At 60.6% G+C, this 55,681-nt stretch carries 55 protein-coding genes (1 of these 55 cut by a window edge); 32 read left to right on the forward strand and 23 right to left on the reverse strand.

Annotation, left to right across the window (positions count from 1 at the left end; translation table 11 throughout):
• Positions 1 to 101: 101 nt before the first annotated feature.
• Positions 102 to 1,322 (reverse strand): CaiB/BaiF CoA-transferase family protein, encoded by a 1,221-nt coding sequence (locus tag HX811_RS26880; RefSeq protein WP_177048198.1) that lies wholly within the window; start codon positions 1,320 to 1,322, stop codon positions 102 to 104.
• A 13-nt stretch (positions 1,323 to 1,335) separates the two neighbouring features.
• Complete coding sequence (locus HX811_RS26885) at positions 1,336 to 2,517, reverse strand: acyl-CoA dehydrogenase (protein WP_003214743.1); 1,182 nt, start codon at positions 2,515 to 2,517, stop codon at positions 1,336 to 1,338.
• Positions 2,518 to 2,674: 157 nt separating this feature from the next.
• Between HX811_RS26885 and HX811_RS26890 the strand changes: the two genes are divergently transcribed.
• Positions 2,675 to 3,574 carry a LysR family transcriptional regulator gene (locus HX811_RS26890; RefSeq protein ID WP_177048200.1) on the forward strand — a complete coding sequence of 300 codons (900 nt, stop codon included), beginning with the start codon at positions 2,675 to 2,677 and terminating at the stop codon, positions 3,572 to 3,574.
• 248 nt (positions 3,575 to 3,822) lie between these two features.
• Here HX811_RS26890 and HX811_RS26895 read toward each other — a convergent pair whose 3' ends face one another.
• On the reverse strand, positions 3,823 to 4,029 hold the full coding sequence (locus HX811_RS26895) for a hypothetical protein (protein ID WP_177048202.1): 207 nt from the start codon (positions 4,027 to 4,029) through the stop codon (positions 3,823 to 3,825).
• On the opposite strand from HX811_RS26895, the gene HX811_RS26900 reads away from it, so the two are divergent.
• The 10 genes from HX811_RS26900 to HX811_RS26945 all read left to right on the forward strand — a co-directional run bounded on the left by HX811_RS26900 (position 4,022) and on the right by HX811_RS26945 (position 12,770).
• Positions 4,022 to 5,143, forward strand: a complete 1,122-nt coding sequence (locus HX811_RS26900) for a Re/Si-specific NAD(P)(+) transhydrogenase subunit alpha (RefSeq protein WP_003214747.1) — start codon at positions 4,022 to 4,024, stop codon at positions 5,141 to 5,143. The genes HX811_RS26895 and HX811_RS26900 overlap by 8 nt on opposite strands.
• 15 nt (positions 5,144 to 5,158) lie before the next feature.
• Positions 5,159 to 5,482, forward strand: coding sequence for an NAD(P) transhydrogenase subunit alpha (locus HX811_RS26905; RefSeq protein WP_008439664.1), 324 nt, complete (start codon positions 5,159 to 5,161; stop codon positions 5,480 to 5,482).
• Entirely contained in the window at positions 5,479 to 6,915 is a 1,437-nt protein-coding gene (locus HX811_RS26910) for an NAD(P)(+) transhydrogenase (Re/Si-specific) subunit beta (RefSeq protein ID WP_003214748.1), read from the forward strand. Before HX811_RS26905 ends, HX811_RS26910 begins: the two co-directional genes overlap by 4 nt.
• A 179-nt stretch (positions 6,916 to 7,094) precedes the next feature.
• Positions 7,095 to 8,588 (forward strand): acetyl-CoA hydrolase/transferase family protein, encoded by a 1,494-nt coding sequence (locus tag HX811_RS26915; protein ID WP_177048204.1) that lies wholly within the window; start codon positions 7,095 to 7,097, stop codon positions 8,586 to 8,588.
• 318 nt (positions 8,589 to 8,906) lie between these two features.
• Entirely contained in the window at positions 8,907 to 9,122 is a 216-nt protein-coding gene (locus HX811_RS26920) for a DUF1127 domain-containing protein (protein WP_003214752.1), read from the forward strand.
• 261 nt (positions 9,123 to 9,383) lie between these two features.
• On the forward strand, positions 9,384 to 9,578 hold the full coding sequence (locus HX811_RS26925) for a DUF1127 domain-containing protein (protein WP_003214754.1): 195 nt from the start codon (positions 9,384 to 9,386) through the stop codon (positions 9,576 to 9,578).
• A 151-nt stretch (positions 9,579 to 9,729) separates the two neighbouring features.
• Complete coding sequence (locus tag HX811_RS26930) at positions 9,730 to 10,050, forward strand: DUF2388 domain-containing protein (RefSeq protein WP_177022444.1); 321 nt, start codon at positions 9,730 to 9,732, stop codon at positions 10,048 to 10,050.
• 106 nt (positions 10,051 to 10,156) lie between these two features.
• The gene (locus tag HX811_RS26935; protein WP_003214758.1) at positions 10,157 to 10,465 is read left to right on the forward strand and encodes a DUF2388 domain-containing protein; all 309 of its coding nucleotides are present in this window, start codon (positions 10,157 to 10,159) and stop codon (positions 10,463 to 10,465) included.
• Positions 10,466 to 10,491: 26 nt separating this feature from the next.
• Complete coding sequence (locus HX811_RS26940; protein ID WP_003214760.1) at positions 10,492 to 10,812, forward strand: DUF2388 domain-containing protein; 321 nt, start codon at positions 10,492 to 10,494, stop codon at positions 10,810 to 10,812.
• Positions 10,809 to 12,770 carry a DUF4105 domain-containing protein gene (locus HX811_RS26945; RefSeq protein WP_177008997.1) on the forward strand — a complete coding sequence of 654 codons (1,962 nt, stop codon included), beginning with the start codon at positions 10,809 to 10,811 and terminating at the stop codon, positions 12,768 to 12,770. The genes HX811_RS26940 and HX811_RS26945 overlap by 4 nt, the downstream gene beginning before the upstream one ends.
• Here HX811_RS26945 and HX811_RS26950 read toward each other — a convergent pair.
• Positions 12,767 to 13,168, reverse strand: a complete 402-nt coding sequence (locus tag HX811_RS26950) for a GFA family protein (protein ID WP_008439652.1) — start codon at positions 13,166 to 13,168, stop codon at positions 12,767 to 12,769. The two genes, HX811_RS26945 and HX811_RS26950, sit on opposite strands and share 4 nt — an antisense overlap.
• Positions 13,169 to 13,440: 272 nt before the next feature.
• On the opposite strand from HX811_RS26950, the gene HX811_RS26955 reads away from it, so the two are divergent.
• From HX811_RS26955 to HX811_RS26995, 9 genes are all read left to right on the forward strand, one after another.
• On the forward strand, positions 13,441 to 14,748 hold the full coding sequence (locus tag HX811_RS26955; RefSeq protein ID WP_003214766.1) for a CitMHS family transporter: 1,308 nt from the start codon (positions 13,441 to 13,443) through the stop codon (positions 14,746 to 14,748).
• 65 nt (positions 14,749 to 14,813) lie between these two features.
• Positions 14,814 to 15,581, forward strand: a complete 768-nt coding sequence (locus HX811_RS26960) for a TerC family protein (protein ID WP_003214768.1) — start codon at positions 14,814 to 14,816, stop codon at positions 15,579 to 15,581.
• Positions 15,582 to 15,795: 214 nt separating this feature from the next.
• Positions 15,796 to 17,454: a Na/Pi cotransporter family protein gene (locus tag HX811_RS26965; RefSeq protein ID WP_003214770.1), complete on the forward strand. Its 1,659-nt coding sequence runs from the start codon at positions 15,796 to 15,798 to the stop codon at positions 17,452 to 17,454.
• 58 nt (positions 17,455 to 17,512) lie between these two features.
• Entirely contained in the window at positions 17,513 to 18,895 is a 1,383-nt protein-coding gene (locus tag HX811_RS26970; protein WP_003214772.1) for a pitrilysin family protein, read from the forward strand.
• A gap of 71 nt (positions 18,896 to 18,966) precedes the next feature.
• Positions 18,967 to 20,010 (forward strand): DUF5924 family protein, encoded by a 1,044-nt coding sequence (locus HX811_RS26975; protein ID WP_003214774.1) that lies wholly within the window; start codon positions 18,967 to 18,969, stop codon positions 20,008 to 20,010.
• A 55-nt stretch (positions 20,011 to 20,065) separates the two neighbouring features.
• The gene (locus tag HX811_RS26980) at positions 20,066 to 21,214 is read left to right on the forward strand and encodes an ABC transporter permease (protein WP_032899919.1); all 1,149 of its coding nucleotides are present in this window, start codon (positions 20,066 to 20,068) and stop codon (positions 21,212 to 21,214) included.
• Positions 21,211 to 22,014, forward strand: a complete 804-nt coding sequence (locus HX811_RS26985) for an ABC transporter ATP-binding protein (protein ID WP_003214778.1) — start codon at positions 21,211 to 21,213, stop codon at positions 22,012 to 22,014. Before HX811_RS26980 ends, HX811_RS26985 begins: the two co-directional genes overlap by 4 nt.
• Position 22,015: 1 nt before the next feature.
• Positions 22,016 to 22,954: an MlaD family protein gene (locus tag HX811_RS26990; RefSeq protein ID WP_008439646.1), complete on the forward strand. Its 939-nt coding sequence runs from the start codon at positions 22,016 to 22,018 to the stop codon at positions 22,952 to 22,954.
• Positions 22,951 to 23,610 carry an ABC-type transport auxiliary lipoprotein family protein gene (locus HX811_RS26995; RefSeq protein WP_087694543.1) on the forward strand — a complete coding sequence of 220 codons (660 nt, stop codon included), beginning with the start codon at positions 22,951 to 22,953 and terminating at the stop codon, positions 23,608 to 23,610. The genes HX811_RS26990 and HX811_RS26995 overlap by 4 nt, the downstream gene beginning before the upstream one ends.
• Positions 23,611 to 23,696: 86 nt before the next feature.
• Here the strand turns inward: HX811_RS26995 and HX811_RS27000 are convergent, their stop codons facing one another.
• The 5 genes from HX811_RS27000 to HX811_RS27020 all read right to left on the reverse strand — a co-directional run bounded on the left by HX811_RS27000 (position 23,697) and on the right by HX811_RS27020 (position 28,083).
• Positions 23,697 to 24,926 carry a nucleoside recognition domain-containing protein gene (locus HX811_RS27000; RefSeq protein WP_003214785.1) on the reverse strand — a complete coding sequence of 410 codons (1,230 nt, stop codon included), beginning with the start codon at positions 24,924 to 24,926 and terminating at the stop codon, positions 23,697 to 23,699.
• A gap of 99 nt (positions 24,927 to 25,025) precedes the next feature.
• The gene (gene gltP / locus HX811_RS27005; RefSeq protein ID WP_003214787.1) at positions 25,026 to 26,357 is read right to left on the reverse strand and encodes a glutamate/aspartate:proton symporter GltP; all 1,332 of its coding nucleotides are present in this window, start codon (positions 26,355 to 26,357) and stop codon (positions 25,026 to 25,028) included.
• Between the two features lie 729 nt (positions 26,358 to 27,086).
• Positions 27,087 to 27,554 carry an inhibitor of vertebrate lysozyme family protein gene (locus tag HX811_RS27010; protein WP_177048206.1) on the reverse strand — a complete coding sequence of 156 codons (468 nt, stop codon included), beginning with the start codon at positions 27,552 to 27,554 and terminating at the stop codon, positions 27,087 to 27,089.
• Between the two features lie 2 nt (positions 27,555 to 27,556).
• Positions 27,557 to 27,721, reverse strand: a complete 165-nt coding sequence (locus tag HX811_RS27015; protein WP_003170804.1) for a DUF1328 domain-containing protein — start codon at positions 27,719 to 27,721, stop codon at positions 27,557 to 27,559.
• Positions 27,722 to 27,798: 77 nt separating this feature from the next.
• Positions 27,799 to 28,083 carry a hypothetical protein gene (locus HX811_RS27020; protein ID WP_087694545.1) on the reverse strand — a complete coding sequence of 95 codons (285 nt, stop codon included), beginning with the start codon at positions 28,081 to 28,083 and terminating at the stop codon, positions 27,799 to 27,801.
• A 392-nt stretch (positions 28,084 to 28,475) separates the two neighbouring features.
• Here HX811_RS27020 and algB point away from each other — a divergent pair, with 392 nt between their 5' ends.
• Both algB and HX811_RS27030 read left to right on the forward strand, forming a co-directional pair.
• Positions 28,476 to 29,822: a sigma-54-dependent response regulator transcription factor AlgB gene (gene algB, locus HX811_RS27025; protein ID WP_003214793.1), complete on the forward strand. Its 1,347-nt coding sequence runs from the start codon at positions 28,476 to 28,478 to the stop codon at positions 29,820 to 29,822.
• A 10-nt stretch (positions 29,823 to 29,832) separates the two neighbouring features.
• Positions 29,833 to 31,620 (forward strand): KinB sensor domain-containing domain, encoded by a 1,788-nt coding sequence (locus tag HX811_RS27030; RefSeq protein WP_008439641.1) that lies wholly within the window; start codon positions 29,833 to 29,835, stop codon positions 31,618 to 31,620.
• A 17-nt stretch (positions 31,621 to 31,637) separates the two neighbouring features.
• On the opposite strand, the gene HX811_RS27035 is transcribed toward HX811_RS27030, so the two are convergent.
• The 6 genes from HX811_RS27035 to HX811_RS27060 form a co-directional block, all read right to left on the reverse strand.
• Complete coding sequence (locus tag HX811_RS27035) at positions 31,638 to 32,414, reverse strand: N-acetylmuramoyl-L-alanine amidase (protein WP_003214798.1); 777 nt, start codon at positions 32,412 to 32,414, stop codon at positions 31,638 to 31,640.
• Between the two features lie 102 nt (positions 32,415 to 32,516).
• Positions 32,517 to 34,622, reverse strand: a complete 2,106-nt coding sequence (locus tag HX811_RS27040; RefSeq protein WP_102367837.1) for a GGDEF domain-containing protein — start codon at positions 34,620 to 34,622, stop codon at positions 32,517 to 32,519.
• Positions 34,619 to 35,497, reverse strand: coding sequence for an endonuclease/exonuclease/phosphatase family protein (locus HX811_RS27045; protein ID WP_003214803.1), 879 nt, complete (start codon positions 35,495 to 35,497; stop codon positions 34,619 to 34,621). The genes HX811_RS27040 and HX811_RS27045 overlap by 4 nt, the downstream gene beginning before the upstream one ends.
• Positions 35,498 to 35,507: 10 nt before the next feature.
• On the reverse strand, positions 35,508 to 36,143 hold the full coding sequence (locus tag HX811_RS27050; RefSeq protein ID WP_177048208.1) for a thiol:disulfide interchange protein DsbA/DsbL: 636 nt from the start codon (positions 36,141 to 36,143) through the stop codon (positions 35,508 to 35,510).
• Positions 36,144 to 36,312: 169 nt separating this feature from the next.
• Entirely contained in the window at positions 36,313 to 36,918 is a 606-nt protein-coding gene (locus HX811_RS27055; protein ID WP_102604423.1) for a cytochrome c4, read from the reverse strand.
• Between the two features lie 33 nt (positions 36,919 to 36,951).
• The gene (locus HX811_RS27060; RefSeq protein ID WP_177048210.1) at positions 36,952 to 37,254 is read right to left on the reverse strand and encodes a cytochrome c5 family protein; all 303 of its coding nucleotides are present in this window, start codon (positions 37,252 to 37,254) and stop codon (positions 36,952 to 36,954) included.
• A 192-nt stretch (positions 37,255 to 37,446) separates the two neighbouring features.
• On the opposite strand from HX811_RS27060, the gene yihA reads away from it, so the two are divergent.
• On the forward strand, positions 37,447 to 38,088 hold the full coding sequence (gene yihA, locus HX811_RS27065; protein ID WP_003214811.1) for a ribosome biogenesis GTP-binding protein YihA/YsxC: 642 nt from the start codon (positions 37,447 to 37,449) through the stop codon (positions 38,086 to 38,088).
• A 266-nt stretch (positions 38,089 to 38,354) separates the two neighbouring features.
• On the opposite strand, the gene polA is transcribed toward yihA, so the two are convergent.
• Positions 38,355 to 41,147, reverse strand: coding sequence for a DNA polymerase I (gene polA, locus HX811_RS27070; RefSeq protein WP_177048212.1), 2,793 nt, complete (start codon positions 41,145 to 41,147; stop codon positions 38,355 to 38,357).
• A gap of 74 nt (positions 41,148 to 41,221) precedes the next feature.
• Between polA and HX811_RS27075 the strand changes: the two genes are divergently transcribed.
• The gene (locus HX811_RS27075) at positions 41,222 to 41,512 is read left to right on the forward strand and encodes a DUF2782 domain-containing protein (RefSeq protein WP_003214814.1); all 291 of its coding nucleotides are present in this window, start codon (positions 41,222 to 41,224) and stop codon (positions 41,510 to 41,512) included.
• A 56-nt stretch (positions 41,513 to 41,568) separates the two neighbouring features.
• Positions 41,569 to 42,522: a homoserine kinase gene (locus HX811_RS27080; RefSeq protein ID WP_102367835.1), complete on the forward strand. Its 954-nt coding sequence runs from the start codon at positions 41,569 to 41,571 to the stop codon at positions 42,520 to 42,522.
• 134 nt (positions 42,523 to 42,656) lie between these two features.
• On the opposite strand, the gene HX811_RS27085 is transcribed toward HX811_RS27080, so the two are convergent.
• Positions 42,657 to 43,586: a zinc ABC transporter substrate-binding protein gene (locus tag HX811_RS27085; RefSeq protein ID WP_008439631.1), complete on the reverse strand. Its 930-nt coding sequence runs from the start codon at positions 43,584 to 43,586 to the stop codon at positions 42,657 to 42,659.
• A gap of 58 nt (positions 43,587 to 43,644) precedes the next feature.
• Here HX811_RS27085 and HX811_RS27090 point away from each other — a divergent pair, with 58 nt between their 5' ends.
• The 4 genes from HX811_RS27090 to HX811_RS27105 are packed head-to-tail and all read left to right on the forward strand — an operon-like array spanning position 43,645 to position 46,450.
• Complete coding sequence (locus HX811_RS27090; RefSeq protein WP_003214819.1) at positions 43,645 to 44,127, forward strand: Fur family transcriptional regulator; 483 nt, start codon at positions 43,645 to 43,647, stop codon at positions 44,125 to 44,127.
• Positions 44,127 to 44,912, forward strand: coding sequence for a zinc ABC transporter ATP-binding protein ZnuC (znuC, locus tag HX811_RS27095; protein ID WP_003214821.1), 786 nt, complete (start codon positions 44,127 to 44,129; stop codon positions 44,910 to 44,912). The genes HX811_RS27090 and znuC overlap by 1 nt, the downstream gene beginning before the upstream one ends.
• The gene (gene znuB / locus HX811_RS27100) at positions 44,905 to 45,693 is read left to right on the forward strand and encodes a zinc ABC transporter permease subunit ZnuB (RefSeq protein WP_003214823.1); all 789 of its coding nucleotides are present in this window, start codon (positions 44,905 to 44,907) and stop codon (positions 45,691 to 45,693) included. Before znuC ends, znuB begins: the two co-directional genes overlap by 8 nt.
• 37 nt (positions 45,694 to 45,730) lie before the next feature.
• Positions 45,731 to 46,450: a PA5502 family lipoprotein gene (locus tag HX811_RS27105; protein ID WP_177048214.1), complete on the forward strand. Its 720-nt coding sequence runs from the start codon at positions 45,731 to 45,733 to the stop codon at positions 46,448 to 46,450.
• A 100-nt stretch (positions 46,451 to 46,550) separates the two neighbouring features.
• Here the strand turns inward: HX811_RS27105 and katE are convergent, their stop codons facing one another.
• Entirely contained in the window at positions 46,551 to 48,692 is a 2,142-nt protein-coding gene (gene katE, locus HX811_RS27110) for a catalase HPII (protein ID WP_177048216.1), read from the reverse strand.
• A 268-nt stretch (positions 48,693 to 48,960) separates the two neighbouring features.
• On the opposite strand from katE, the gene HX811_RS27115 reads away from it, so the two are divergent.
• Genes HX811_RS27115 through HX811_RS27125 form a run of 3 tightly spaced genes read left to right on the forward strand, consistent with a single transcriptional unit; the run spans position 48,961 to position 51,467 of the window.
• Positions 48,961 to 49,968, forward strand: coding sequence for a methionine ABC transporter ATP-binding protein (locus HX811_RS27115; RefSeq protein WP_003214829.1), 1,008 nt, complete (start codon positions 48,961 to 48,963; stop codon positions 49,966 to 49,968).
• Positions 49,968 to 50,642, forward strand: coding sequence for a methionine ABC transporter permease (locus tag HX811_RS27120; RefSeq protein ID WP_003214831.1), 675 nt, complete (start codon positions 49,968 to 49,970; stop codon positions 50,640 to 50,642). The genes HX811_RS27115 and HX811_RS27120 overlap by 1 nt, the downstream gene beginning before the upstream one ends.
• Positions 50,643 to 50,693: 51 nt before the next feature.
• Positions 50,694 to 51,467 (forward strand): MetQ/NlpA family ABC transporter substrate-binding protein, encoded by a 774-nt coding sequence (locus HX811_RS27125; RefSeq protein ID WP_177020357.1) that lies wholly within the window; start codon positions 50,694 to 50,696, stop codon positions 51,465 to 51,467.
• 138 nt (positions 51,468 to 51,605) lie between these two features.
• Here HX811_RS27125 and HX811_RS27130 read toward each other — a convergent pair whose 3' ends face one another.
• The 5 genes from HX811_RS27130 to HX811_RS27150 all read right to left on the reverse strand — a co-directional run.
• Positions 51,606 to 52,067, reverse strand: a complete 462-nt coding sequence (locus tag HX811_RS27130) for a Bro-N domain-containing protein (RefSeq protein WP_177020356.1) — start codon at positions 52,065 to 52,067, stop codon at positions 51,606 to 51,608.
• A gap of 461 nt (positions 52,068 to 52,528) precedes the next feature.
• Positions 52,529 to 53,164, reverse strand: a complete 636-nt coding sequence (locus HX811_RS27135; RefSeq protein WP_177048218.1) for an SCO family protein — start codon at positions 53,162 to 53,164, stop codon at positions 52,529 to 52,531.
• Positions 53,161 to 54,060 (reverse strand): heme o synthase, encoded by a 900-nt coding sequence (gene cyoE / locus HX811_RS27140; protein ID WP_003214839.1) that lies wholly within the window; start codon positions 54,058 to 54,060, stop codon positions 53,161 to 53,163. The genes HX811_RS27135 and cyoE overlap by 4 nt, the downstream gene beginning before the upstream one ends.
• Positions 54,048 to 55,127 carry a heme A synthase gene (locus HX811_RS27145; RefSeq protein ID WP_087694554.1) on the reverse strand — a complete coding sequence of 360 codons (1,080 nt, stop codon included), beginning with the start codon at positions 55,125 to 55,127 and terminating at the stop codon, positions 54,048 to 54,050. Before HX811_RS27145 ends, cyoE begins: the two co-directional genes overlap by 13 nt.
• A gap of 10 nt (positions 55,128 to 55,137) precedes the next feature.
• On the reverse strand, positions 55,138 to 55,681 hold the 3' portion of the coding sequence (locus HX811_RS27150) for a hypothetical protein (RefSeq protein WP_023659276.1). Its footprint extends 56 nt past the window's final position; the window shows 544 of its 600 coding nt (coding positions 57-600); its start codon lies off the right edge, out of view — the gene reads right to left on this strand; the stop codon is at positions 55,138 to 55,140.

Here is a 55,681-nt window from a genome sequence, read left to right on the forward strand (position 1 = left end):
CTTAATTCAGCTTTTCTATCAAATAGGCATTTCTGGCTAAAAACTGACCAACTTCCCTCTATATAGAGAGCCTCAACAACCCTCTATATAGAAGAGAAGCTTCAGATGATCCCGGCCTCCCTCAAAGCCGACACATTCGCTGGCGTCAAACCCAGCACTTGCTGCAGCACCTGATGGGTATGCTCACCCAACAGCGGAGGTGCGCTGCGGTATTCAACAGGCGTCTTGGACAGGCGCATAGGACTTGCCACCTGGGGCACAGTACCAGCCAACGCATGAGGCAACTGCATCGCCAACCCGCGCGCTTTTACCTGAGGATCGGCAAACACCTGCGCCAGGTCATTGATCGGGCCGCAAGGCACACCTACTCGCTCCAGCTGAGCTACCCATTCAGCCGTGCTCTTGAACACGGTAGCCTGACGGATCAACGGAATCAGCACCGCCCTGTTGGCCACTCGCAGCTTATTAGTTGCAAACCTAGGATCATCCGCCCACTGGGGCTGCCCAGCCACTTCGGCAAATTTGCGGAACTGCCCATCATTACCCACAGTAAGAATGAAATCGCCATCCGCCGTAGGAAAATCCTGATAGGGAACGATATTCGGATGAGCGTTACCCAGACGCCTTGGAGAGACGCCCGTCGTCAGGTAGTTCATCGCCTGATTAGCCAGACAAGCCACCTGCACATCCAGCAACGCCATATCGATATGCTGGCCGCCACCATCATGATCCCGGTGAGCCATGGCCGCCAGGATCGCAACTGTCGAGTAAAGCCCCGTAAGAATATCCGTCAGCGCCACGCCAACCTTAACCGGCCCGGCGCCGTCTTCACCCTCCGGGCGGCCAGTCAGGCTCATCAGCCCGCCAAGCCCCTGGATCATGAAGTCGTAGCCCGCCCGCGTCGCATAGGGCCCGGTTTGACCAAACCCGGTAATCGAGCAGTAGATCAACTCCGGATTGATCTCCTTGAGCGACTCATAGTCCAACCCATAGGCCGCCAAGCCGCCTACCTTGAAGTTCTCGATCAGGATGTCGGACTTCGCCGCCAGGTCACGCACCAGTTTCTGGCCCTCCGGCCGCGTGAAGTCGATCGTCACCGATTCCTTGTTGCGATTGGCAGACAGGTAATACGCCGCCTCAGTGGTGTTTTCCCCATACGCATCCTTGAGGAAGGGTGGCCCCCAGGCACGAGTGTCGTCGCCATTCCCGGGCCGCTCGACCTTGATCACTTCAGCGCCAAGGTCTGCAAGTATCTGCCCGGCCCAAGGGCCCGCCAGCACTCGCGACAAATCCAGTACCCGCAGGTGCGAAAGCGCGCCCATGGTCGTTCTCCTATTAATAGAACGCCTGAATACCGGTTTGCGCTCGCCCCAGGATCAATGCATGCACGTCGTGAGTACCCTCATAGGTATTCACCACTTCAAGGTTGACCAGGTGGCGGGCAATGCCGAACTCATCCGAGATGCCGTTACCACCGAGCATGTCACGCGCCATCCGGGCAATGTCGAGCGACTTGCCACACGAGTTACGCTTCATGATCGAGGTGATTTCCACAGCCGCAGTGCCCTCATCCTTCATACGACCCAACCGCAGGCATCCTTGCAGCGCCAGGGTGATTTCAGTCTGCATGTCTGCAAGCTTCTTCTGGATCAGTTGAGTGGCCGCCAAAGGCCGCCCGAACTGCTGGCGATCAAGGGTGTACTGACGCGCGGTATGCCAGCAGAACTCCGCGGCCCCCAAGGCACCCCACGAGATCCCGTAGCGTGCCGAGTTAAGGCAAGTGAACGGTCCTTTCAGGCCACGCACATCCGGGAAGATGTTCTCTTCAGGAACAAACACGTTATCCATGACGATTTCACCGGTGATCGAGGCGCGCAATCCGACCTTGCCGTGGATCGCCGGAGCACTCAGGCCTTTCCAACCCTTTTCCAGAACGAAGCCGCGAATGTCGCCCGCATCGTCCTTGCCCCACACCACGAACACATCCGCAATCGGGCTGTTGGTAATCCACATCTTGCTGCCAGTGAGGCTGTAGCCGCCATCCACTTTGCGCGCGCGGGTAATCATCGCGCCCGGGTCGGAACCATGGTTAGGCTCGGTCAGGCCAAAGCAGCCAATCCATTCACCAGAGGCCAGCTTCGGCAGGTATTTCTGCTTTTGCGCTTCGGTACCGAATTCATTGATAGGCACCATCACCAGTGAGGACTGCACACTCATCATCGAACGGTAGCCAGAGTCCACACGCTCTACTTCACGAGCGATCAGGCCATAGCTGACGTAGTTCAATCCACTGCCACCGTACTGCTCTGGAATCATCGCCCCCAGCAGGCCGGTCTCACCCATTTCGCGGAAGATCGCAGGGTCAGTCTTTTCATGGCGGAAGGCTTCGAGAACACGGGGCGCCAGCTTGTCCTGGGCGAACTGTTGGGCACTGTCGCGCACCATGCGTTCTTCTTCGGTGAGCTGTGAATCCAGCAGCAGTGGATCGATCCAGTTGAAGCTTGCCTTACCGCCCATGAGTGAGTCCTCGCGAAGTAAATCAAAAGTCGTGCATGGAGCCTAGGCCGGGCAGGCGAGGAGGGCAAACGAGGATTTTGCATAGCCTTGTGCTAATTTCTCACTCCGTAACATTCAAAAGCGGCATAGATGCTCTTTACTTGTGAGGTCACGGTACATGCGCAGAAAGATTCCCAGCACCACAGCGCTGGTCAGTTTCGAGGCTGCAGCCCGCCACGAGAGCTTTACCAAGGCGGCACAGGAGCTTTCGATCACCCAGGGCGCAATCTGCCGACAAATCGCCAGTCTTGAGGAGTTTTTAAGTGTCGAGCTGTTTCGACGCTCGCGCCGGGGCGTGAAACTGACAGAAGCAGGGCTTTCCTACAGTCGCCGGGTGGCTACGCAACTTGACGCCGTGGAACGCGACACCCTTTCGATCATGGGACAGCAGGGCACCAACGTTATTGAACTGGCGGTGGTCCCGACCTTCGGCACCCAATGGCTGATCCCGCGCCTCAAGGACTTTCAGCACCAGCATCCCGAAGTCACCGTCAACCTGACCAACCGCACACGGCCTTTCCTGTTCGCCGATACCGAATTCGACGCGGCAATCTACTTTGGCGATGCCGACTGGTCCGGTACCGAATCCCACAAACTGATGGGAGAAAACCCGCTCCCGGTATGCAGCCCGCGCTTGCTGGACGGTCGCACGCACTTCACTGCACACGAAATCGCCGAACTGCCCCTGCTGCAACAAACCACTCGACCCTATGCCTGGCGCCAGTGGTTCAACGCGCAACAGCTGGACATACCCCGCGACATGACAGGCCCGCGTTACGAGCTATTCTCCATGTTGTCCCAGGCAGCCATGCACGATATGGGCATTGCACTGATACCGCCGTTCCTTATTCAAAGGGAACTGAGCGATGGGCACTTGGTGATTGCCAGCCCTCAGGTACTGGCGAGCTCAAAGGCTTACTACCTGATGATTCCAGAGAGAAAGGTCGAATCAGCTTCTCTGCATGCGTTCAGGGACTGGCTGATTGATCAGTCGCATCGTTACAACCCCAACAGCTAAAGGGTCTTCGTCAATTTATTAACTTTGTAGTCAACAAAATAAAATACCTACATATGTATATATATGTCGCAATTTAGAAGACCGCATCTTTTGACCCTGAAATGGCCTTTAAGCCATGTAGGTATTGGCCTGTAGCCATAAAATTGCAGCGATGCCCAAGCATTCACGTCGGCGATGGAGAAGCGCTGATATTTCGGTAAAAACTCTTTAATCTCCTGTATTTAAACGACTTTAATCTATCCATTGCGTCAATCGGTCACGGGGTGACTTGTAGTTAATTTTTCGTCACCCGTCATAATCTCTTGAAGGCCGTAAAGTTCGCCTGCAAAATGCCGCGCCCCGCTGTATTTCAGCGGGATCGTGCTGATCGGCCGCCCAGATTCGCCTGTCGTGGCGCACTGGCCTTTTACAAAAATCAAAGCAAAAAGATCATGCAGGAGATTTGACGTGCACATTGGTGTTCCTCTCGAAACCCAGACCGGTGAAACGCGGGTGGCTGCCACCCCGGAAACCATCAAGAAGCTGATCGGCCAGGGCCACAAGGTCACTGTGCAAAGCGGGGCAGGCATCAATGCCAGTGTCGTCGACAGTGCCTATGAAGCGGCAGGCGCAACCATTGGCAACGCCAGTGATGCATTCGGCGCCGAGCTGATCCTCAAGGTAGTCGCCCCCAATGACAGCGAACTGACGCTGATCAAAAGCGGCGCAGTGCTGGTGGGCATGCTCAATCCGTTCAGCAACGAAACCATCACTCGACTGGCCGAGCATGGCATCACGGCCTTTGCCCTTGAGGCCGCGCCGCGCACCTCCCGCGCACAGAGCCTGGATGTGCTTTCTTCCCAGGCAAACATTGCCGGCTACAAGGCTGTACTGCTCGCCGCCCATCACTACCCACGCTTCATGCCAATGCTGATGACCGCCGCCGGTACGGTGAAAGCCGCTCGCGTGCTGATTCTTGGAGCTGGTGTAGCAGGGCTGCAGGCGATCGCTACCGCGAAACGCCTGGGTGCGGTCATCGAAGCGTCCGACGTGCGTCCGGCGGTAAAGGAACAGATCGAATCCCTGGGCGCCAAGTTCGTCGACGTGCCATACGAAACTGATGAAGAACGTGAATGCGCGGTTGGCGTGGGCGGTTACGCGCGCCCAATGCCAACAAGCTGGATGCAGCGCCAGGCCCTGGCCGTGCATGAACGTGCCAAGCAAGCCGACATCGTCATCACCACCGCATTGATTCCGGGTCGCAAGGCACCGACCCTGCTCAGCGCCGAGACCGTCGCTCAGATGAAGCCAGGCTCGGTGGTCATCGACCTCGCCGCAGCCCAGGGCGGCAACTGCCCGCTGACCGTGGCAGACCAGGTGGTCGTGGAAAACGGTGTGACCATCTGCGGCCCGACCAACCTGGCCGGCGCCGTCGCCGCCGATGCCTCGGCGCTGTACGCACGCAACCTGCTGGACTTCCTGAAGCTGGTCTTCACCAAGGAAGGGCAGTTTGAAATCAACCTCGAAGACGACATCGTCGCCGCGTGCCTGATGTGCCGCGACGGCCAAGTCATCCGCAAAAACGCCTAAGCAGGGATTCAGACGATGGAAGAGCTTATTTCCCCCGGTATCTACAACCTGATCATCTTCGTGCTGGCGATTTATGTCGGTTATCACGTGGTCTGGAACGTCACCCCGGCCCTGCACACCCCGCTGATGGCCGTGACCAACGCAATTTCGGCGATCGTGATCGTCGGCGCCATGCTGGCAGCCGCACTCACCGTGACACCGCTGGGCAAGACCATGGGCACCCTGGCCGTAGCCCTCGCGGCGGTCAACGTGTTCGGTGGCTTCCTGGTTACCCGCAGGATGCTTGAGATGTTCAAGAAGAAAGCCCCGAAAGCAAAAGAAGAGGCGCCATCGTCATGAGCATGAATCTGGTCACGACGCTCTACCTGATCGCGTCGATCTGCTTTATCCAGGCCCTTAAAGGCCTGTCACACCCGACGACGTCCCGGCGCGGCAACCTGTTCGGCATGCTCGGCATGGCGCTGGCAGTGCTCACCACCGTGGGCCTCATCTATAAGCTCGGCGCCGAGCTGGCCACTGCCGGAATTGGCTACGTCATCGTTGGCCTGCTGGTCGGCGGCACCGCCGGCTCGATCATGGCCAAGCGCGTGGAAATGACCAAGATGCCGGAGCTGGTGGCGTTCATGCACAGCATGATCGGCCTGGCTGCAGTGTTTATCGCCATCGCCGCAGTCGTGGAACCACAGTCGCTGGGTATCGTGAAACACCTGGGGGATTCGATCCCCGCCGGTAACCGCCTGGAGTTGTTCCTCGGTGCAGCCATCGGTGCAATTACGTTCTCCGGCTCGGTCATCGCCTTCGGCAAGCTGTCGGGTAAGTACAAGTTCCGCCTGTTTCAGGGCGCACCGGTACAGTTCGGCGGTCAGCACAAGCTGAACCTGGTGCTGGGGCTGTTGACGCTGGGCCTGGGCCTGGCCTTCATGTTCACCGGCAACCTCAGCGCCTTCGCATTGATGCTGGCCCTGGCGTTCGTGCTGGGCGTGCTGATCATTATCCCGATTGGCGGCGCGGACATGCCGGTGGTCGTCTCGATGCTCAACAGCTACTCCGGCTGGGCTGCGGCGGGGATCGGCTTCTCGCTGAACAACTCGATGCTGATCATCGCCGGTTCGCTGGTGGGTTCAAGCGGTGCGATCCTGTCGTACATCATGTGCAAGGCGATGAACCGCTCCTTCTTTAATGTATTGCTCGGCGGTTTCGGCAACACGGCAGACGCCGCCGGCCCGGCCGGCTCGAAAGAAGCGCGCCCGGTGAAATCCGGCTCGGCTGACGATGCAACCTTCCTGCTGACCAACGCCGACACCGTAATCATCGTACCGGGCTACGGCCTGGCGGTGGCACGGGCACAACATGCGCTGAAAGAGCTGACCGAGAAGCTGACCCACCGCGGCGTGACCGTGAAGTACGCGATCCACCCGGTTGCAGGCCGTATGCCTGGTCACATGAACGTATTGCTGGCCGAGGCAGAAGTGCCTTACGACCAGGTATTCGAGATGGAAGACATCAACTCCGAGTTCGGCCAGGCCGACGTGGTGCTGGTGCTAGGCGCCAACGACGTGGTCAACCCGGCCGCCAAGAACGATCCCAAGTCCCCCATCGCGGGCATGCCGATCCTCGAAGCGTTCAAGGCCAAGACCATCATCGTCAACAAGCGCTCGATGGCCAGCGGCTATGCCGGCCTGGACAACGAACTGTTCTACCTGGACAAGACCATGATGGTCTTCGGCGACGCCAAGAAGGTCATCGAAGACATGGTCAAGGCCGTCGAATAAACACTGCGCCAGCGCAATACCCAAAACCCTGGCCTTTAGTAGGCTGGGGTTTTTTATTGCCGGTAAAAACCGACAAAAGGCTCTAAATCGCTGCCTGGCATTCGACCATGGTAGCGGGACGAAATTTTTTGAAATCACTAGACTGCGCATCTTGCTTCCGTAGCCCGAGATAACAATCCATGTACCGTGATCGTATCCGCTTGCCTTCGTTGTTGAACAAGGTCATGAGCGCGGCTGACGCTGCCGCACTGATCCAGGACGGCATGACCGTCGGCATGAGCGGCTTCACCCGCGCCGGTGAGGCCAAGGCCGTGCCCCACGCCTTGGCCGAACGCGCCAAGACATCACCGCTGAAAATTACCCTGATGACCGGCGCCAGCCTGGGCAACGACCTGGACAAGCAACTGACCGAAGCCGGTGTACTGTCGCGACGCATGCCATTCCAGGTAGATAGCACCCTGCGCAAGGCGATCAACGCCGGCGAGGTGATGTTTATCGACCAGCATTTGTCGGAAACCGTCGAGCAGCTGCGCAACAATCAGCTCAAGCTACCGGACATCGCGGTGATCGAAGCCGTAGCGATCACCGAGCAAGGCCACATTGTGCCAACCACTTCCGTGGGCAACTCCGCCAGTTTCGCGATTTTCGCCAAGCAGGTGATCGTCGAGATCAACATGGCGCATAACCCGAACCTGGAAGGCCTGCACGACATCTATATCCCGAGCTATCGCCCGACCCGCACGCCAATTCCGCTGGTGGCCGTGGACGACCGTATCGGCAGCACCGCGATTCCGATTCCGCCGGAGAAGATCGTCGCGATCGTCATCACCAATCAGGCGGATTCGGCCTCCACCGTGACGCCGCCCGACAGCGACACCCAGTCGATCGCCAATCACCTGATCAACTTCCTTAGAGAAGAAGTCGACGCCGGACGCATGACCAACAAGCTCGGCCCACTGCAGGCAGGCATCGGCAACATTGCCAATGCGGTGATGTGCGGTTTGATCGAGTCGCCCTTCGAAGACCTGACGATGTATTCGGAAGTCCTCCAGGATTCCACATTCGACCTGATCGACGCAGGCAAGCTGAGCTTTGCCTCAGGCAGTTCGATCACATTGTCGGAACGGCGCAACGCCGACGTGTTCGGCAACCTGGAGCGCTACAAAGACAAATTGGTGCTGCGGCCCCAGGAAATCTCCAATCACCCGGAAGTGGTGCGGCGCCTGGGCATCATCGGCATTAACACCGCGCTGGAGTTCGACATCTATGGCAACGTCAACTCCACCCACGTCTGCGGCACCCGGATGATGAACGGAATTGGCGGCTCGGGCGACTTTGCGCGCAACGCGCACCTGGCGATCTTTGTCACCAAGTCGATTGCCAAGGCCGGCGCGATTTCCAGCGTGGTGCCAATGGTCAGCCATGTGGACCATACCGAGCATGACGTCGACATCCTCGTGACCGAGGTCGGCCTGGCGGACCTGCGGGGCCTGGCGCCGCGGGAGCGGGCTCGGGTCATCATCGACAACTGTGTGCACCCGGCGTACCGCGATGCCCTGAACACCTACTTCACCCAAGCCTGTGTGCTGGGCGGGCACACCCCGCATATCCTGCGAGAAGCACTGAGTTGGCACATCAACCTGGAAGAAACCGGGCATATGCTGAAGGCGTGATTGATACAGATTCGGGCTGATGCAAACACAGTTTCATCAGCCCGAGCTTCCGAGCCCAACTTTTATAAAAAACTGTACTGCTGTACCGGTCATTTCCTACCGAAATATCCTACCTCGAACTCCATAAACGCCTAAAACGCACCATAAAAGTGCCGACAGGTACAGTTGCCCCAATTTCGTACAGTACAGCCCCTATAAACAGTTAACTGGCCCCTCACAATACAGGTGAACTGTATCTAGAGAGTCTTGCGCGGGAGGAGGATCATTGGCACCAGTTAAACCACTACCTAATCCCGCCACAAGCGGAAGGATGTCATCATGGAACGTACACTCAGTTCCGATCTGTTCTTCGAAGAAAAAGCTGTAAACACCCAGGCTTCCCTGCCTCTGCGCGTTCTCGCCAACCTGATGTTGTGGCAGCGCCGCATCTCCAGCCGCCATCAACTGGCTCGTCTGGATTCGCGTCTGCTGGCTGACGCCGGTATCAGCGAAGCACAACGCTACGAAGAGCTGAGCAAGCCGTTCTGGCGCTAATTAGCGTCCGCTGGCCCTGACCCACCGGGTCCACCGCCAGCACTCCGAATTGTTAAAGCAGAACCCGCCCCGGGTAACCGGCGGCGGGTTCTGCTGTTTCTGGGGTTTGGATTTTCAATGGCGAAAACAGTCGGCTTTCTACAGACCGATACAGTTTAAAAAACATAACAATTAAGCAGTACAATTTAACCCGCGTGTATCTGTACCGGTAGCACCCTCCAGCCCAAGATGTGTTCCAGGACCTCATGAAAGGCGCGCGTCATGAATACCAAAAACCAGCAACACCCTCGGTTGATACAGCTACTCAAGCGCACCGCTGCAGCACTCGTCTGCTGGGGGCAACGGGCCCGCACACGCAGGCTGCTGGCTCAACTGGATCCGCGGGAATTGTCCGATGCGGGTATCAGTCACGGCGACCGGGCATCTGAGCTGGCCAAATCGTTCTGGCGCGAGTAATCACCGCAGGAAGCTATCCGAACAGATAAGCGGCGGCTAATATCCGGCTACCACGTGGCGAACCCTGTAGAACGGGCGTCTGATGCCCATGGTCTCGCTGCTCAAGCAGTAGCTTTGTGCCACCCTTTCGTTCATTTACAGGAGTCACCCCATGTCCCGTCTTCACCTGCTGAGCGCTGCAGCCCTGCTGGCCCTGGCTGCCAATGCCAACGCCTCCAGCCTGATCGTGACCACGGATTCGATCGTCGGCGCACTGAAAGCCACCTCAGACGCCACCTCCGATGCCACTTCCTCCCTGCGTGACAACAAGGTCGTACGTGCCGCCCGTGACGACGCCGCCAGCTTCGTTGCCAGCGAAGGCGCCATCCGTGGCGTAAAACTGGAAAGCGCCCTGGCCCAGATCCGCCAACAGGCTCCACAACTGAATACCGCGACTGACACGCAACTGGCCCAGGCGATCCTGGCCATCTGACCGCAGGTGGGATAAAGGGGGCGCCAGGCGCTCCCCGAACCCTCCGCACTGGCTCTCGCCCGGGCATTGCGCTAGCCTTGGCGCTCGTTTTCAGTTGTCGAGTCCCATGGCTTTTTCATACCGCCTGTTGATCGCTCCCGTAGTGTTTTGCACCTGCTGGTCCACGCAAGCTCCGGCCTTTGACCTGTCCACCCAGAGCCTCGTTGTCAGTGCGTATGCCACCAGCAAAGTGACCTCCGCACCGTTCGACCATAAACTGATACTGGCCGCCCAGGATGACGCTGCCGCTTTCATTGCCACTGACGGCCAATGGCGGGGAGCCCGACTGGAATCAGCGCTGGATTATCTGCGCCGTACCCAGCCAAAACTTAACGCCAGTGACCTTGAACTGGCGCAAGCAATTCTCGTCCAATAATCATCTTTGTATTTCGGAGTCATTCCATGCGTAGCCCGCTGATCGCCGCCGCTCTCGGCCTGCTGTTGTTGGCCGGTGTTGCCCAGGCACAAACCCTGAAGGCCACCAGTAACATCATCGTCCGAGCCTCGGCCCGTACCATCGATTTCACCTCGGACACCACCACGTCCATCCGCGACTCCAAAGTCGTACGCGAAGCCCACGACGATGCCGCCAGTTTCGTCGCCAGCAATGGCGAGATTCGTGGCGCTCAACTGGAAGCCGCCTTCGACACCCTGCGAACCCGCGTGCCGGAAGCCCGCGACGCCAGCGACCAGGTTCTCGCCGAAGCTATCCTCTCTCTGTGAGGCGCGTTGCCGCCTGGCTACTGGCCGGCACCTTGCTGCTGGGCGCCAGCGCGGCTCAGGCCGCCCTGCAACTGCGGCTCAAGACCGATGGCTTGAGCCCGGCCCAGCAGCAGGCGAGCCAGGCATTGCTGGATGAAGCGATGCAGGCGTTGCCGCCGCGCTTCATCGAGCAACTGGACCGGACCATCGACGTCGGCTGGACCGACAAGATGCCCGAGAACGCCTACGGCCAGGCTTCGCTGGTGTCCGAACTGGACCTCAACAGCAACTTGCTGGAAAGCCTTACCGACGGCAGTGCCGCGACGCAAAAAACCAATCGCCCCCACGGCACCGTGCGCCGGGAAATGCTCGCCACCGTGCTGCATGAACTGACCCACATCTATGACCGTGCCCGCCTGTGGTCCAGCGCCGACCGCAAGCTGATCCAGCGTTGCAGCCGCCAGAACAACATCACCGGCCTGATCGGCCTGCCCGATCAATGCCGGGGCCAGAACGACCGCCGCTTTACCCTCAGCGATGACCCACGCCTGCTGGACCTCGCCGGGTGGCCGCAATACGTCGGCCGTCGCGGCGAACGTGAACAGAACAACCATCAGGTCGCCCGCAGCCCGGACATCTACGAAACCACCAGCCCGCTGGAATTCGTCGCCGTCAACATGGAGTACTTCCTCCTCGACCCGAGCTATGCCTGCCGCCGGCCTTCGCTGTACCGCTATTACAAGGAACACTTTGGCTGGGCACCGCCCGCCAAGGACACCTGTGCCAAAACCTACGCCTTCCTCAACGCCGGCAACGACTTCGCCAAGACTCCACTGGGCCAGGTCGACCCCGAGCGGGTCTACGAAATCGACTACCTGCTGGCCGAAGCCAACCAGAACCTCGTGAGTCGCTGGGGCCACAGCATGCTGCGCCTGGTGATCTGCGCCCCCGGCCGGCCACGGGGCCCGGACTGCCGCCTGGACCTGGACCAGCACCTGGTGTTGTCCTACCGCGCGTTTGTCGGTGACGTACAACTGTCGAGCTGGGACGGCCTGATCGGCAAATACCCGTCGCGGCTGTTCGTGCTGCCGCTGTCTCAGGTCATCGACGAGTACACCAAGACCGAGCTGCGCGGCCTGGCGTCGGTGCCGTTGAAGCTCACGCGCCAGGAGATCAACGACACCGTCGAACACGCCGCCGAAATGCACTGGAGCTACGACGGCAACTACTTCTTCATCTCCAACAACTGCGCAGTCGAGAGCCTGAAACTGTTACGCAGCGGCAGCGCCAACCCGCAGCTGACCGGCCTGGACAACATCACGCCCAATGGCCTGCTGGAAGTCCTCAAGGGCCGAGGCCTGGCCGATACCAGTGTGCTGGACGACAAAAAGCGCGCGCTGCGCCTCGGCTATCACTTCGACTCCTTCCGCGAGCGCTACCAGGCGATGTTCGAGGTGTTGAAAAAGCGTCTGCCGATCAAACAGGCTGAAGTGGAGGATTGGTTGTCACTGAGTGCCGAAGAGCGCCGCCCATGGTTCGCCGAAGCCGACCTGCGCGCCAGCGCCGCCTTGTTGCTGCTGGAACAGGCGAGCTTCCGCAAGCAGCTCATGCTGGCCCAGGATGAAGTCAAGCAACGCTACCTTGGCGCCCGCGAGCTGAAGAACGGCGGCATGGAAAAGGCCAACGCGACGTTGCAGCAGATCCTCGCCAACAGTGGCTTCCTCAGTCGCCCGGCAGAGCTGCTGGGCACCAGCGGTTACGGCTTGCCACAACCAACAGAATCCAAACGCCTGGAATCAGAGAGCGCCGCGCGCCAGAAGCAGTTGCAGTCGCTGACCGGCGATCTGGACAAAGAGGTGAGGGCGCTGCTGGAACCGGCCCGCGCGGCGGAGATTGCCGCATGTGAAGCCAACCTCAAGCAGCTAGGCGAGCACTTGCGCGCACTGCACAAGGCCTCCGGCGGGTTCGAACTGCCCTAGAGCGCTTCTCCGGCTTCTTCCGGTAGTTGCTCATCCAAGTGTAACCACGGCAATCGGCTCTCTACCCAGATGTGCCGATCTGCCGGGGCCAGCTCCGGGTGATCCAGGGTTGCGATGGTCACATCGATACTCTCGGCACTCAGTTGCGTTACCAGCGCCAAATGCGCCCCACAGTTAGAACAGAAATACCGCACGCATGTCGGCGAAGATTCGTACTGCGCCGGCGTTCCCGCCACCCAGGCGAACGCGGAACGGGGCAGGGTGATCCAGGTCGTCACCAAGCCGCCGCTGACCCGCCGGCAAATCGAACAGTGGCAGTGGGCAATATCCACCAACGCCCCGCTGAACTGATAACGCACCCGCCCGCAATGGCAGCCGCCTTGGTGTTGCTCATGCATGCTCTGTCTCCCACATCCTTATTTCATACAGGACCAGTCGTCCATTCAACGTAGCCCGTTTCTCAAGCGAAAGCTGGCTGAAAGCTTCCGGGACTAGGATCGCCCACCACTACCGGCAACAGACCGGTTGTTAACAACAACAATGGTGATTCCCGATGTCCGCCCGTACCCGCCTGTTTGCCCCGACTCCACCCGTACGCCTCGTGCCTTTCGTTCTGCGCTGACCCAACCGGTTCGCCATTCCCTAGCCGCGCTACGCCTGGAGTATTCCTATGCTGACTTTCCTTGGCTTTGCCATGGTCATCACGTTCATGTTCCTGATCATGACCAAGCGCCTGTCTGCGCTGATCGCCCTGATCATCGTACCGATCCTGTTCGCGCTGTTCGGCGGCTTTGCCCCGCAGATCGGCCCGATGATGCTCGCGGGCATCACCAAGCTTGCGCCGACCGGCGTAATGCTGATGTTTGCCATCCTCTATTTCGCCTTGATGATCGACTCCGGCCTGTTCGACCCGGCCGTGCGCAAGATCCTCAAGCTGGTCAAGGGCGACCCGCTGAAGGTCTCGGTCGGCACCGCCGTGCTGGCCCTGGTGGTATCACTGGACGGAGACGGCGCCACCACCTACATGATCTGCGTGGCCGCCATGCTGCCGCTGTACCAGCGCATCGGCATGAGCCCGCGGATCATGGCCGGCCTGATCATCCTCGCCGGTGGGGTGATGAACATGACCCCATGGGGTGGCCCGACCGCCCGCGCCGCCAGTGCATTGCACGTGGACCCATCGGATATTTTCGTCCCGATGATTCCAGCCATGGCCGCCGGCGTCGTCGCCATCCTGGTGATTGCCTATATGTACGGCAAGCGCGAACGGGCACGCCTGGGCGAGTTGCACCTGCAAGGCGATGAAATCGACCACAGCGAAATCAGCGTCTCGCAATACCCGGACGCCCGCCGTCCGAAACTGATCTGGTTCAACGGCGCACTGACCTTCGCCCTGATGTGCACCTTGATCGCCGGCCTGTTGCCACTGCCAGTACTGTTCATGGTGGCCTTCAGTATCGCGATGATCGTCAACTACCCGTGCCTGCAGATGCAGAAAGACCGGATCGCCGCCCATGCCGGCAGCGTCCTGGCGGTCACCGGCCTGATCTTCGCCGCCGGTATCTTCACCGGCATCCTGTCCGGTACCGGCATGGTCGATGCCATGTCCAAGAGCCTGCTGGCCGTCATCCCTGACGCGCTGGGGCCTTATCTGGCCGTGATCACCGCGCTGGTGAGCATGCCGTTTACCTTCTTCATGTCCAACGATGCCTTCTACTACGGCGTTCTGCCGGTACTGGCCGAAGCCGCCAGCCACTACGGCATCACTGCCGTGGAAATGGCCCGCGCCTCGATCGTTGGCCAGCCTGTGCACTTGTTGAGCCCACTGGTTCCATCGACCTACTTGCTGGTAGCCCTGGCGGGTATCGAATTTGGCGATCACCAGCGCTTCACCCTCAAGTGGGCGGTGCTGGTGTGCCTGTGCATAATGGTCGCCGCTTTGCTGATGGGGATTTTTCCGCTGTTCAGCACTCTATAATCGTACAACTCACTGCGCCGGCTCTTAAGGCTGGCGCGGTCTAACACTCGCTCAAAGGAATACACATGGAATGGCTGACCAATCCGGAAATCTGGATTGCCTTCTTCACCCTGACGGCCCTCGAGATCGTCCTGGGCATCGATAACATCATCATGATTTCGATCCTGGTCAGCCGCATGCCCAAGCACATGCAGGCGCGTACCCGGATCTTCGGCCTGGCGCTGGCGATGGTCACGCGGATCCTGTTGCTGCTGTCGATCACTTGGGTCATGCGCCTCACCGACGATCTGTTCGTGGTGTTCGGCCAAGGCATTTCCGGCCGCGACCTGATCCTGTTCTTCGGTGGCCTGTTCCTGCTGTGGAAAAGCTCCCAGGAGATGTACCACGCCCTGGAAGGTGAAGACGAAACCCACGACGAGCCGAAGGGCGCCGGTGGCAAGTTCATCTACACCATCATCCAGATCGCGATCATCGACATCGTGTTCTCCCTGGACTCGGTGATTACCGCCGTTGGTATGGTTTCCCACGTACCGGTGATGGTGGCCGCGATCATCGTCGCCGTACTCGTGATGATGCTGGCCGCCGGCACCATCAGCGATTTCATCGACAAACACCCGTCGCTGAAGATGCTGGCGCTGTCGTTCCTGCTGGTGGTAGGTACCGTGCTGATCGCCGAAGCCTTCGACGTTCACGTGCCAAAAGGCTACGTTTACTTCGCCATGGCGTTCTCCCTGGCGGTTGAAGCGGTGAACATCAAGATGCGTACCGCCATCGCGAAAAAGAAGAAACAGCAGGACCCTGTGAAACTGCGCAAGGACATTCCGGGTCAATAACCTGGACCCGCTGCTGAAAAAGGGGCTTTAGAGCCCCTTTTTTTCATCTGCAAAAAGCTGATTTCATGACAGTTTTGTTTCAATCCCGACTTTAGCTATGCGATGCTGGCGCCGAGCCCATTCGCCAACTACAGCTTAAGTACAAGACGTAGAACGGCACGCGGCACTATTCACTTGCTCCGATTGGAGCACGACTCAACACAGGGGGCCCAGCATGCTGACCCTGCTCAATCTGCTTTCCGCGGTAACCCTGCTGATCTGGGGCACGCACATCGTCCGTACCGGCATCCTGCGGGTCTACGGCTCCAATTTGCGCCAGGTCATCGGGCAGAACATGTCCAAGCGCTGGCTGGCGTTTATCGCCGGCATCCTGGTGACGGCCATGGTGCAAAGCAGCAACGCCACGGCGATGCTGGTGACTTCGTTTGTCGGCCAGGGCCTGATGGGCCTGATGCCCGCCCTGGCGACCATGCTCGGTGCCGACGTCGGTACCGCGCTGATGGCCCGGGTGCTGACCTTTGACCTGTCGTGGCTGTCGCCGCTGTTGATTTTCCTCGGGGTGATTTTCTTCCTGTCGCGCAAACAGACACGCGCCGGGCAGATGGGCCGTGTCGGGATCGGCCTCGGGCTGATCATCCTTGCGCTGCAACTGATCGTCGAAGCCGCGGGCCCGATCACCCACGCGCAGGGCGTCAAGGTCCTGTTCGCCTCGCTGACCGGCGACATCTTGCTCGATGCCCTGGTCGGCGCACTGTTCGCGATGATTTCCTACTCCAGCCTGGCCGCCGTCCTGCTGACCGCGACCCTCGCCGGTGCCGGCGTGATCGGCCTGCACGTGGCCATCGGCCTGGTGATCGGCGCCAACATCGGCAGCGGCGTGCTGGCCTTCCTCAGCACCAGCATGCAGAACGCCGCCGGGCGCCAGGTGGCCCTGGGCAGCCTGCTGTACAAGCTGATCGGCTTGCTGCTGATCATCCCGGTACTCGACCCGCTGGTCGGCTGGATGGATAACCTGGACTACAGCGCCCAAGGCATGGTGATCACCTTCCACCTGCTCTATAACGTTATTCGCTGCCTGATCCTGCTGCCCACCATCGGCCCGATGTCCCGCTTGTGCGCCTGGTTGCTCCCGGAACGCGAAGAGGTCAACGGCCTGGCCAAGCCGCGCCACCTGGACCTGGCAGCACTCGCCACCCCAAGCCTGGCACTGGCCAACGCCGCCCGCGAAACCCTGCGCCTGGGCGACCTGATCGACAACATGCTGACCTCGATGCTGGAGGTGCTGCGCGGGAAGCAAACCGCCATCACCCAGGAAATGCGCAGCCTGAGCGACGATGTCGAGGCGCTCTACAGCGCGATCAAGCTCTACCTCGCGCAAATGCCCCGGGAAGACCTCAGCGAACAGGACAGCCGACGCTGGGCCGAGATCATCGAACTGTCGATCAACCTGAAACTGGCCGGCGACCTGATCGAACGCATGCTGCGCAAGGTCCAGCAGCAAAAGACCTCCCAGCGCCGCTCATTCTCCGAAGTCGGCCTGGAGGAACTCGCGGGCCTGCAAACCCAACTGATCGCCAACCTGCGCCTGGGGCTCTCGGTGTTCCTCAGTGCCGACCCGGAAAGCGCCCGGCAACTGCTGCGGGAAAAGCGCCGCTTCCGCGCCCAGGAGCGTCGCCTGGCCCACGCCCACGTCAGCCGCTTGCAACGTAAAATCGTACAGAGCCTGGAGACCAGTTCCCTGCACCTGGAGCTGATTGCCGACATGAAGCGTCTCAACTCGCTGTTCTGCAGCAGCGCTTATGTGGTGCTGGAAACCACCGACACCGGCGCCCTCTCGGCGGACGATATTGCCGACATCACCCATTCGCCCTGAACGTACGACGGCGAGTGAAGTCAGTTAACAACGGACCTCACTCGCCAGGAAGCCTGTTATGCGTCGCCTGCTATTCGCCTGCCTGCTCATGGGTTCGGCACACACCTTTGCCTTTGACCGCCTGCAAGTCGAGGGCTACACCCTGCCCAACGGCCTGCAATTGCTGCTCAAGCCGGGTACCGAACGCGGCCACGTGGCAATTCGCCTGGTGGTGGGTGTGGGCCTGGATGACTTCAGTTGCGAAGACAAGGAACTGCCGCACCTGCTGGAGCATTTACTGTTCAGCGGGATCGACGGTGGCGGCGAAGGTGAACTGGAAGAACGCATGCAAGCCCTCGGCGGCGACTGGAACGCCTACACCAGCAATGCCGACACCACTTTCGTCATCGAGGCTCCGGCGCAGAACCAGCGCAAGGTGCTCGACCTGCTGCTGGCCATCATCACCCGCACCCAACTGACCGACGCCAACATCAATGCCGCCAAACAGGTGGTGGAGCGCGAAGACGGCGGCCATTACTCACACCTGCAACGGCTGCTGGACCGCCAGGACCTCGGCCACAAGGCCAGCAGTCAGCTTGCCGTCGAACTGGGGCTCAAATGCGCCGAGCGGGCCGAAGTCGAGCACCTGACCCGCGACCAATTGGAAAAGCTGCGCAAGGCCTGGTACGCCCCCAACAACATGACCCTGATCATCGTCGGCGACCTCGACAAGCTGCTGCCGGCCTATCTCGAACGCACCTACGGCGCACTGGATCCGGTTGACCCCAGCGAACATCGCCCGTTGCCGGAGATTCAACACGCCGCCGCCGTCCGCCGCGACCTGATCCACGGCTGGGTCGGTGACAACGCCAAGCTGCACTGGTTATTCCCCGAGCCGGTGCTGGACGACCAGTACGATGAAACCTTCGACCTGCTCAAGGACTACCTGGATTGGGCGCTGTATCGTCAATTGCGCTTGCAGCACGGCTTGTCCTATGGCCCATGGAGCGAGCGCGAAGTGCTGGGCGGTGTCGGCTTCATGAGCCTCAACGCCGACCTTGAACGCGACAACCTGCCGGAAGCCGAGCACGTGCTGGAAACCCTCAGGGCCCAGTTGCTCAAGGACGGCCTCGACCCGGCCACCTTCGCCCGCCTGCAACAAGCCGCCATTGCCCGCCAGGCGTGGGCCGTTCAAGGCAACAGCGCGTTGGCCGACTATTACTGGAGTGCCTCGGGCGACTACGCCAAAGGGCATTTCAGCGACCCGGCCAAGCGCATCAAGGCTGTAAGCCTGGAGCAAGCCAACCAGGCCATGCGCGAGTTGTTCAAGCAGAACGGCTACTGGCGCATCGAGAAACCGTTGTTCAGCTACGATAGCCTCAACTGGATCGCCGCAGGCGCACTGGGGCTGATTGCGATTGTGTTACTAGGCGTGTGGCGTTATCGCAAAGGGATTGCGTAATCGGGCCCCGAGAAAACGGCTAAAACGTTATTCTGTCTGGGATTTTTCCTACAAAGACTGTGAACTGCCGAATGCCTATCCTGACTCACACCATCCAGCGCATCCTCGAGCTGATGAAGCGCTACCCAGGGGTGATTGCACTCGGCGGTTTCATCTCGGGTGTGGGCAGCTTCATCCTGGTGGATCGCCAGCAAGGCATGGCCAGCTGGATCGCGATCATCATGCTGGTGAGCTGGTTATGGCTGATGCTCGAAAACAGCCTCACCCAGCTGTTCAGCAAAGTCTTCAAACGGGAAATCCCCGAACCGCTGCTGCGCTACGCCACGCAGATGATCCATCAGGAAAGCCTGTTTTTTGTGCTGCCGTTCTTTTTTGTCACCACCACCTGGAACAGCGGCCAGTCGATCTTTACCGGCCTGCTGGGCGCGGCGGCGTTGGTCTCCATCACCGACCCGCTGTACTACAAGTGGCTGGCGCCCAAGCGCTCGCTGTTTCTCGCACTGCACACCCTGACGCTGTTTGCGGCCCTGCTGACCGCGCTGCCGATCATCCTGCACCTGACCACCGCCGAGAGTTACAAACTGGCCCTCGGCGTGGCGATGGCGCTCTCTATCCCGAGCCTGGCCGTGAGCCTGCCGCTGCGTAGCATCAAGGGCTGGGCGATGCTGTTGGGGGTTACCGCAGCGATTGGTTGCGCCGGCTGGTTCCTGCGCACTTGGGTGCCGCCCGCGACGCTGTGGATGACCGAAGTGGCCATCAGCACCCAATTGCAGGACCGCACGCCCGGCGATGACCTGAAAGAAGTCAGCGCCGCCCAACTGCGCAGCAGCGGGCTGTATGCCTACACCGCGATCAACGCGCCGCGCGGCCTGGATGAGCGGATCTACCATGTGTGGAAATTCAACGGCAAGGAAGTCGACCGCATCGCCCTGGACATCCATGGTGGGCGCAAGGAAGGCTATCGGGCCTGGACCCACAAGCAGAACTTCCCCCCCGACTCGGTAGGACGCTGGCAGGTACGGGTGCTGACCGAAGATGGCCAAGTGATCGGCGTATTGCGCTTCAAGGTGACTGACCCCGGTCAGGGCGCTACAACGCCAGACGCGCCAAAGTAGGCAGGATCGTGCTATTACGTAGGAATTCTGGAATAGCCAAACAAGCTCGGAGCTTATGACCAGTAGCACAACGGCCGGTGCAGCCCATCTGGACACGTCCACCCAGCCTCCATTGCTGAGGATTACAGGGGATTGGACGCTTGCCCACTATGCCAACCTGAAGAAGCTGTCGGAAAAGCTCGACGGCCAGTACGACGCTGGCGCACGCATCGACCTTAACGGCCTCGGCGCCCTGGACACGGCCGGCGCCTCGCTGCTGGTGGAATTGCTCGGCCCCGAGCGCATCGAACAGTCCGCCGAACAGACCGACTGCAGCCTCTCGACCGCCGACCGCGCGTTACTGAAAACCGTCTACCGCTCTCTGAACGACTTCTGTGTGCCGGTCAAGGAACCCGAAGAAGCCGCCGGCATCATGTTGCTGGCGCGCATCGGCGGCGCGGTCTACACCGTCTGGCAAGACGGCATGAAACTGCTGGGCTTTATCGGCCTGATCCTCGAGACCTTCGCCCGTGGCGTTTTCCGGCCCAAGCGCTGGCGCGTGACGCCCATGGTTGCGCATATCGAACAAACCGGCCTCGACGCGGCCCCCATCGTGGCCTTGCTGACCTTCCTGGTGGGCGCAGTGGTGGCTTTTCTCGGTGCCACGGTGCTGGCCAGTTTCGGCGCGAGCATCTTCACCGTGGACCTGGTGGCGTTCTCCTTCCTGCGGGAGTTCGGCGTGTTGCTCACCGCGATCCTGATGGCCGGCCGCACTGCCAGTGCCTTCACCGCACAGATCGGCTCGATGAAGGCCAACGAAGAGATCGATGCGATCCGCACCCTGGGCCTCGACCCGATGGAGTTGCTGGTGCTGCCCCGCGTACTGGCGTTGCTGGTGGCGCTGCCGATGCTGACGTTCCTGGCAATGCTCTCGGGCATTATCGGCGGCGGTGTGGTGTGTGCCGTGGCCCTGGATATTTCGCCGGCAATGTTCCTGTCGCTGCTGCAATCGGACATTGGCGTGCAGCACTTCCTAGTCGGCATGGTCAAGGCGCCGATCTTCGCGTTCCTTATCGCGGCCATCGGCTGCCTCGAAGGTTTCAAGGTCAGCGGCAGCGCCGAGTCCGTCGGCGCCCACACCACCTCCAGTGTGGTGCAATCGATTTTCGTGGTGATCGTGCTGGATGCGGTCGCCGCACTGTTCTTCATGGAGATGGGCTGGTGAGTCGTCTGCGCCGTGCGCCCACTGAGGCGGTGATCGAAGTCCGCGGGCTGTGCAACCGGTTTGGTTCGCAAAGCGTGCACGAGAACCTCGACCTGGACTTGTACAAGGGTGAAATCCTCGCCGTCGTCGGTGGCTCCGGCAGCGGCAAGTCGGTACTGCTGCGCAGCATCATTGGGTTGCGCCAGCCCAGCGAAGGCCAGGTGCGGGTGTTCGGGCAGAACTTGCCGAGCCTGTCGGAACACGAGCGGTCGCTGGTGGAGCGGCGCTTCGGCGTGCTGTTCCAGAAGGGCGCGCTGTTTTCCTCGCTGACGGTCACCGAGAACGTTGCGTTGCCACTGATAGAGCATGCCGGCCTCAGCCGTCCCGATGCCGAGCACCTGGCGGCAGTGAAACTGGCGTTAGCCGGGCTGCCGCTGTCGGCCGCCGACAAATACCCCTCGTCACTCTCCGGCGGCATGATCAAGCGCGCGGCCCTGGCCCGTGCCCTGGCGCTGGACCCGGACATCCTGTTTCTCGATGAACCCACCGCCGGCCTCGACCCGATCGGCGCCGCCGCCTTCGATCAACTGATCCTGACCCTGCGCGATGCGCTGGGCCTGAGCGTGTTCCTGGTCACCCACGACCTCGACACGCTGTACACCATCACCGACCGCGTAGCGGTGCTGGCGCAGAAAAAGGTACTGGTGGCGGATGCCATCGATGTCGTCTCGGAAACCGACGACGCCTGGATTCACGAATACTTCCATGGCCCACGGGGCCGCGCGGCATTGGATGCCGCTCAACTGCTCAACGAGGTATGACATGGAAACCCGAGCCCATCATGTGATGATCGGTCTGTTCAGCGTGATCGTCGTGGTCGGCGCCATGCTGTTTGGCCTGTGGCTGGCCAAGTCCAGCGTCGACAGCGCATTCCAGGATTACGAAGTGGTGTTCAACGAGGCGGTCAGTGGGCTGTCCCAAGGCAGTGCCGTGCAGTACAGCGGGATCAAGGTGGGCGACGTCACCAGCCTGCGCCTCGACCCGAAAGACCCGCGCCGGGTGCTGGCGCGCATCCGCCTGGCCGGGCAGACGCCGATCAAGGAAGACACCCAGGCCAAACTGGCCCTGACCGGCATCACCGGCACCTCGATCATCCAGCTCAGCGGCGGTACACCCCAAAGCCCTGAGCTCAAGGGCAAGGACGGCAACCTGCCGGAAATCATTGCGTCGCCATCACCGATCGCGCGACTGCTGAACAACAGCAACGACCTGATGACCAGCATCAACTTGCTGCTGCACAACGCCAATCACATGTTCTCCCGGGAGAACGTCGACCGCCTCAGCAATACCCTGGACAACCTGCAACAGACCACCGGCGCGATTGCCGATCAGCGCGGCGACATCAAGGTGGTGATGCAGCAATTGATGCAGGTGAGCAAACAGGCCAGCGCCACTCTGGAGCAAACCACCGCGTTGATGCGCAACGCCAACGGTTTGCTCAACGACCAGGGCAAGCAGGTTTTCGGCAGTGCTGAAAAAGCCATGCAGTCCCTTCAACAGAGCACGGCCACGATCGACACCTTGCTGACCAACAACAAGGATTCCCTGAACAGCGGCATGCAGGGTCTCAACGAACTGGCGCCAGCGGTGCGCGAGCTGCGGGAAACCCTGGGGTCGTTGCGCGCCATTTCCCGCCGCCTGGAAGCCAACCCCAGCGGTTACCTGCTGGGCAGCGACAAGAACAAGGAGTTCACGCCATGAAGCGTGCGTACCAAATGATCGCCCCCGTTGCGCTGGTATTGGTCAGTGCGTGTTCCATCCTGCCGAAGGCGGATCCCTCGGACGTGTACCGGTTGCCATCGGCGCAGGCCGCCACGCAGGCCAGCCCGGTGGCCTGGTCGCTGCGGGTGGCGAAGCCGCAGACCAGCGAATTCCTCGACAGCCCGCGGATTGCCGTGGTGCCTAACGGTGACTTGATCAGCAGCTATGCGAATTCCCGCTGGAGCGATCCAGCCCCCGTGCTGTTGCGTAACCGGTTGCTGGACGGGTTCCAGCGGGATGGGCGGGTGACGTTGCTCAGTACCGATGAGACCAATCTGCAGGCGGACTTTGAGTTGGGCGGGCAGTTGCAGGCGTTTCAGAGTGAGTATCGCGGCAGCGCAGTTGAAGTGGTGATACGGCTGGACGCACGGTTGGTGCGCGGCAGTGATCAACGGATTATTGCCAGCAAGCGGTTCGAGGTGAGGCAGCCGGTGGGGGATACCAAGGTGCCGGCGGTGGTGGCCGGGTTTGGTCAGGCTGGGGATGCGCTGAACAGGCAGGTGGTGGATTGGGCCGTCGGCCTGGGAAGCCGCGCTTTTGTGGCGAGGGAGCTTGCTCCCGTTGGGCTGCGCAGCAGCCCCAAAACCAGTCAATGAGCTTTGACTGACACACCTGCGATAACTGACTGGGGCCGCTTCGCGGCCCAACGGGAGCAAGCTCCCTCGCAACAGGAATTCAGGTCTTAGCCGAAGAACCAGTAGCACACCGCAATCGCCGCCACCACACCAGCAAACTCCGCCAACAACGCACACCCCACCGCATGCCGTGCCCGCTGGATTCCCACCGAGCCAAAGTACACCGCCAACACATAGAACGTGGTCTCGGTGCTGCCCTGAATCGTCGCCGCCACCAGCGCCGGGAAGCTGTCCACGCCCTGGGTCTGCATGGTCTCAATCAACATCGCCCGCGCCGCACTGCCGGAGAACGGCTTGACCATCGCGGTCGGCAGCGCATCGACAAAGCGCGTGTCCATGCCGGTCCAGGCCACCACGTGGCGAATGCCTTCCAGGCCGAAATCCAGCGCGCCGGACGCCCGCAACACGCCCACCGCACAGAGCATCGCCACCAGGTACGGCAGCAGGTTCTTGGCAACGTCGAAGCCCTCTTTGGCACCTTCGACAAACGCCTCGTAGACCTTCACCTTGCGCAGCGCGCCGATCACCAGGAACAACATGATCAGCCCGAACAGCGTGAGGTTGCCGAGGATCGACGACAGCCCCGCCAGCGCAGTGGCTGAGAGCGTCGCCAGCAAGGCCATGAAGCCACCCAGTACCAGCGCACCCGGAATCAGATACGCCAGCACCACCGGGTCCCACAGCCGCAGGCGTTGCATCACCGCCACCGACAACAGGCCCACCAGGGTCGAGGCGCTGGTGGCCAGCAGGATCGGCAGGAACACCAGCGTCGGGTCCGCCGCACCTTGCTGGGCGCGGTACATGAAGATGGTGACCGGCAGCAGGGTCAGGGAAGACGCGTTGAGTACCAGGAACAGGATCTGCGCGTTGCTGGCGGTATTGGGGATAGGGTTGAGCTCTTGCAGCGCCTTCATGGCCTTGAGGCCGATGGGCGTAGCGGCGTTATCGAGGCCCAGGCCGTTGGCGGCGAAGTTGAGCGTGATCAAGCCGATGGCCGGGTGACCGGCAGGCACTTCCGGCATCAGGCGCCGGAACAGCGGCCCCAGGGCCTTGGCCAGCCAGTCGACGATCCCGGCTTTCTCGGCGATACGCAGGAAGCCCAGCCACAAGGTCAGGGTGCCGAACAGCAACACCATCACCTCGACCGACAGCTTGGCCATGGCGAAAATGCTTTCCACCATGGCCGCAAAGATCCCGGCATTCCCGCCGATCAGCCATTGCGCCAGCGCAGACACCATCGCCACGATAAAGAAGCCAAGCCACAGGCCATTGAGCATCAGTTGAATCCCCCGAAAGATGGGGCGAATGATAGCGGGGCTGGCAGAAACGACAAACCCCGGATTTTCCGGGGTTTGTGTAGGAGCCAGTCCTGGCGGTCAGCCGCGAGTAGTCTCGCCGGCCGGCAGTGCTTGCTTGGTGCGCCAGTGCGGCAGGGAGTTCCAGTAGCGCTCGCCCTTGGCATCGTCGTACATGCCTTCCCAACGGGAGATGACCAGTACGGCCAGGGCGTTACCGATCACGTTCAGTGCGGTACGGGCCATGTCCATGATGCGGTCGACACCGGCGATGAACGCCAGGCCTTCCAGCGGAATGCCCACGCTGCCCAGGGTCGCCAGCAGCACCACGAAGGACACACCCGGCACGCCGGCGATGCCTTTGGAGGTGACCATCAGCGTCAGCACCAGCATCAGTTGCTGGCCAATCGACAGGTCGATGCCATACAGCTGGGCGATAAAGATCGCCGCGATGCTCTGGTACAGGGTCGAACCGTCGAGGTTGAACGAGTAGCCGGTCGGTACCACGAAGCTGCAGATCGCCTTCGGCGCGCCATAGGCTTCCATCTTCTCGATCACACGCGGCAGCACGGTTTCAGAGCTGGCAGTGGAGTAGGCCAGCACCAGCTCATCCTTGAAGATGCGCATCAGCTTGATCACCGAGAAACCGAACAGGCGGGCGATCAGGCCCAGCACCACAAAAGCAAAGAACAGGATGGCGACGTAAACCAGGATCACCAGCTTGGCCAGCGGCAGCAGCGAGGCGAACCCGAAGTTGGCGACGGTCACCGCGATCAGGGCAAATACACCGATCGGGGCGTATTTCATGATCATGTGGGTGACTTTGAACATGCTCTCGGACACGCCCTGGAACATGGTCACCAGGGGCTCGCGCAATTCAGGCTTGAGGCTCGACAAGCCGAGGCCGAACAACACCGAGAAGAAGATGATCGGCAGCATGTCGCCACGGGCCACGGCGGCGAAGATGTTCGACGGGATCAGGTTGAGGATCGTCTCGATGAACGCGTGCTCGTGCTGGACCTCGGCGGCGGTGGCCGTGTATTTGGAAATGTCGACGGTACCCAGGGTACTCATGTCGATGCCGGTACCCGGATGGAACAGGTTGGCCAGCAACAGGCCGACCACAATGGCAATGGTGGTGACCACTTCGAAGTAAAGGATGGTTTTAACGCCGATCCGGCCGAGCTTTTTCGCGTCGCCAACACCGGCGATTCCGACAATCAGCGATGAAATCACGATCGGGATAACGATCATCTTGATCAGGCGGATAAAGATATCGCCAGCGGGCTGCAACACGTTGCTGATCCACCAGGCCTTTTCAGCACTGAAATGGTTAAGCACCGCACCGATTGCAATCCCCAGCACCAGACCGATGAGGATCTGCCAGGCGAGGCTTAGCTTTGCCTTCTTCATGTCATTACCCTTACTTCAAGTGGACTCAGGCAGATGCGCCAGCAGCTGGAACGCTCGAGAGCGAAAAAGTGTGTGCATCTGCCCCCGTAGAAGGTCACCGCAGTTGGCCGATATGGCTCACTGGCAGGCGAAAAAAGGCGCAACTATTCCGATGCAAGGAGGCGACGTCTAATGCCGTAAACGCCTACCCTATGCCGAATCGGCATGAGTTTTTTTGAGTTTTTCTGTCTGAACGGTCAGTTCGAATACGACATTTCGGCAGGCATAAATGCCGCGAACCGGCCATTTCAGGCTCGCGCAGGGTTTTTTGAAAATCTACGGTCGCGGTTGAAAACCCCTGAAAATTCCTACGCATACCTTCGAAAAACTCGTCTGGCAGGAGACAAACTTTCTCGATAGATGGTCACGCGGAAACACCAAGAAATGGTTGGGTGGACGCAAAAAGGAGAATTGCCGCTATGGGCGGCATGACAGAAGCGGGCATAGGAGCCGCAAGCCCGTCGCAAGTTCCACAAACCATCGGCTTGGGAACTTGCGTCGCAGCTTTTCACCTGACCCGGCCCTTGCGCAGGCACTCCCTGTCCCCGTAGGTCACGCCGATCCAAACGATCAGAGCAACCCGGCCCCCTGGTCATGCACCACCCTTGTCGGGCGATGCAAACAGAAAGAAGCACGGCGCTTCTTTCTATGGACGTTAAGCCGGTAGACGACAGCGTCGTCAGACCGAACCTAGTACCAATTCGGATCTTTCTTGAGCTGTTCCATCAGCAGCTTTTGCATGCCTTCGTCCGGCTTGCCAAGAAAACGGTAGTCGGCGTGCCGCGTTGGCGATTTGTCCGCGGGCAAGCCCGCCGGGACTTCTACCAACATCGCGTAAGCATCTTCCTTGTCGAAGCTGAAAGCGACGATCAGGCGCTTGTTCAGGCATGTGTCTGCGGTTTCACAGAGCGGCCCGACCAAGTACTTGTCACCATCCTCTTCAACGGCATTCATCTGTTCAGCGCTACCCGAAAGGTTCATCACCCATTCAGGCAGGCGCTCTTCCTTCTTGACCACGCTCTGCCAGGTCGCGCGGTACTGCGGGTCCGCACTCAGCAGTTCGTTGGCTCGGGACTGGCCATCATTGGCAGCCAGCACCAAGCCGCTGCCGCCCAATAACAGGGCGGCAGCCAGGGCTTTAAGGGACGAGTTGAACATGCTTAGCCTCGACCACGACGGCCAAAGAAGAAGGAAGCGATGAACATCACCAGGAAGACCACAAACAGAATCTTGGCGATACCCGTAGCGGTGCCCGCGATACCACCGAAGCCCAGGACTGCAGCCACAATGGCGATGATCAGAAATGTGATTGCCCAACTCAACATGGTGATTCTCCTTACGCTTCTTTTAGGGGTAACAGCGGTAGTGCCTGCGGTCGCTCGATTCGAGGACCGTGTATTGCCTAGAACACCCAGCGTTCCTGCGATGGCAGGTCGCCGAGGGTGGAGTCCTGTTCAACCGCCGCCAATTGCGGGGTTGTCACATCGGCGGCAGTGCTGCCGACGGAGCGGAAATGGGTCTGGGTCATCATCGGACGTTCAAACTGCACGACTTGCTGCTGACTCTGCTGCCAATGCGCCAATTGCTGACCGCCAATCAAGGTCACCATCAGGGCCAGGCTGGCAAACAGCCCCTGTTGCAGGCGCAGTGGCGATACACGCAGTTGGGTCAGGCTTTGGCGAGTCATGCTGTATCTCTCCCGCATTCTGATTATTCGTAGATGAAACTCGTATGAGGTGTATTGCAGCCTGCGTGCCAGTTTTTTAACAAAATAAAACCCAATAAAATCAATAAGTTAAAAACAAAAGCGCTTTGACACCACGAGCATCCTGCACGATGCCCCTATCCTTGCCGTGCGAAATGCACGATGGTCACTGGTCGGATCAAGGGATAGGAAGGCAACGTTCGACTGCCGAAGTGGCAAGAGGGAGACAAAAACGCCTCTTGTGGGCGTCTTTGTAAGAAGAAGCGCAGATAGCTGCGCGGTGACGGCTTTAATCAATCAGAATAAACCATGCAACTTGCCCGATTATTCCGGGACTAAACAACATCATTCATTCTTAAGGGAGCGCGGGACAGATGGAATCAGCCAAGGAACTTCAAGGCCGCATTCTTTTAGTGGATGACGAATCCGCGATCCTTCGCACCTTCCGTTACTGCCTGGAAGATGAAGGCTACACCGTAGCCACCGCCAACAGTGCCGCCCAGGCCGATGCCTTGTTGCAACGCCAGGTGTTTGACCTGTGCTTCCTGGACCTGCGCCTCGGCGAAGACAACGGTCTGGATGTACTGGCGCAAATGCGTATCCAGGCGCCGTGGATGCGCGTGGTGATCGTCACGGCCCACTCGGCCGTCGACACCGCCGTGGATGCGATCCAGGCCGGCGCGGCCGACTACCTGGTAAAGCCTTGCAGCCCCGATCAATTGCGCCTGGCCACGGCCAAACAGCTGGAAGTGCGCCAGCTGTCGGCACGCCTGGAAGCCCTGGAAGGCGCAGTGCGCCAGCCCAAGGACGGCCTCGACTCCCATAGCCCGGCGATGATGGTGGTGCTGGAAACCGCACGCCAGGTGGCGGGCACTGATGCCAACATCCTGATTCTCGGCGAGTCCGGCACCGGTAAAGGTGAACTGGCCCGGGCGATCCACGGTTGGAGCAAACGCGCGAAAAAATCCTGCGTCACCATCAACTGCCCGTCCCTGACGGCGGAACTGATGGAAAGCGAGTTGTTCGGTCATAGCCGTGGTGCGTTTACCGGCGCCAGCGAAAGCACCCTCGGCCGCGTCAACCAGGCCGATGGCGGCACCTTGTTTCTCGACGAGATCGGCGACTTTCCGCTTACTTTACAACCCAAGTTGCTGCGCTTTATCCAGGACAAGGAATACGAGCGCGTCGGCGACCCGGTGACGCGCCGTGCCGATGTGCGAATCCTCGCCGCTACCAACCTGAACCTGGAAGACATGGTTCGCGACGGCCGTTTCCGCGAAGACCTGCTGTATCGCCTGAATGTCATCACCTTGCACCTGCCGCCCCTGCGCGAACGCAGCGAAGACATCCTGACCCTGGCCGACCGCTTCCTGGCGCGCTTCGTGAAGGAATATGCGCGGCCGGCGCGCGGCTTCAGCGATGAAGCCCGTGAGGCACTGCTCAACTACCGCTGGCCGGGGAACATCCGCGAGCTGCGCAACGTGGTTGAGCGGGCCAGCATCATCTGCCCGCAGGAAAAAGTTGAGATCAGCCACCTCGGCATGGCCGAGCAGCCGACCAACAATGCCCCGCGTATCGGTGCGGCGTTGAGCCTGGATGAACTGGAAAAGGCGCATATCGGTGCCGTGCTGGCCACCAGCGACACCCTGGACCAGGCGGCCCGAACCCTTGGCATTGATGCGTCGACGCTGTACCGCAAACGCAAACAATACAACCTGTGAGCTGTAACCTATGAAGCTTGCGATGACCCTGCGCACTCGGTTGTTCCTGAGTATTTCCGCGCTGATCACCGTCGCCCTGTTGGGTTTGCTGCTGGGGCTGGTGAGCGTCATGCAAATGGCCAAGACCCAGGAATCGTTGATTCGCAGCAACTTCATCACATTGGACCTGGGGCTCAAGCTTCGGCAGACCCTCGGCGACCAGCTGATGATCATGCTCAATGAACAGCCGAATACCGCTGCGCTGGAAGACTCCAAGCAACGCTATTTCGCCCTGTTGCAGCAAGGTATCGACCACGAACAAAAGGACGCGGTAACCAGCGGTTTTACCCAGGCCAAGACCAATTACCTGAGCTTTCTCGAGGCGTTCGATGAAAAGGAGAATGCTCCGCCGCAACTGCGCAACAACGACGAGCTGACCAAACGCTTCAACATCCTGCGCAACGGCCTGATCGCCGAGCACAAGAAAGCCCTGGATAACATCAACGATACCGAACACAAGTCCCGTGAACGTGCGCTGCTGATTGCCGGCCTGCTGGGCCTGGTCGGGCTGGCGGTGCTGATCATCGGTTTCGTTACCGCCCATGGTATCGCCCGACGCTTTGGCGGGCCGATCGAAGCGCTGGCCAAGGCCGCCGACAAGATCGGCCAGGGCAACTTCGAAGTCACGCTGCCCATTTCATCCGCAGCGGAAATGAACCTGCTGACCCGACGCTTCGGCATCATGGCCGAGGCGTTGCGCCAGCATCAGGCAACCAATGTCGATGAGCTGCTGGCCGGGCAGCAACGCCTGCAGGCGGTGCTCGACAGCATCGACGACGGCCTGCTGATGATCGACCGCCAGGGTCGCCTGGAACACCTTAACCCGGTGGCACAACGTCAACTCGGCTGGGACGAGAATCGCCTGGGCCAAGGCCTTGGCGACGCCCTGGGCCGCCCGGAACTGGATGAACAGCTGCAGCTGGTACTGCGCGGCGGCAACCTGGAGCGCGCACCTGAAGACCTGGAAGTAGAGGTTGAGGGTGAGCTGCGCCTGCTGACGTACAGCCTGACGCCGGTCAGCCATACCCAAGGGCACATTCTGGGCGCGGTGATGGTGCTGCATGACGTTACCGAACAGCGTGCCTTTGAACGAGTACGCAGTGAGTTTGTGTTGCGCGCGTCCCATGAATTACGCACGCCGGTGACGGGCATGCACATGGCCTTCGGCTTGTTCCGGGAACGGGCGAAGTTTCCTGCGGAGTCGCGCGAAGCGGACCTGCTGGATACGGTCAACGAGGAAATGCAGCGCCTGATGCAGTTGATCAACGACTTGCTCAACTTCTCGCGCTACCAGAATGGCTTGCAGAAACTCACCTTGGGCCCGTGTGACATCAGCGACCTGCTCGAACATGCCCGCGCCCGCTTCGCGGAGCAGGCGAATGCGCAGAACATCGAGCTGCTGGTTGAGGAACAATCCCCGCTACCGAGGTTGCATGCCGATCGAGCGCAGCTGGAAAGGGTGCTCGACAATTTGCTGGGCAATGCCCTGCGGCACACAGCCGACGGTGGGCAGATCCGCTTGCAGGCGCGTCGTCATGGCGAACGGGTGATTGTCAGCGTTGAAGACAACGGTGAAGGCATTGCCTACGGCCAGCAGGGACGAATCTTCGAACCGTTTGTGCAGGTAGGCCGCAAGAAAGGCGGCGCCGGGCTGGGCCTGGCGCTGTGCAAGGAGATCGTGCAATTGCACGGTGGCCGCATGGGGGTGTATTCGCGGCCGGGGCAGGGGACGCAGTTCTACATGGCGTTGCCCCTGTAGGACCAACGCGCCAACCGTTATTGGTGATTCAACGCCCGCAGGATCGCAGCACTTTCGGCATCCGGCGTCCCGTCAAACAGCGACGCCCGGAAATGCATCTGGAACGCGGCCACCACATGCCGCGTCGCTACATCCAGCTCGCCCGTCTGTGGCGTCGGATAGCCCAGCTTCGCCAACTCTTCCTGGAACCAGGTAATGCTCGGCAGATCGGCTGCGTACTGCACCTGGTAACGGGCCACCGCCTTGGCGTCCGGCCACATGCCCAGCCCTTCATCCGCCAGGCGCTTCCAGGGGAACAACGGCCCCGGGTCCAGCTTGCGCAGCGGGGCAATGTCGCTATGGCCGATGATGTTTCGCGGGTCGATGCCGTTGCGTTTGCTGATGTCCTTGAGCAGCACCACCAGTGACTGCACCTGCGCTTCGGAATAGGGATACCAGACGCGGCCCGTCGGCAAATCCCGATAACCCGGGTTCACGATCTCGATCCCGATGGAGCTGGAGTTGAGCCAGGTGCGGCCCATCCATTCACTTTCTCCGGCATGCCAGGCGCGCTGGCTTTCATCCACGAGCTTATAGATGGTGGCCGAGGCGTCATCACCGATCAGGTAATGACTGCTGACCTGGCCATGGGTCAACAGCGCCAGGGAGCGCTCAAGGGACGCCGAGGTGTAGTGCACGACGACAAACTGCACACGATTGTCGTGGTTCACCGACGGATGACTGGTGTCCAGGCGAGGGCCGCTCGCGCAACCGGCGAGCAGGAGAAACAGAAAGGCAGAACACAGAAGTTTCATGGCAGCAAATAGTACGCTTAAGACGATAATGCAACAGTGTAACGTACCGTTTGCTGCCAGGCGGCCAAATGCGATGTTTTAAACAAAATGGAACATTTCCGGTCAGGCCGCCTGCACCTGATTACGCCCCGCCGCCTTGGCACGATATAACGCCTCGTCAGCGCGCTTGAGCGCCAGGTCACTGCGTTCTCCCGGCTGAAACTGCGCCATGCCCATGGACACCGTAATCGTCACCGGCTCGCCCTTGAAGTGAAACGGGCAGGCTTGGATGGCTGCACGCAGGGTTTCACCCACCGCCAACGCATCGGACAGCGACGAGTTGGGCATCAGCAGTACAAACTCTTCACCGCCAAAACGCGCGATGAAGTCGTTCGGCCGCAGGCGTTTGCGAAGCACCGTGGCGATGATTTTCAGCACCTTGTCGCCCGCCAGATGACCATAGCCGTCGTTGATGCGTTTGAAGTGATCGAGGTCCAGCATCGCCAGTGACAGGTTATTTCCACGCTGGTGCCAGGCGTTGACCTCCTGCTCCAGGCGCTCGCTCCAGGCCGCGCGGTTGGGTAGTGCGGTGAGCGGATCGATCAGGGCTTTCTGGCGCTGAACCTCAAGGTGTTCACGGTAGCCCTGAGCCTCTTGCTCCATATTGGCGACCCGTTCGGCCAGGCCCTTGAGCCGTGCAGCCACTTCCTGTTCGCGCTGGTCACGCTGGTGGCGGTGTTCATCCATGGTGCCCAGCAGCCCTTCGAGATGGCTCTCCAGCACGTGCTTGAGGCTGTCGAGGTCTGCGGCGTCCTGCATGCTGGTTTGCAAACCATCCACTTGTTCGCGGATCTGGGTATCCAGTTCCCTGGCCGCCGAGCGGCTGTCGGCGTGGCCGTCACTGGCGACCTGCAGGTGCCCCTGGAACGCCTCGAGACGATCGTTGAGTTGCTTGAGGTAGGCTTCAAACTCGTGCTGGCCGCTGTCGGTGATCGCCAGCATCAACACCGCCAGGTCATCGAGGATCGGCAGCAATTCGTACCAGTTCAATCCGTGGGCCAGGCGTTCACGCATGGCTTCGGCCTGGGGCCGATGGCGCTCGGGCAGCGAGAGGTCTTCCAGTAAGCCGAGCAGGGTATCTTCGATGTGCTTGGCCACCGAACTGTAAGACGGCTCGGGGGTGTCGGGCAGGGCGTAGGCTTGATCCGCTTGCAGCTCGTCTGGATTCAGCTCTGCCTGCTCGGGCGATTCTTGCGGTTCATCGGCCAGGACCGGGGGCAGGGAAAGACTGCCGATCTCTGTCCGCTCCGGCTCACGGGCCTGCACCTCTGGCACCTCGACCATGGCGGCAAGAGCACTCTCGAGCTCAACCTCCGCTTCGATCGGTTGCTCGGGTTCTGGCGTTTCGATAATCGTAGCGGGTGCCTCGACGACAGGCGCTGTGACCGCGACGGCCGGAACAACAGGCACTGCTTCGCTGACAGCGTCGGTAGCCTCTACTGGCGATACCGGCTCAGGGGGCGACTCGATGGGGGCCGGGACCTTCGGCTGCGGTGCAAAAGCCCGCAGCGCCTGGGCCAGTTCTGCCGATTGCGCCGGCGCTTCAACTTCACCCACCGGGCTGGGCTTTGGCGCAGCAGGCGCCGGAGAAGCCGGGCGGGATGGCGTGGGCGCTTCAACCTCCGGCGTGTCGATTGCGTCCTTCGTGCCAAACAGACGCTGCAACAGCCCCGGGCTCGAACGGCTGGTTTCGCCCTCCGGCTCCAGGTTACTCAGCGCCTGCCCCTGCAGGCCGCTCAGCTCGCTCAGCAACAGCGGGATCTCCCGCGCCTGGCCAACCCGACCGTCCAGCTGCTTGGCGAAAGCCTTCAGCGGGCGACTCACGTCCCGTGGCAAGGGCAGTTTCTGCAACTGAGTGACCAGGGCCGTCAACGCGCTGCCGATCTGGTCAACCCGGGTTTCGCGGCGCTGCTCCGAATCCAGCACGGCCTTTTCCAGGCGCGGCAGCAATGCAGCGAGGGCGGCGTCCATGTCGTCGGTGCGCACCACATCGCGCATTTCCTTCATGCATTGGTCAACCGCCCGGTCGGTCCCTTCTGCCGCCAGGGTGCTGCGCACCAGCCCTCGGCGCAGCAGGTCGAGGCGGGCGGCCCAGCGACGCTCGAGCTTTTCTTGTTGCTCGACGCTTTTAAGGTATTTCTCTTTCCAACGCTGGGCGTCGTCGCTCATGCAAGGGGTCCGCGAGGGCCGGGGCTCAACGCGGGCAATGCATCAGCCGTGAGCGAACCCGGCAGACGAATCTCTACCGCGACGGGCAGGTGATCGGAGATGGGCTGCGCCAGTACCTGCACACTTTCGAGTGTCAGGGTCGGGCTGAGCAGGATGTGATCAAGACAACGTTGCGGTCGCCAGCTGGGAAAGGTGGCTTCGACTTGCGGCGCCAGCAACCCAAGGTCGCGCAACGGGGAATTCTGTAGCAGGTCGCTGGCGTGGGTGTTCATGTCCCCCATCAGCACCTGGTGTTTGTAGTTGCCAATCAACTCGCGGATGTAGGCCAACTGCAGGGTGCGGGTTCGTGCCCCCAACGCGAGGTGCATCATCACCACGACCAATGCTTCCGGCCCTTCGCCGAATCGTACGAGAATTGCACCGCGGCCTTTCGGGCCAGGCAACGGGTGGTCCTCGATCGCCCACGGTTTCAGACGGCTGAGCACACCATTGCTGTGCTGGCCGAGTTTGCCGAGGTTGCGATTGAGTTGTTGATACCAGTAGGGAAAGGCACCGAGTTGCGCAAGGTGTTCGACCTGGTTGATGTAGCCGGAACGCAGGCTGCCACCATCGGCCTCCTGCAGGGCTACCAGGTCGAAGTCACCCAGCAGGTCGCCGATCTTTTGCAGATTGCCGGCACGCCCGTTGTGGGGCAGCAGGTGCTGCCAGCCACGGGTCAGGTAATGCCGGTATTTCTCGGTACTGATACCCACCTGGATATTGAAACTGAGCAGGCGCAACCGACTGTCAGCCGGCAGGCCCGTGGATTCCAGGTGATGTTCGTTGACCTTCGGGTCATGCAGGCCAACGACACGTTCAGTACCCCAGCGACGCATGACGGGCCCCTTACTTGGCTGCGCGCTCTTTGGCGATCAACTGGTCGGCCACGTTCAGCGCTTGCTCTTCGCCGCCAGCACTGCCGATGTCAAAGCGGTATTTGCCGTTGACGATCAGGGTCGGTACGCCTTGCACGCCGTATTTCTGGGCAAGTGCCTTGTATTGGGCCATCTTGCCCTTCACAGCGAACGAGTTGAACGTCTCGGTGAACTTGGCTTTGTCGACACCTTGGGTGGCGACGAAATCGGCCATGTCTTCAGGCTTGACCAGGCGCTTGCCTTCTTTCTGGATGGCGTTGAACACGGCGGCGTGAACCTTGTGCTCTACACCCATGGTGTCCAGGGTGATGAAGAGTTGGCCGTGGGCATCCCATGGGCCACCGAACAGGGCCGGAATACGTACGAAATTTACATCCGCAGGCAGTTTTTCGATCCACGGATTAATGACCGGCTCAAAAGCGTAGCAATGCGGGCAACCGTACCAGAACAGCTCCACCACTTCGATCTTGCCTGGCACCGCAACCGGAACAGGCGTCTCCAGCTGCACATAGGTTTTACCGGCTTCAAGCGGCACGTCGGCTGCTTGTGCGGTCATGCCGAAAAGGCTGGCAGTGACGAGAGCGGCGCTGAGGATCAGATTACGCATGCTTTACTCCTGGACAAATAAAGTCGCCTCACGCGACCTTTGTTGTGACAGGTCTACGCGGGCATGAGTTCGTTAGTGTAACGGCACCGGCCACAAAAAAGGGCAGCCTGGGCCACCCTTTTTATGCTTGCATCGACGGATTAATCGAGCGTTAACGTAGCCGGGACACTTAGTGCAGGCCCTGGATGTATTGGGACACGGCTTCGATGTCCTTGTTGCTGAGTTTCGCGGCGATGCTCTGCATGATCTTGGTATCGCCGTCGTTGGTGCGATTGCCTTCGCGGAAGTCCGTCAGCTGTTTGCCGATGTACTGGGCATGCTGGCCGCTCAAGTGCGGGAAGCCCGCAGCAGCAAGGCCTGCGCCGTTAGGCGAGTGGCAACCGATGCAGGAAGGCATGCCTTTTTCCAGGTTGCCGCCGCGGAACAATTCTTCACCGCGAGTCACCAGTTTCGCATCAGCAGCTCCCACACTGCCTTTCTGGCTGGCAAAATACGCCGCGATATCCGCCAGGTCCTGATCGCTGAGGTTGGTCAACAAGCCGGTCATTTCCAGGACCGTACGCTTGCCATCCTTGATGTCGTGCATCTGCTTGGTCAGGTAACGCTCACCCTGGCCGGCCAGTTTTGGAAAGTTAGGCGCCGGGCTATTACCGTCCGGTCCATGGCAAGCACCACATACGGCGGCTTTCGCCTGGCCAGCAGTGGCGTCGCCTGCGGCATGGGCAACACCGGTGATGCCCAGGGTCAACAGCAGACTCACGATCAGTTTGTTCATCAGCTAATCCAACTACGGCTAAGGGTTAAAGAGTTATGGACCGGGTTCACTCACCATCAACTGAATGACGGCATGGTAATCCTCGGTACTGCAGTCCATGCACAAACCACGCGGCGGCATCGCCTTGAAACCCTGGGTCACGTGTTGCACCAGCGTGTCCATACCTTGAGCCAATCTTGGCTTCCAGGCTGCCTGGTCACCCCGTTTCGGGGCGTTGGGCAGCTGTCCGGCATGGCAGGCCCCGCAAAAGCGGTTGTACACAGCCTCCGGTTCCTGTGTAGCCTGCGCACTGTAAAGTGGCATCAAGAAACCGAAGGCCAGCAGCCACTTGGTCATACATCGACCTTTTCAGGGTTTGAGAGCGTTTTGCGTTCTAATGCGCAATAAAGGTCTATCGCTCCCGTGAACTTCATCCTTCGCTGGGACAAAGCACACACAAAATCTGCGGCATTATATACTGGCGCTACTGAAACGGAAACGACACCGCTTGCCGCACCTATTCCCGGCACCGCCCACATCGGAAAACTCATGCAACTCAAGAATCCCATCCTCGGCCTGTGCCAACAGTCCACCTTCATGCTCAGCGCCGCCAAAGTCGACCAATGCCCCGATGATGAAGGCTTCGAAGTCGCATTCGCCGGCCGCTCCAACGCCGGCAAGTCCAGCGCGCTGAACACCCTGACCCACGCCAGCCTGGCCCGCACCTCGAAAACCCCGGGGCGCACACAGCTCCTCAACTTCTTCAAGCTAGACGATGATCGGCGTCTGGTCGACCTGCCGGGCTACGGTTATGCAAAAGTACCTATCCCGCTGAAGCTGCACTGGCAGCGTCACCTCGAAGCGTATCTGGGTGGCCGGGAGAGTTTGAAGGGTTTGATTCTGATGATGGACATCCGTCATCCAATGACCGACTTCGACCTGTTGATGCTCGATTGGGCCGTCGCCAGCGGCATGCCGATGCACGTCTTGCTGACCAAGGCCGACAAATTGACCTATGGCGCAGCGAAAAACACCCTGCTCAAAGTGCAGGCAGAAATCCGTAAGGGTTGGGGTGATGCGGTGACTATCCAGTTGTTCTCGGCGCCAAAACGCATGGGCCTGGAAGACGCCTACACTGTGCTGGCAGGCTGGATGGAACTGGCTGACAAGGGTTCGGAAGCCGCCGAGTAAAAACTCGGGGCAAAAAAAACCCCGGACTTCGTATGGGGAGGGGAAGTTCGGGGTCCAAGTTCCGGACCGCTAGGGCGGGGTCCAGATATCTGCCAACACTTAACACAACATAGGAGCATTGAAGGGCTTCACCACCCATTCAGTAACTCTGAGTAGCAATTCACGGGTTAAGTTCCGGCACGTTCAAAAAACTATTGGAAATAACCCGCCGCGTTTTCCGATCTAAAGCGCTGCCGCGGCATGATGCCGCGGCCCAGGCCCCAGGTTTAGTGCGCTTCGTCCCAGTTGTCGCCCACGCCGACGTCTACCACCAGCGGCACATCCAGCTTTGCCGCCTCGCTCATGTGTTCACGAATCCTCGCGCTGACTTCAGCCACCAGGTCCTCACGTACCTCCAGCACCAATTCATCGTGCACTTGAAGGATGACCTTGGCGTCCAGGCCCGAGTCCGTCAGCCAGTTGTCGACCTTGACCATGGCCTTCTTGATGATATCGGCCGCAGTGCCCTGCATCGGCGCGTTGATTGCCGTACGCTCGGCGCCAGCACGCTCCTGAGGCTTGTTGGAATTGATCTCCGGCAGGTACAGGCGGCGCCCGAACAGGGTTTCCACATAACCCTGATCAGCCGCCTGGGCACGGGTGCGCTCCATGTACTCGCGCACCCCCGGGTAACGGGCGAAGTACACATCGATATAAGCCTTGGCGGTCTTGGTGTCGACGCCGATGTCCTTGCCCAGCTTCTGGGCGCCCATGCCGTAGATCAGGCCAAAGTTGATCGCCTTGGCACTGCGACGCTGATTGGACGTGACCTCGGTCAACTCAACCTTGAACACTTCGGCCGCCGTGGCGGTGTGCACGTCCAGGTCGTCGCGGAACGCATTCAGCAAGCCTTCGTCCTTGGACAAATGCGCCATGATGCGCAGCTCGATCTGCGAGTAGTCCGCCGCCAGCAGCTTGTAGCCCTTGGGCGCGACAAATGCCTGGCGGATACGCCGGCCTTCAGCGGTACGCACCGGAATGTTCTGCAGGTTTGGATCGCTGGAGGACAGGCGCCCGGTTGCTGCTACGGCCTGGTGATAGGAAGTGTGCACGCGACCGGTGCGCGGGTTGATCTGCTCCGGCAAACGGTCGGTGTAGGTGCTTTTCAGCTTGCTCATGCTGCGGTACTGCATCAGCACTTTCGGCAGTGGGTAGTCGTCTTCAGCCAATTTGGCCAAGACTTCCTCGGCCGTCGAGGCCTGGCCCTTGCCGGTCTTCTTCAACACCGGCAGCCCGAGTTTCTCGTAGAGAATCGCACCCAACTGCTTGGGCGAGCCCAGGTTGAATTCCTCGCCGGCGATTTCATACGCCTGGCGCTCGAGGTCGACCATCTTGTTGCCCAGCTCGATGCTCTGGATGCCCAGCAAGGCGGCATCCACCAGGGCGCCCTGGCGCTCAATGCGCGCCAGCACGGGCACCAGCGGCATCTCGATGTCGGACAATACGCTGGCCAGGGTAGGAATAGCGGCAAGCTGCTTGTGCAGTTCCTGGTGCAAACGCAGGGTCACATCCGCGTCTTCCGCCGCGTAAGGGCCAGCTTGCTCCAGGGCAATCTGGTCAAAGGTCAGCTGCTTGGCGCCTTTGCCGGCGATATCCTGGAAGCTGACGGTGTCGTGGTCCAGGTACTTCTTCGCCAGGCTGTCCATGTCGTGGCGCGTCGCCACGGAGTTCAGCACATAGGATTCAAGCATGGTGTCGAAGGCAATGCCGCGTACGGTGATGCCGTGTGCCGGGTCACCACCGATGGCGCAGTTGGCCAGGATATTCATGTCGAACTTGGCGTGCTGGCCGACCTTGAGTTTTTCCGGGTCTTCGAGCAACGGCTTCAGGGCCAGCAGCACGGTATCCCGATCCAGCTGTTCCGGCGCACCGATGTAGGAGTGGGTCAGCGGAATGTAGGCCGCTTCATGGGCCTGCACGGCAAACGACACACCCACCAGTTGCGCTTTCTGGGCGTCGATCCCGGTGGTCTCGGTATCAAAGGCGAACAGCTTGGCGTCGTTGAGCTTCTTCAGCCAGACATCGAACTGGGCCTGGGTGAGGATGGTTTCGTACACCGGCTCCACAGAAACCGGCGCGACCACATCAACCGCTTCCTCGGCGACCGCAGCCGAAGGAGCAGCGCTCAACTCGACGCGCTTGGCATCGCGTTGAATCTCGTCAATCCAGCTCTTGAACTCCAGCAGCGTGTACAGCTCCAGCAGCTTCTCGCGATCCGGCTCGATCAGGTGCAAATCATCCAGGCCCACATCCAGCGGCACGTCGATCTTGATCGTTGCCAGCTCGTAGGACAGGAACGCACTCGCCTTATGCTCTTCCAGTTTGGCGACCAGGGTCTTGGCACCACGAATCGGCAAGGTCGGCACGATATCGAGCTGCTCGTAGAGCTCTTTCAAACCGCCATTTACACCAACCAACAGGCCGGAAGCCGTCTTCGGACCAATGCCCGGAACGCCCGGGATGTTGTCGGACGAATCGCCCATCAACGCCAGGTAATCGATGATCTGCTCGGGAGCGACACCGAATTTCTCCTTCACGCCCTCAACGTCCATGGCGCTTCCGGTCATGGTGTTGACCAAGGTAATGTGCCCGTCGACCAGCTGCGCCATGTCCTTGTCGCCGGTGGAAATCACCACCGGACGGTCGGCGGCCGCGCTGCTGCGGGCCAGGGTGCCGATCACGTCGTCCGCTTCGACGCCTTCGACGCACAGCAGCGGGAAGCCCAGGGCGATCACGCTCTGGTGCAGCGGCTCGATCTGCACGCGCATGTCATCGGGCATGCTCGCGCGGTTGGCCTTGTATTCAGCGTACAGCTCATCGCGAAATGTCCCGCCCTTGGCGTCGAACACCACCGCGAACGGACTGTTCGGGTATTGCCTGCGCAGGCTTTTGAGCATGTTCAACACGCCCTTGACCGCGCCGGTAGGCAGGCCTTTGGAAGTGGTGAGCGGCGGCAGCGCGTGAAAGGCGCGGTACAGGTAAGAAGAACCGTCCACCAGGACGAGGGGGGCTTGGCTCATGAGCAGGATCAACCTTTTCGGCGGGTCAGGCGCTAGAATAGCCGGACCAATGACGACAAAGGGACAAGGTTATCATGCGTACAGTAAATCGCCTGTTGTTGACCGGCTTGATTGCACTCACTCCGATGGTGGCCATGGCGGCAGATACTGCCCCTTCGGGCGACCCGGAAGTCACCATTCGCACGGAAGGCGACAAGACCATTCAGGAATACCGCCAGAATGGTTTCCTGTACGCGATCAAGGTGACTCAGAAAGGCTTTCCGCCTTACTTCCTGGTGCGCGCGGACGGAACCGATGCGAACTTCATCCGCTCTGACCAGCCGGATATGCTGATCCCGTCATGGAAGATCTTCGAATGGAAATGATTTCTTAACTTTAATCGGCGCTGCTCCCCGCAGCGCCCGTAACGGCAGTTTTAACCATGTCTGTGTTCACCCCCCTGGCTCGGCCCGAGCTGGAAACCTTTCTTGCCCCTTACGGGCTCGGCCGCCTGCTTGATTTCCAGGGGATTGCCGCTGGTAGTGAAAACACCAATTTCTTCATCAGCCTGGAACAGGGCGAATTCGTCCTGACCCTGGTCGAGCGCGGCCCCGTGCAGGAAATGCCGTTCTTCATCGAACTGCTGGACGTGCTCCACGACGCTGATTTGCCAGTGCCTTACGCCCTGCGTACCACCGACGGCGTGGCCTTGCGCGAGTTGGCGGGCAAACCGGCGCTGTTGCAACCGCGCCTGGCGGGCAAGCACATCAAGGACGCCAACGCCCAGCATTGCGTGCAAGTGGGCGAATTGCTCGGCCACCTGCACCTCGCCACCCAAGGCGAAAAGGTACTGGAACGCAAGACCGATCGCGGGCTGGACTGGATGCTCAGCGAAGGCGCGCAACTGATCTCGCACCTCGACGCGGAACAACGCGGCCTGTTGCAAGCGGCGCTGGATGAGATCGAGGCGCACAAGGCGCAGATCCTCGCGCTGCCCCGGGCAAACATCCACGCCGACCTGTTTCGCGACAACGCGATGTTCGAAGGCACGCACCTGACCGGGCTGATCGACTTCTACAACGCCTGCTCGGGGCCGATGCTGTACGACGTGGCGATCGCCCTGAACGACTGGTGCTCGGACGCCGACGGCGTGATCGACGGCCAACGGGCGCGGGCGTTGCTGGGGGCTTATGCGGGCTTGCGGCCGTTCACCGCCAAGGAAGCAGAGCTTTGGCCGACCATGCTGCGTGTGGCCTGTGTGCGGTTCTGGCTGTCACGCCTGATTGCGGCGGAATCGTTCGCCGGGCAGGACGTGCTGATTCACGACCCGCGCGAGTTTCAGGTGCGCCTGGCGCAACGCCAGCAGGTCAAGACCCCGCTGCCGTTCGCGTTGTAAGCAATCACCCGGTCGCGCGCGGTCAGTGTGGGAGCTGGCTTGCCTGCGATAGCGGCGGGCCAGCTGACTCAGATGTAGCTGACACACCGCTATCGCAGGCAAGCCAGCTCCCACATTTTGTTTTGCGCAATGGCTTACAACGACTCCAGGCACCCAGCCAGGTCATTCCCCAGCTTCTCCAGCACCTGCTCATACCCCTGGGCGGAGGCCGGCGTATAGCCGCCCAACGCATCCAGCTCCGCCAGCTTCACCGGCAAACCCGCCACCAGCGTTTCCGCAAGGCGCGGGCGCAACGGCGGCTCGCTGAACACACAAGTCTTGCCCACTTCCTGCAAACGCGTACGCATCGCTGCCACATGCTGGGCGCCCGGCTGCACTTCTGCGGCCACACTGAACACCCCGGTGTGCTTGAGGCCGTAGGCATCTTCGAAGTAATCGAAGGCTTCATGGAACACGAAGTACGGCTTGCCGGCGACGTCCGCCATACGTGCCTTCAAGCGCGCGTCCAGTGCATCCATACGGCCATCAAAGGCCTTCACGTTGCTCTGGTAACGCTCGGCATTCGCCGGGTCGGCAGCGCTGAGATCCGCCGCCATGCGGTTCGCAATCACCCGGGCGTTGACCGTCGACAGCCACAAATGCGCATCCAGGCTGCCCGGGCGATGGTCATGATCATGTTCGTCGGCATCTTCAGCATGGGAGTGGCTATCTTCGGCGAACCGACGCAGTTTCATTCCCGGAAGGTCCTGCACCGCCACCGTCGGCAAGCTGCGGCCTTTCAAGACACGCGGCAGAAAGCTTTCCATGTCCGGGCCGATCCAATACAGCAGGTCCACCGACTGCACGCGCCGTACGTCGGAAGGGCGCAACGCATAGTTATGCGGCGAAGCGCCCGGCGGCAGCAATACCTCGGGAATCGCCACGCCATCCTGCACAGCAGCAGCAATCAGTTGTAACGGTTTGATACTGGTCAGCACCCGAACCTCCGCCTGAGCGGCACCGGCAAGCAGCAAACTGGTGACAAATACGACAAAAACGGGAAAAAGTCTGGACACGATGACCACTCAAGGAGGCAGGAACAGGTAACATAATAACGTCTCTCACAAATATCTGTCGCCGCTCATGCCTAAAACACCGCTTGCCAGCCGTCCCCATGACCACTCTCACTGCGTGCACAGCGCGCTGTCAGAGGCCGACGCCTTGTGCGCGCGCCAAGGCCTGCGCCTGACCGCCCTGCGTCGCCGGGTGCTGGAGCTGGTGTGGCAAAGCCACAAGCCGCTGGGTGCCTACGACATCCTCGGCGTGCTCAGCGAGCAGGACGGCCGCCGCGCCGCGCCGCCCACGGTGTACCGCGCGCTGGACTTCCTGCTGGACAACGGCCTGGTGCACCGCATCTCATCGCTCAACGCCTTTGTCGGCTGCAACCACCCGGAACACGCGCACCAGGGCCAGTTCCTGATTTGCCGCGAGTGCCACGCCGCCATCGAACTTGAGCAAAAAAGCATCAGCGACAGCATCATCAAGAGCGCCGGCGACGTCGGCTTCAAGGTCGAAGGGCAAACCGTCGAAGTCGTCGGTGTGTGCTCGGGCTGCCAGGGGGCTTGATGAGCACTGCGTTAATCCGCCTGGAGCAGGTCGGGGTCACGTTCGCCGGGCAAAACGTGCTGGATAACATCGCGCTGAGCGTCGAGCCAGGTCAGATCGTCACGCTGATCGGCCCCAACGGTGCCGGCAAGACCACCCTGGTGCGCGCCGTACTCGGCCTGCTCAAGCCCGACAGCGGCAGCGTGTGGCGCAAGCCGAAGCTGCGGGTCGGCTACATGCCGCAGAAGCTGCATGTGGACCCGACCTTGCCCCTGTCAGTGCTGCGCTTCCTGCGCCTGGTGCCCGGTGTCGACCGTGCCCGCGCACAGTCCGCCCTCAAGGAAGTGGGCGCCGAACAGGTGATCGACAGCCCGGTGCAAAGCATCTCCGGCGGCGAAATGCAGCGCGTGCTGCTGGCCCGCGCCCTGCTGCGCGAGCCGGAATTGCTGGTACTGGATGAACCCGTACAGGGCGTCGACGTCGCCGGCCAGGCCGAGCTGTACAGCCTGATCACCCGCCTGCGGGACCGCCATGGTTGCGGCGTGCTGATGGTCTCCCACGACCTGCACCTGGTGATGAGCACCACCGACCAGGTGGTGTGCCTCAATCGCCACGTGTGCTGCTCCGGCCACCCGGAACAGGTCAGCGGTGACCCGGCTTTCGTCGAGCTGTTCGGCAAGAACGCCCAGAGCCTGGCGATCTACCACCACCATCACGACCACGCCCATGACCTGCATGGCGCCGTAGTCGATGACTCCACCGCATCCCACACCCACGTTCATGGAGATAGCTGCAAGCATGGCTGATTTTCTGCTCTACGCCCTGCTGGCAGGCTTGGCTCTGGCGCTGGTGGCGGGCCCACTGGGCTCGTTCGTGGTCTGGCGGCGCATGGCCTATTTTGGCGACACCCTGTCCCACGCTGCGCTGCTGGGCGTGGCCATGGGATTTCTGCTGGATGTGAGCCCGACCATTGCCGTCACCGTCGGCTGCCTGCTGTTGGCTGTGCTGCTGGTGACCCTGCAACAGCGTCAGCCGCTGGCCTCCGATACCCTGCTGGGCATCCTGGCCCCAAGCACCTTGTCCCTGGGCCTGGTGGTGCTGAGCTTCATGCATGAAGTGCGTATCGACCTGATGGCCTACCTGTTCGGCGACCTGCTGGCTATCAGCCCCACCGACCTGGCGTGGATTCTAGGCGGCAGCGCGGCAGTGCTGGTGCTGCTGGTGACGCTGTGGCGCCCGCTGCTGGCGATCACCGTTCACGAAGAACTGGCCACCGTCGAAGGCTTGCCCGTGGCGGCGCTGCGCATGACCCTGATGCTGCTGATCGCCGTGGTGATCGCTGTCGCGATGAAGATTGTCGGCGTATTGTTGATCACATCGCTGCTGATCATCCCGGCTGCTGCGGCCCAGCGTCACGCCCGCTCGCCGGAGCAAATGGCGCTCGGCGCCAGCCTTCTGGGGATGCTCGCGGTGTGTGGTGGCCTGGCGCTGTCCTGGTTCAAGGACACCCCGGCCGGGCCGTCGATTGTGGTCACGGCGGCCGCCCTGTTTCTGCTGAGTTTTGTCCTGCCCCGTCGTGGGGTGTAGACTTGCTCGCTTTTTGCGCAATTAGAGAGTCGCAGGAATGAAGCTGTTCAACTCCCGTTATCTGCTCCTTGCCGCATTTTCCTTGCTGCTGGGCGCCTGCCAAAGCACCCCGCCCGCCGCCCCCCAGGCGCCGGACGCGCGCGCTGCGGCCATCGCACAGCTGGAGCAAAACCTCGCCAGCAGTGAACTGGCCACCGCCGAAGACGAGCTGGCCGCCTTGCAGGCCCAGTCGCCCAACGACCCGGCGCTGGAGCCTTATCAGCGCCAACTGGCCGAAGCCTATTTGCAGCGCAGCCAGATCGTTCTGCAAAAGGGTGATGTCAACGCTGCCGCGACGGCCCTGAGCCGCGCACGGGCATTGATGCCCAAGGCTCCGGCGCTGACCGGTGGCGTCAACAGTGCGATCGCCCATGCCCGTAAAGTCGAGCTGGACAAAGCCGAGGCCGCCCTGAAAGCCGCCGAAGCCAAGCCGCCGGCCAAGGTCATCGACCCGGCAGCGCCAAGCACTACGGTTGCGCTGAACCTCACCGATATCGAGGCACTGCGCCATCAACTGGATGAGATCGCCACCGATGTGGTGAATTACCAGTGCGATGTGAGCATCCAGGCACCGCGCACCGAAGATTACCCATGGCTGGCCACGTTGCTGACCAAACGGGTGAAGCGCATCGATTCGGGGTATGACCTGAAGATTCACCGGCAGATCCTGAAGAAGGTTCCGGCGCAGGTCGTGCTGATTCCGCGTAAGACTGAATAAAGCATCGCAGGCAAGCCAGCTCCCACACTTGAATGTATTCACAATTCAAAATGTGGGAGCTGGCTTGCCTGCGATAGCGGTCTAACAAACAACCAATAGCTTAAGCCGGAACAGCTTTAGCCTTCGGCTCCCGATCCCAGACCCGATGCTGGGCAATCGCCGCAAAAAACGCTTTCAACGCCTTCGCATCGCCGCCCACAATCAAGCCCGCATCCGCCTCAAGCTTCAGCACATCCAGCAACTGCTTCGCCTCACCGGCCAGGGCAATTGCTTTCAAGTGCTTGTAGGCCTCCAGCAGGTAATGCAACGCCACACCATCAGCGCTCAACGCCTGAACCGACTTGGCGCCACCCGGCACAAACACCGCATCGAACGCCACCGAAGGCAAGCCTTCCATGGAAGCATCCACCGGCAGGCTCTTGCCATCCGCCGTCGTTACCGGCGCCGAGGTAGGCCCCAGCAACTTCGCATGCGCACCTGCAGCCTCAAGCGCCTTCTTCAAGGCATCAATCGCCGCACCATCAACACCGTTCGCCGCCAGAATCGCCACCTTGCGGGTCTTGATATCACCCGACAGCAAATTGGCCTGGCTCAACGCTGGCGAGCGTTCCGGAGACGTCTTGCGCTCTGGCACCGTACCTTTAGTCGGTGCTGGCAAGCCCAGGTTCTGCGCCACACGCTTGGCCAGTTCCAAGTCGATGTTGGCGAGGATCTCGTTCACCTGGCGAGCGCGAATAAATTCACGCTCCACCTTGCCCAGTTCAAAGCTGTAGGCGGCGATGATGTGCTCCTGCTCGTGCTTGCTCATGCTGCGGAAAAAAAGGCGCGCCTGGGAGAAGTGATCACCGAACGACTCGCTGCGCTCACGGATCTTGTGGGCATCAATGCGCTCCGGATACGTCTCAAAACCACCGTCCTGCGCCGCAGGCGGAGTTTCTTTCGGCCAGCCGCCATCAATCGAGTTCGGCTCGTAGGACGCGCGGCCCTTGTCGATGGTGGTGCGGTGCATGGCATCGCGCTGGCCGTTATGGAACGGCGCTACCGGACGGTTGATCGGCAACTCGTGAAAGTTCGGCCCGCCCAGTCGGCTGATCTGCGTATCGGTGTAGGAAAACAGACGGCCTTGCAGCAGCGGGTCATTGGAGAAGTCGATGCCCGGCACGATATGCCCCGGGCAGAACGCCACTTGCTCGGTCTCGGCAAAGTAGTTGTCCGGGTTGCGGTTGAGCACCATTTTGCCCAACGGCGTGATCGGCACCAGCTCTTCGGGGATCAGCTTGGTCGGGTCGAGAATATCGAAGTCGAACTTATGCTCGTCCTCTTCGGCGATGATCTGCACGCCCAATTCCCACTCCGGGTAATCGCCACTTTCAATGGATTCCCACAGGTCACGACGGTGGAAGTCCGTGTCTTTGCCCGCCAGCTTCTGCGCCTCGTCCCACACCAGGGAGCAGGTGCCGACGGTAGGCCGCCAGTGGAATTTGACGAAGTTGGATTTGCCCTCGGCATTCACCAGGCGGAAGGTGTGCACGCCAAACCCCTGCATGGTTCGCAGGCTTTTCGGAATGGCCCGGTCAGACATGGCCCAGATCACCATGTGCGCCGACTCCGGCTGCAGCGAGACAAAATCCCAGAACGTATCGTGGGCTGAGCCGCCGGTAGGAATCTCGTTGTGGGGCTCAGGTTTTACCGCATGCACGAAGTCAGGAAACTTGATCGCGTCCTGAATGAAAAACACCGGCATGTTGTTGCCCACCAGGTCGAAGTTGCCTTCGTCGGTGAAGAACTTCACGGCAAACCCACGCACGTCACGCACGGTATCGCCGGAACCGCGAGGCCCCTGAACCGTGGAGAAGCGCGCAAATACCGGGGTTTTATGCTCCGGGTTACGCAGGAACCCGGCCTTGGTCAGCACCGAATGGTTTTCATAGGTCTGGAAATAGCCGTGGGCACCGGTGCCCCGGGCGTGGACGATGCGTTCCGGGATCCGCTCATGGTCAAAGTGCGTGATTTTTTCACGCATGATGAAGTCTTCCAGCAGCGATGGGCCACGGGAGCCGACCTTCAAGCTGTTCTGGTTATCGGAAACCTTCACGCCCTGGTTGGTGCGCAGCGCCTGGCCCGTCGCGTCGGAGCGGAATGTTTCCAGGCTTTGCAGCTTGGCGTTGGTGTTGCCACGGTCCAGAGTGTCGGTGCCCGCAAGTTCGCTCTTGGGCGGGGTAACTGGCTTCTTAGTACTCATCAGACAAAAACTCCTCGTTTGCGTAGGCCAGAGCGATCCCCGGCTCTTCTTGAGCAAAACCCCAGGCACGGCACCTGGGAGTTTCGAGTTGCTTATGTAGTGACTGACACGGTTTTGTACCGTTCCTTTTTTATGACCTTTGATCGCGTTATTGCCAAATCGCTGGTCGGATGAGAAATAAATGCTAAGAAACGCTATACGGACAGGCTAAAATGCGCGCCCGGCTAACCGCTGATCCCTTTTTAATGCGCCCCACAAGGTTCGCTACGTGATCGAGTTTCATAACGTCCATAAAACCTACCGGGTCGCCGGTAAGGATATCCCCGCACTGCATCCCACCAACCTGCGCGTCGAAAATGGCCAGGTGTTTGGTCTGATCGGCCATTCCGGTGCGGGAAAAAGTACTTTGCTGCGTCTGATCAACCGCCTGGAGCAACCCAGCGGTGGCCAGATCAAGGTCGATGACGAAGAAGTCACCGCCCTCGACGCCAACGGCCTGCGCCGTTTCCGGCAACAGGTCGGGATGATCTTCCAGCACTTCAACCTGCTGGCATCCAAGACCGTTGCCGACAACGTGGCGCTGCCGCTGACCCTCGCGGGCGAACTTTCCCGCAAGGAAATCGACCTGCGCGTGGCCGAATTGCTGGCCCGGGTCGGCCTGTCCGACCACGCCAAGAAGTACCCGGCGCAGTTGTCGGGCGGCCAGAAGCAGCGCGTCGGCATTGCCCGCGCCCTGGCCACCAAGCCGAAAATCCTGCTATGCGACGAAGCCACCAGCGCCCTCGACCCGCAGACCACGGCCTCGGTCCTGCAACTGCTGGCCGAGATCAACCGCGAGCTGAAGTTGACCATCGTGCTGATCACTCATGAAATGGACGTGATCCGCCGCGTGTGCGACCACGTGGCCGTGATGGACGCCGGCGTGATCGTCGAGCAAGGCACCGTCGCCGACGTATTCCTGCACCCCAAGCACCCGACCACCAAGCGCTTCGTGCAGGAATCCGAGCAAGTCGACGAAGGCGAACAGCGTGATGACTTCGCCCATGTACCGGGGCGCATCGTGCGCCTGACGTTCCAGGGCGAAGCGACCTACGCGCCGCTGCTGGGTACCGTCGCCCGCGACACGGGTGTGGACTACAGCATCCTCGCCGGTCGTATCGACCGCATCAAAGACATTCCCTACGGGCAACTGACCCTCGCCGTCACCGGCGGTGACATGGAGGCCGCCTTCGCCGCCTTCACCGCGGCAGACGTCCATATGGAGGTGCTGCGCTAATGGAAATCCTCTTGAGCTTTTTCTCGAACATCGACTGGTCGGAAATCCTGCTCGCCACCGGCGACACCATGACCATGCTGTTCGGCTCGCTGCTGTTCACCGTATTGCTGGGCTTGCCGTTGGGCGTGCTGCTGTTCCTGTGCAGCCCGCGTCAGCTGTTCGAACAAAAGAATGTTTATGCGCTGTTGTCGCTGGTGGTGAACATCCTGCGTTCGCTGCCGTTCATTATCCTGTTGATCGTAATGATCCCGTTCACGGTGCTGATCACCGGCACCTCGCTGGGTGTTGCCGGTGCAATTCCGCCACTGGTGGTGGGTGCCACGCCGTTCTTTGCGCGCCTGGTGGAAACCGCGCTGCGTGAAGTGGACCGCGGGATTATCGAAGCGACCCAGGCCATGGGCGCGACCACTCGCCAGATCATTACCAACGCGTTGCTGCCCGAAGCCCGCCCCGGCATCTTCGCGGCAATTACGGTGACGGCGATTACACTGGTTTCCTACACGGCCATGGCCGGCGTAGTGGGTGCCGGTGGCCTGGGTGACTTGGCGATCCGCTTCGGTTATCAGCGCTTCCAGACCGACGTGATGGTGGTCACCGTGGTGCTGCTGTTGATCCTGGTACAAATTCTGCAAACCGTCGGCGACAAGCTGGTGGTGCACTTTTCTCGAAAATAACGGCTATTGCCGGCGTTAAGCCGGCCAATTCCCGAACAAGGAGCTTGTTGAATGAAAAAACTACTGGTTGCTTTCGCCGCCGTTGCCGCGTTCTCCGCCCACGCCGCCGAAACCCTCACCGTGGCCGCGTCCCCGGTGCCGCACGCTGAAATCCTCGAATTCGTGAAGCCGGCTCTGGCCAAGGAAGGCGTGGACCTGCAGGTCAAAGTCTTCACCGACTACGTTCAGCCAAACGTACAGGTGGCCGAAAAGCGCCTGGACGCCAACTTCTTCCAGCACCAGCCGTACCTGGATGAATTCAACAAAGCCAAGGGCACTCACCTGGTGAGCGTTGGCGCTGTGCACCTGGAGCCCCTGGGCGCCTACTCCAGCAAGTACAAGAAGCTGGAAGACCTGCCAAGCGGCGCCAACGTCGTGATCCCGAACGACGCCACCAACGGCGGCCGCGCGCTGTTGCTGCTGGCCAAGCACAACCTGATCACCCTGAAGGACCCGACCAACATCCTGTCGACCATCAAGGACATCACCGGCAACCCGAAAGACCTGAAATTCCGCGAACTGGAAGCCGCCACCCTGCCGCGCGTGCTGACCCAGGTCGACCTGGCGCTGATCAACACCAACTACGCCCTGGAAGCCAAGCTGGACCCGTCCAAGGACGCACTGGTGATTGAAGGCAACGACTCGCCTTACGTGAACATCCTGGTGACCCGCGAAGACAACAAGGATTCGGATGCGGTGAAGAAGCTGGTTGCAGCCCTGCACACCCCGGAAGTGAAAGCGTTCATTCTTGAGAAGTACAAAGGCGCGATCCTGCCGGCGTTCTGATCCAAAGCTGAAACCCGATCTCCCAAACACTGGAGATTAAATGTGGGAGCTGGCTTGCCTGCGATGGCATCGCTGCGGTGTATCAGTAACACCGCGCCGCCTGTATCGCAGGCAAGCCAGCTCCCACACTTTTAAGCGCTACACGCCCGGCAACACCTTGGGCATATCTCGCAGCCGGATCCACGGCTCATTGCGCCACTGCAACACACTCAAACTTGCCGTCGACCAGGCCAACCAACTCAGGGCCGGGCTTTCGCTTGCCTGCTGTTTACCATGCAGGGCGGGCACCACTTCATGGGTCAGCCATTGGCGCAGGGCGCGGTTTTCAGGGCAGTAGTGATAGATCAACATCGCGTACACCCCGGACTCGCTGAGCATCAACGTCGGTGCAGCGTGACCGTGGGTAATCGCGGTTAATGTTTGTTGTTGGTCAGGATCGAGCTTGCGCAGCAGAGCTTCGTTGAGATGCAGACCCATCAGATGGCCAATGTCGCGGGCGCTGAACCAGGCTTGGGCGTCGATGAGGATGGCGTGCAGTTGCTGGTGATGGCGGGTGAAGACTTCGGGGGTGAAGGGCGGGTCAGGGGTAAGTGTTGTCATGGTCTGGCTCCTAACGTATTAAGGGACCGCCAAGCACTACTTCCACGTAATGGGTGGCGGCTGTACGCAGGTGTGGAAGACCGGGACGTTAGGCACCCGGCGCGCTCGAAAGCGCCCCGCGCACAACCACCATAAAACACAGACGATAAAAAGCGCCTGACTCTAGGTGGCGCTTTGTGCGCCTAACGATATAAGGGCTTCCACACCCTGTCACTGAATTTGCAGCGACAGGGCAAAGACTAGTCAGTCGACGCATGCCAAACAAGTTCGCGCCGACCGCTACACGTTGCGGGAAAAGTCCGACGACACACCGTTCAGGCACCGTGCACATAACCCTGTGGGAGCGGGCTTGCTCGCGAAGGCGGTGGTTCAGTCGATACATCTGTTGACTGACACACCGCCTTCGCGAGCAAGCCCGCTCCCACATTTGATTTGTGTCGCTCAGAAAATGGTCGGCAAGCTTATTTACGCTGCAACAACCCCGGGAACTGCGCCACCAGCTTCTGGTTGTTCAACGGCGCCCGGATAAACCCGCGTTGCGTTCCATCCGGACCGATCAGCGCAAGGTTGCCGCTGTGGTCGACGGTGTAGTTGGGCTTGCTGGTGTCTGCCGGAATAAACGGAATGCTCACCGCATTCGAAACCTTCTGCACATCGTCCACATTCGCACCGGTCAGGCCCTCGAACTGTGGATCGAAGTAGCCCAGGTACTGCTTGAGCTGCGCCGGTGTATCGCGGTTCGGGTCAACGCTGACCAAGATCACCTGCAACTTGTCCACAACGTCTTTGGGCAGCTCGCTCTTGATCTGCCGCAGCTGGGCGAGGGTGGTCGGGCAGATGTCCGGGCAGAAGGTGTAGCCGAAGAACAACACGCTCCACTTGCCCTTCAGCTCGTTGACCACCACCGGATGGCCGTCCTGGTTGGTCATGGTCACGGGCGGCAACTGGCGGCTTTGCGGCAGCAGGATGATGCCCGCATCGATCAAGGCCGTCGGGTCGCCCTGGCCTTTGCCACTCAGGACTTTGTTGACGGTCAGGCCCATGATCAACGCGACAATGGCCACCAGAATGAAGACAGTTTTTTGAGTTCGAGTCATAGGTTCAACAATAGGTAATGGTCTACGAGCAGGGCGATAAACAGCATGAACAGGTACCCGATAGAGTACTTGAAGGTGTTGATCGCCGCGTGCGGCCGACTGCCACGGTACAGCACCCAGGCCCATTGCAGAAAGCGCCCGCCCAGAACCAGTGCGCACACCAGGTACAGCATGCCGCTCATGTGGATGACATAGGGCATCAGGCTGACCGCCAGCAAGGCGAAGGTGTAGAGCAGGATATGCACCTTGGTGTAGTGCTCGCCGTGGGTCACGGGCAGCATCGGGATGTCGGCCTTGGCGTATTCCTCCTTGCGGTGAATCGCCAGGGCCCAGAAGTGCGGCGGGGTCCAGGCGAAGATGATCAGCACCAGCAACAGAGGCTCGGCGCTGACGTGGCCGGTGACGGCGACCCAGCCCAGCAACGGCGGCGCGGCGCCGGCGAGGCCGCCGATAACGATGTTCTGCGGCGTCGCACGCTTGAGAAAGCCGGTATAGATCACCGCATAACCCAACAGCGAGGCCAGGGTCAGCCAGGCGGCCAGCGGATTGGTAAACGCCAGCAACAGCGCCAGCCCGGCCACCGCCAGCACCATCGCAAAAACAAGCGCCGCCACAGGCGATACGCGCCCTTCCGCCAGCGGGCGCTTATGGGTACGCGCCATCAGCGCATCGATGCGCCGGTCCACCACATGGTTGACCGCCGCCGCGCCGCCGGCACACAGCGCGATCCCCAGGTTGCCGAAAATCAGCACCGGCCACGGCACCCCGGCGCGGGTGGCGAGGAACATGCCCACCAGCGAGGTGATGAGCATCAGCACCACCACTTTTGGCTTGGTCAGCTCCAGATAGTCACGCCAGATCGCCTGGCTGTGACGCTCGCTGATCAAGGTCGCCATGGCATCTCTCCTTTAATGGTTATGAGGCCCGACACGTGTTTACGCGGGCTGAAGCGCCAGCCGAACGGCAACTGATGTCGCACCCGAACCAGGCTGGTGCGGGCGTGGTAATTGACCAGCACCAGCGTCAGCAGCAACGCCGCGCCGCCGGCGTTATGCGCGACCGCAACCGGCAGCGGCAGGTGGAAGTACACGTTGCTCAGGCCCAGGCAGAGTTGCGCCGCCAGGGCGATCAGCAACAGGCCCGCCAGGCGGGTCATGCCGACCACCTTGAGCTGCCAGGCCAGGCCCAGCAACACGACAGTGACCAGCAGCGCGCCAATCCGGTGGGTGAGGTGAATCGCCGTGCGCGCATCACTGTCCAGTTGCCCGCCGAGGTAATTGGGGCCGATATGCTGGGTCAGGTGAAAGCCATTGGCGAAATCCGCCGCCGGCCACCATTGCCCGTGACAGGTCGGCAGGTCGATACACGCCACGGCTGCGTAGTTGGAGCTGACCCATCCACCCAGCGCGATCTGGCCGATCACCAGCACCAGCCCGGCCGTCGCCCAATACTGCAAACGCCTGGGCACGATCAGCGCCGGCAATACGCCGGACAATCGCAGCGTCAGTAAGAACAGCAGGCTCAACGTCGCAAACCCGCCCAATAAATGCCCGGTGACCACTTGCGGCCAGAGCTTCAGCGTCACCGTCCACATGCCAAACGCCGCCTGGGCGAACACCACCGCCAACAGGAACAACGGCAGCTTCAACGGCTGGCCCGGATGATGCCGATGGGTCCAGGCGCGCGCCGCCAGCAGCACGATCAACAGCCCGAGGGTGCCGGCGAAGTAACGGTGGGTCATCTCGTTCCAGCCCTTGTCCGCCTCGACCGGCGTGTCCGGGTAATGCAGTTCGGCATGGGCCAGCTGGGCTTCGCTTTTTGGCACGCTGATAAAGCCATAACAACCCGGCCAATCCGGGCAACCGAGACCCGCGTGGGTGAGGCGGGTATAGGCGCCCAGCAGCACCACGATCAGGGCCAGCAGGGTGGCAAACAGCGCGAGGCGAAATCCAGGTTTGGCCATGACGGTGTCCTTATCCGATGTTCGACAGTTTCAGCAGCAGGCGCAGGTCGTTGAGCAGGTCCTTGCCCTTGACCCGGGCGTCGTAGCGCAGCACCAGGTTGCCGTGGGGGTCGACGATCCACAGCTGGGCATCGCCGCTGCCTTGGGCGGCGGCGTCTTTGTTGAAGGTCGACAGGTCCAGGGAATAGCGTTGCAGTTGCGGGTATTCGGCCTTGAGTTTGGCGTCATACGCGGTGCTGACCGGCTGCGCACTGGCCAGGGCGTGGCTGGCGCGGGAGGCATCACGGCCCAGGCCGATCTGGAGTTGGCGTGCGAGGTACACCAGTTGCTGGCAGTCGGCGGCGCAGGCGGTGGGCGCGGTGACCAGCAGTTGCCAGCGGTCTTCGTCAGCCTGCACGCCAATGTCGGCACGGGTCTGGCCATTGCCGATCATCTCGCCGTGGTAACTGCGGCTGTCCGGCACCCAGAACTGCAGCTTGTACATGAAGGTGGCGAGCACCATCGGGCCGACCACCATCAGCAGGATCAGGATCAGTTGCCAGCGGCCCTTGCGC

The sequence above is a fragment of the Pseudomonas sp. F8002 genome (genome assembly GCF_013385495.1).
Classification (GTDB): domain Bacteria; phylum Pseudomonadota; class Gammaproteobacteria; order Pseudomonadales; family Pseudomonadaceae; genus Aquipseudomonas.

What these genes read in the sequence shown, in the direction of transcription:
- HX811_RS27000 (WP_003214785.1), bottom strand. Translation starts at nt 24,926, where the DNA reads ATGCTCAATGGCCTGTGGCTTGGCTTCTTTATCGTGGCGATGGTGTCT.
- HX811_RS27030 (WP_008439641.1), top strand. Translation starts at nt 29,833, where the DNA reads ATGAAGCTTGCGATGACCCTGCGCACTCGGTTGTTCCTGAGTATTTCC.
- HX811_RS27120 (WP_003214831.1), top strand. Translation starts at nt 49,968, where the DNA reads ATGGAAATCCTCTTGAGCTTTTTCTCGAACATCGACTGGTCGGAAATC.
- HX811_RS27040 (WP_102367837.1), bottom strand. Translation starts at nt 34,622, where the DNA reads ATGAGCGACGACGCCCAGCGTTGGAAAGAGAAATACCTTAAAAGCGTC.
- HX811_RS26920 (WP_003214752.1), top strand. Translation starts at nt 8,907, where the DNA reads ATGGAACGTACACTCAGTTCCGATCTGTTCTTCGAAGAAAAAGCTGTA.
- HX811_RS27135 (WP_177048218.1), bottom strand. Translation starts at nt 53,164, where the DNA reads ATGACTCGAACTCAAAAAACTGTCTTCATTCTGGTGGCCATTGTCGCG.
- HX811_RS27125 (WP_177020357.1), top strand. Translation starts at nt 50,694, where the DNA reads ATGAAAAAACTACTGGTTGCTTTCGCCGCCGTTGCCGCGTTCTCCGCC.
- gltP (WP_003214787.1), bottom strand. Translation starts at nt 26,357, where the DNA reads ATGAAGAAGGCAAAGCTAAGCCTCGCCTGGCAGATCCTCATCGGTCTG.
- HX811_RS26955 (WP_003214766.1), top strand. Translation starts at nt 13,441, where the DNA reads ATGCTGACTTTCCTTGGCTTTGCCATGGTCATCACGTTCATGTTCCTG.
- HX811_RS26935 (WP_003214758.1), top strand. Translation starts at nt 10,157, where the DNA reads ATGGCTTTTTCATACCGCCTGTTGATCGCTCCCGTAGTGTTTTGCACC.
- HX811_RS26910 (WP_003214748.1), top strand. Translation starts at nt 5,479, where the DNA reads ATGAGCATGAATCTGGTCACGACGCTCTACCTGATCGCGTCGATCTGC.
- HX811_RS26960 (WP_003214768.1), top strand. Translation starts at nt 14,814, where the DNA reads ATGGAATGGCTGACCAATCCGGAAATCTGGATTGCCTTCTTCACCCTG.
- HX811_RS27020 (WP_087694545.1), bottom strand. Translation starts at nt 28,083, where the DNA reads ATGACTCGCCAAAGCCTGACCCAACTGCGTGTATCGCCACTGCGCCTG.
- HX811_RS27045 (WP_003214803.1), bottom strand. Translation starts at nt 35,497, where the DNA reads ATGCGTCGCTGGGGTACTGAACGTGTCGTTGGCCTGCATGACCCGAAG.
- HX811_RS26965 (WP_003214770.1), top strand. Translation starts at nt 15,796, where the DNA reads ATGCTGACCCTGCTCAATCTGCTTTCCGCGGTAACCCTGCTGATCTGG.
- HX811_RS26930 (WP_177022444.1), top strand. Translation starts at nt 9,730, where the DNA reads ATGTCCCGTCTTCACCTGCTGAGCGCTGCAGCCCTGCTGGCCCTGGCT.
- HX811_RS26995 (WP_087694543.1), top strand. Translation starts at nt 22,951, where the DNA reads ATGAAGCGTGCGTACCAAATGATCGCCCCCGTTGCGCTGGTATTGGTC.
- HX811_RS26915 (WP_177048204.1), top strand. Translation starts at nt 7,095, where the DNA reads ATGTACCGTGATCGTATCCGCTTGCCTTCGTTGTTGAACAAGGTCATG.
- HX811_RS26905 (WP_008439664.1), top strand. Translation starts at nt 5,159, where the DNA reads ATGGAAGAGCTTATTTCCCCCGGTATCTACAACCTGATCATCTTCGTG.
- HX811_RS26940 (WP_003214760.1), top strand. Translation starts at nt 10,492, where the DNA reads ATGCGTAGCCCGCTGATCGCCGCCGCTCTCGGCCTGCTGTTGTTGGCC.
- HX811_RS27035 (WP_003214798.1), bottom strand. Translation starts at nt 32,414, where the DNA reads ATGAAACTTCTGTGTTCTGCCTTTCTGTTTCTCCTGCTCGCCGGTTGC.
- HX811_RS26880 (WP_177048198.1), bottom strand. Translation starts at nt 1,322, where the DNA reads ATGGGCGCGCTTTCGCACCTGCGGGTACTGGATTTGTCGCGAGTGCTG.
- yihA (WP_003214811.1), top strand. Translation starts at nt 37,447, where the DNA reads ATGCAACTCAAGAATCCCATCCTCGGCCTGTGCCAACAGTCCACCTTC.
- HX811_RS27090 (WP_003214819.1), top strand. Translation starts at nt 43,645, where the DNA reads ATGCCTAAAACACCGCTTGCCAGCCGTCCCCATGACCACTCTCACTGC.
- polA (WP_177048212.1), bottom strand. Translation starts at nt 41,147, where the DNA reads ATGAGCCAAGCCCCCCTCGTCCTGGTGGACGGTTCTTCTTACCTGTAC.
- HX811_RS27075 (WP_003214814.1), top strand. Translation starts at nt 41,222, where the DNA reads ATGCGTACAGTAAATCGCCTGTTGTTGACCGGCTTGATTGCACTCACT.
- HX811_RS27060 (WP_177048210.1), bottom strand. Translation starts at nt 37,254, where the DNA reads ATGACCAAGTGGCTGCTGGCCTTCGGTTTCTTGATGCCACTTTACAGT.
- HX811_RS26895 (WP_177048202.1), bottom strand. Translation starts at nt 4,029, where the DNA reads ATGTGCACGTCAAATCTCCTGCATGATCTTTTTGCTTTGATTTTTGTA.
- znuC (WP_003214821.1), top strand. Translation starts at nt 44,127, where the DNA reads ATGAGCACTGCGTTAATCCGCCTGGAGCAGGTCGGGGTCACGTTCGCC.
- HX811_RS27015 (WP_003170804.1), bottom strand. Translation starts at nt 27,721, where the DNA reads ATGTTGAGTTGGGCAATCACATTTCTGATCATCGCCATTGTGGCTGCA.
- HX811_RS27010 (WP_177048206.1), bottom strand. Translation starts at nt 27,554, where the DNA reads ATGTTCAACTCGTCCCTTAAAGCCCTGGCTGCCGCCCTGTTATTGGGC.
- HX811_RS26885 (WP_003214743.1), bottom strand. Translation starts at nt 2,517, where the DNA reads ATGGGCGGTAAGGCAAGCTTCAACTGGATCGATCCACTGCTGCTGGAT.
- HX811_RS27105 (WP_177048214.1), top strand. Translation starts at nt 45,731, where the DNA reads ATGAAGCTGTTCAACTCCCGTTATCTGCTCCTTGCCGCATTTTCCTTG.
- HX811_RS27130 (WP_177020356.1), bottom strand. Translation starts at nt 52,067, where the DNA reads ATGACAACACTTACCCCTGACCCGCCCTTCACCCCCGAAGTCTTCACC.
- HX811_RS26980 (WP_032899919.1), top strand. Translation starts at nt 20,066, where the DNA reads ATGACCAGTAGCACAACGGCCGGTGCAGCCCATCTGGACACGTCCACC.
- HX811_RS27080 (WP_102367835.1), top strand. Translation starts at nt 41,569, where the DNA reads ATGTCTGTGTTCACCCCCCTGGCTCGGCCCGAGCTGGAAACCTTTCTT.
- HX811_RS26970 (WP_003214772.1), top strand. Translation starts at nt 17,513, where the DNA reads ATGCGTCGCCTGCTATTCGCCTGCCTGCTCATGGGTTCGGCACACACC.
- HX811_RS26990 (WP_008439646.1), top strand. Translation starts at nt 22,016, where the DNA reads ATGGAAACCCGAGCCCATCATGTGATGATCGGTCTGTTCAGCGTGATC.
- HX811_RS27050 (WP_177048208.1), bottom strand. Translation starts at nt 36,143, where the DNA reads ATGCGTAATCTGATCCTCAGCGCCGCTCTCGTCACTGCCAGCCTTTTC.
- HX811_RS26975 (WP_003214774.1), top strand. Translation starts at nt 18,967, where the DNA reads ATGCCTATCCTGACTCACACCATCCAGCGCATCCTCGAGCTGATGAAG.
- HX811_RS26925 (WP_003214754.1), top strand. Translation starts at nt 9,384, where the DNA reads ATGAATACCAAAAACCAGCAACACCCTCGGTTGATACAGCTACTCAAG.
- katE (WP_177048216.1), bottom strand. Translation starts at nt 48,692, where the DNA reads ATGAGTACTAAGAAGCCAGTTACCCCGCCCAAGAGCGAACTTGCGGGC.
- HX811_RS26890 (WP_177048200.1), top strand. Translation starts at nt 2,675, where the DNA reads ATGCGCAGAAAGATTCCCAGCACCACAGCGCTGGTCAGTTTCGAGGCT.
- znuB (WP_003214823.1), top strand. Translation starts at nt 44,905, where the DNA reads ATGGCTGATTTTCTGCTCTACGCCCTGCTGGCAGGCTTGGCTCTGGCG.
- algB (WP_003214793.1), top strand. Translation starts at nt 28,476, where the DNA reads ATGGAATCAGCCAAGGAACTTCAAGGCCGCATTCTTTTAGTGGATGAC.
- HX811_RS27055 (WP_102604423.1), bottom strand. Translation starts at nt 36,918, where the DNA reads ATGAACAAACTGATCGTGAGTCTGCTGTTGACCCTGGGCATCACCGGT.
- HX811_RS27145 (WP_087694554.1), bottom strand. Translation starts at nt 55,127, where the DNA reads ATGGCCAAACCTGGATTTCGCCTCGCGCTGTTTGCCACCCTGCTGGCC.
- cyoE (WP_003214839.1), bottom strand. Translation starts at nt 54,060, where the DNA reads ATGGCGACCTTGATCAGCGAGCGTCACAGCCAGGCGATCTGGCGTGAC.
- HX811_RS26950 (WP_008439652.1), bottom strand. Translation starts at nt 13,168, where the DNA reads ATGCATGAGCAACACCAAGGCGGCTGCCATTGCGGGCGGGTGCGTTAT.